This window comes from Brevibacterium sp. W7.2 (assembly GCF_018137945.1).
GTDB lineage: Bacteria > Actinomycetota > Actinomycetes > Actinomycetales > Brevibacteriaceae > Brevibacterium > Brevibacterium sanguinis.
In genome coordinates this window covers 2,353,238-2,407,304 of record NZ_CP073089.1, presented here as the reverse complement: position 1 = coordinate 2,407,304, position 54,067 = coordinate 2,353,238, and the positions used below count along the sequence as shown (strand labels likewise).

At 67.2% G+C, this 54,067-nt stretch carries 64 protein-coding genes and 1 riboswitch (1 of these 65 only partly in view); of the genes, 38 read left to right on the top strand and 26 right to left on the bottom strand.

All coding sequences use genetic code 11. The annotated features are described in order from the left end of the window. The first annotated feature begins 117 nt into the window (after positions 1 to 117). Both mca and J9315_RS10910 read left to right on the top strand, forming a co-directional pair. Positions 118 to 1,101 (top strand): mycothiol conjugate amidase Mca, encoded by a 984-nt coding sequence (gene mca, locus J9315_RS10915; RefSeq protein WP_198498421.1) that lies wholly within the window; start codon positions 118 to 120, stop codon positions 1,099 to 1,101. Next, positions 1,098 to 1,463, top strand: a complete 366-nt coding sequence (locus tag J9315_RS10910; RefSeq protein WP_232623553.1) for a hypothetical protein — start codon at positions 1,098 to 1,100, stop codon at positions 1,461 to 1,463. Before mca ends, J9315_RS10910 begins: the two co-directional genes overlap by 4 nt. A 150-nt stretch (positions 1,464 to 1,613) precedes the next feature. On the opposite strand, the gene J9315_RS10905 is transcribed toward J9315_RS10910, so the two are convergent. Next, positions 1,614 to 2,387 (bottom strand): hemolysin III family protein, encoded by a 774-nt coding sequence (locus J9315_RS10905; protein WP_198498422.1) that lies wholly within the window; start codon positions 2,385 to 2,387, stop codon positions 1,614 to 1,616. 176 nt (positions 2,388 to 2,563) lie between these two features. Here J9315_RS10905 and J9315_RS10900 point away from each other — a divergent pair, with 176 nt between their 5' ends. Beyond that, positions 2,564 to 3,325 (top strand): isoprenyl transferase, encoded by a 762-nt coding sequence (locus J9315_RS10900; RefSeq protein WP_249120888.1) that lies wholly within the window; start codon positions 2,564 to 2,566, stop codon positions 3,323 to 3,325. Positions 3,326 to 3,367: 42 nt separating this feature from the next. Here J9315_RS10900 and J9315_RS10895 read toward each other — a convergent pair whose 3' ends face one another. After that, entirely contained in the window at positions 3,368 to 4,096 is a 729-nt protein-coding gene (locus J9315_RS10895; protein WP_198498423.1) for a class I SAM-dependent methyltransferase, read from the bottom strand. A 175-nt stretch (positions 4,097 to 4,271) separates the two neighbouring features. Between J9315_RS10895 and J9315_RS10890 the strand changes: the two genes are divergently transcribed. Beyond that, the gene (locus tag J9315_RS10890; RefSeq protein WP_198498424.1) at positions 4,272 to 5,579 is read left to right on the top strand and encodes a PhoH family protein; all 1,308 of its coding nucleotides are present in this window, start codon (positions 4,272 to 4,274) and stop codon (positions 5,577 to 5,579) included. A 77-nt stretch (positions 5,580 to 5,656) separates the two neighbouring features. Here the strand turns inward: J9315_RS10890 and J9315_RS10885 are convergent, their stop codons facing one another. From J9315_RS10885 to glpX, 3 genes are all read right to left on the bottom strand, one after another. Next, positions 5,657 to 7,060, bottom strand: coding sequence for a class II fumarate hydratase (locus J9315_RS10885; RefSeq protein ID WP_137824715.1), 1,404 nt, complete (start codon positions 7,058 to 7,060; stop codon positions 5,657 to 5,659). Between the two features lie 80 nt (positions 7,061 to 7,140). After that, positions 7,141 to 7,767: a carbonic anhydrase gene (locus tag J9315_RS10880; protein WP_137824714.1), complete on the bottom strand. Its 627-nt coding sequence runs from the start codon at positions 7,765 to 7,767 to the stop codon at positions 7,141 to 7,143. A gap of 108 nt (positions 7,768 to 7,875) precedes the next feature. Beyond that, a complete protein-coding gene (glpX, locus tag J9315_RS10875) occupies positions 7,876 to 9,000 on the bottom strand; it encodes a class II fructose-bisphosphatase (protein ID WP_137824713.1) in 1,125 nt (374 codons plus the stop codon). 267 nt (positions 9,001 to 9,267) lie between these two features. On the opposite strand from glpX, the gene J9315_RS10870 reads away from it, so the two are divergent. Further along, positions 9,268 to 9,837, top strand: coding sequence for a DUF4245 family protein (locus J9315_RS10870; RefSeq protein ID WP_198498425.1), 570 nt, complete (start codon positions 9,268 to 9,270; stop codon positions 9,835 to 9,837). Between the two features lie 28 nt (positions 9,838 to 9,865). On the opposite strand, the gene J9315_RS10865 is transcribed toward J9315_RS10870, so the two are convergent. Beyond that, entirely contained in the window at positions 9,866 to 10,102 is a 237-nt protein-coding gene (locus tag J9315_RS10865; RefSeq protein WP_198498426.1) for an exodeoxyribonuclease VII small subunit, read from the bottom strand. 2 nt (positions 10,103 to 10,104) lie between these two features. Further along, positions 10,105 to 11,406, bottom strand: a complete 1,302-nt coding sequence (gene xseA, locus J9315_RS10860) for an exodeoxyribonuclease VII large subunit (protein ID WP_198498427.1) — start codon at positions 11,404 to 11,406, stop codon at positions 10,105 to 10,107. A gap of 176 nt (positions 11,407 to 11,582) precedes the next feature. Between xseA and J9315_RS10855 the strand changes: the two genes are divergently transcribed. Then, complete coding sequence (locus J9315_RS10855; RefSeq protein WP_198500938.1) at positions 11,583 to 12,641, top strand: 4-hydroxy-3-methylbut-2-enyl diphosphate reductase; 1,059 nt, start codon at positions 11,583 to 11,585, stop codon at positions 12,639 to 12,641. Between the two features lie 86 nt (positions 12,642 to 12,727). Here the strand turns inward: J9315_RS10855 and J9315_RS10850 are convergent, their stop codons facing one another. Continuing rightward, positions 12,728 to 13,894, bottom strand: coding sequence for a DNA recombination protein RmuC (locus J9315_RS10850; protein WP_211977872.1), 1,167 nt, complete (start codon positions 13,892 to 13,894; stop codon positions 12,728 to 12,730). Between the two features lie 73 nt (positions 13,895 to 13,967). Here J9315_RS10850 and ychF point away from each other — a divergent pair, with 73 nt between their 5' ends. From ychF to J9315_RS10830, 4 genes are all read left to right on the top strand, one after another. After that, positions 13,968 to 15,053: a redox-regulated ATPase YchF gene (ychF, locus tag J9315_RS10845; protein ID WP_137824708.1), complete on the top strand. Its 1,086-nt coding sequence runs from the start codon at positions 13,968 to 13,970 to the stop codon at positions 15,051 to 15,053. 319 nt (positions 15,054 to 15,372) lie between these two features. Beyond that, positions 15,373 to 16,617, top strand: a complete 1,245-nt coding sequence (locus J9315_RS10840) for an AAA family ATPase (protein WP_211977871.1) — start codon at positions 15,373 to 15,375, stop codon at positions 16,615 to 16,617. Continuing rightward, complete coding sequence (locus J9315_RS10835; protein WP_211977870.1) at positions 16,614 to 17,669, top strand: hypothetical protein; 1,056 nt, start codon at positions 16,614 to 16,616, stop codon at positions 17,667 to 17,669. Before J9315_RS10840 ends, J9315_RS10835 begins: the two co-directional genes overlap by 4 nt. Before the next feature lie 6 nt (positions 17,670 to 17,675). Beyond that, on the top strand, positions 17,676 to 18,038 hold the full coding sequence (locus J9315_RS10830; RefSeq protein ID WP_211977869.1) for a hypothetical protein: 363 nt from the start codon (positions 17,676 to 17,678) through the stop codon (positions 18,036 to 18,038). A 138-nt stretch (positions 18,039 to 18,176) separates the two neighbouring features. Here J9315_RS10830 and J9315_RS10825 read toward each other — a convergent pair whose 3' ends face one another. Further along, complete coding sequence (locus J9315_RS10825; protein ID WP_211977868.1) at positions 18,177 to 18,989, bottom strand: restriction endonuclease; 813 nt, start codon at positions 18,987 to 18,989, stop codon at positions 18,177 to 18,179. Positions 18,990 to 19,094: 105 nt separating this feature from the next. Next, positions 19,095 to 19,394, bottom strand: coding sequence for a hypothetical protein (locus J9315_RS10820; RefSeq protein WP_211977867.1), 300 nt, complete (start codon positions 19,392 to 19,394; stop codon positions 19,095 to 19,097). Between the two features lie 623 nt (positions 19,395 to 20,017). Here J9315_RS10820 and J9315_RS10815 point away from each other — a divergent pair. Continuing rightward, the gene (locus J9315_RS10815; RefSeq protein WP_211977866.1) at positions 20,018 to 20,422 is read left to right on the top strand and encodes a hypothetical protein; all 405 of its coding nucleotides are present in this window, start codon (positions 20,018 to 20,020) and stop codon (positions 20,420 to 20,422) included. Here J9315_RS10815 and J9315_RS10810 read toward each other — a convergent pair. Both J9315_RS10810 and J9315_RS10805 read right to left on the bottom strand, forming a co-directional pair. Beyond that, positions 20,409 to 21,452: a zinc-dependent alcohol dehydrogenase family protein gene (locus J9315_RS10810; RefSeq protein WP_211977865.1), complete on the bottom strand. Its 1,044-nt coding sequence runs from the start codon at positions 21,450 to 21,452 to the stop codon at positions 20,409 to 20,411. The two genes, J9315_RS10815 and J9315_RS10810, sit on opposite strands and share 14 nt — an antisense overlap. A 34-nt stretch (positions 21,453 to 21,486) precedes the next feature. Further along, positions 21,487 to 22,731, bottom strand: a complete 1,245-nt coding sequence (locus J9315_RS10805; protein ID WP_211977864.1) for an MFS transporter — start codon at positions 22,729 to 22,731, stop codon at positions 21,487 to 21,489. Positions 22,732 to 22,868: 137 nt separating this feature from the next. Here J9315_RS10805 and J9315_RS10800 point away from each other — a divergent pair, with 137 nt between their 5' ends. From J9315_RS10800 to J9315_RS10770, 7 genes are all read left to right on the top strand, one after another. Next, positions 22,869 to 23,750 (top strand): helix-turn-helix transcriptional regulator, encoded by an 882-nt coding sequence (locus tag J9315_RS10800; RefSeq protein ID WP_211977863.1) that lies wholly within the window; start codon positions 22,869 to 22,871, stop codon positions 23,748 to 23,750. 106 nt (positions 23,751 to 23,856) lie between these two features. Then, on the top strand, positions 23,857 to 24,138 hold the full coding sequence (locus tag J9315_RS10795) for a type II toxin-antitoxin system RelE/ParE family toxin (RefSeq protein ID WP_211977862.1): 282 nt from the start codon (positions 23,857 to 23,859) through the stop codon (positions 24,136 to 24,138). After that, positions 24,125 to 24,427: a HigA family addiction module antitoxin gene (locus tag J9315_RS10790; RefSeq protein ID WP_198498450.1), complete on the top strand. Its 303-nt coding sequence runs from the start codon at positions 24,125 to 24,127 to the stop codon at positions 24,425 to 24,427. Before J9315_RS10795 ends, J9315_RS10790 begins: the two co-directional genes overlap by 14 nt. After that, on the top strand, positions 24,424 to 24,984 hold the full coding sequence (locus tag J9315_RS10785) for a GNAT family N-acetyltransferase (RefSeq protein ID WP_211977861.1): 561 nt from the start codon (positions 24,424 to 24,426) through the stop codon (positions 24,982 to 24,984). Before J9315_RS10790 ends, J9315_RS10785 begins: the two co-directional genes overlap by 4 nt. A gap of 183 nt (positions 24,985 to 25,167) precedes the next feature. After that, complete coding sequence (locus tag J9315_RS10780; protein ID WP_249120887.1) at positions 25,168 to 25,569, top strand: GNAT family N-acetyltransferase; 402 nt, start codon at positions 25,168 to 25,170, stop codon at positions 25,567 to 25,569. A 245-nt stretch (positions 25,570 to 25,814) separates the two neighbouring features. Then, positions 25,815 to 26,168 carry a DUF1801 domain-containing protein gene (locus J9315_RS10775; protein ID WP_211977859.1) on the top strand — a complete coding sequence of 118 codons (354 nt, stop codon included), beginning with the start codon at positions 25,815 to 25,817 and terminating at the stop codon, positions 26,166 to 26,168. A 223-nt stretch (positions 26,169 to 26,391) separates the two neighbouring features. Then, the gene (locus J9315_RS10770) at positions 26,392 to 27,540 is read left to right on the top strand and encodes a heme-binding protein (RefSeq protein WP_211977858.1); all 1,149 of its coding nucleotides are present in this window, start codon (positions 26,392 to 26,394) and stop codon (positions 27,538 to 27,540) included. Between the two features lie 25 nt (positions 27,541 to 27,565). Here J9315_RS10770 and J9315_RS10765 read toward each other — a convergent pair whose 3' ends face one another. The 3 genes from J9315_RS10765 to J9315_RS10755 form a co-directional block, all read right to left on the bottom strand. Continuing rightward, positions 27,566 to 27,835, bottom strand: coding sequence for a DUF3263 domain-containing protein (locus tag J9315_RS10765; RefSeq protein ID WP_211977857.1), 270 nt, complete (start codon positions 27,833 to 27,835; stop codon positions 27,566 to 27,568). Positions 27,836 to 27,952: 117 nt separating this feature from the next. Continuing rightward, a complete protein-coding gene (locus J9315_RS10760) occupies positions 27,953 to 29,089 on the bottom strand; it encodes a glycerol dehydrogenase (protein WP_198498456.1) in 1,137 nt (378 codons plus the stop codon). A 161-nt stretch (positions 29,090 to 29,250) separates the two neighbouring features. After that, positions 29,251 to 30,195 carry a LysR family transcriptional regulator gene (locus J9315_RS10755; protein ID WP_211977856.1) on the bottom strand — a complete coding sequence of 315 codons (945 nt, stop codon included), beginning with the start codon at positions 30,193 to 30,195 and terminating at the stop codon, positions 29,251 to 29,253. Positions 30,196 to 30,324: 129 nt separating this feature from the next. Here J9315_RS10755 and J9315_RS10750 point away from each other — a divergent pair, with 129 nt between their 5' ends. Then, positions 30,325 to 31,563: an MFS transporter gene (locus J9315_RS10750; protein WP_211977855.1), complete on the top strand. Its 1,239-nt coding sequence runs from the start codon at positions 30,325 to 30,327 to the stop codon at positions 31,561 to 31,563. 28 nt (positions 31,564 to 31,591) lie between these two features. Further along, on the top strand, positions 31,592 to 32,059 hold the full coding sequence (locus J9315_RS10745) for an acetyltransferase (RefSeq protein ID WP_211977854.1): 468 nt from the start codon (positions 31,592 to 31,594) through the stop codon (positions 32,057 to 32,059). 94 nt (positions 32,060 to 32,153) lie between these two features. Here J9315_RS10745 and hchA read toward each other — a convergent pair whose 3' ends face one another. Continuing rightward, positions 32,154 to 33,014, bottom strand: a complete 861-nt coding sequence (gene hchA, locus J9315_RS10740) for a glyoxalase III HchA (protein WP_198498460.1) — start codon at positions 33,012 to 33,014, stop codon at positions 32,154 to 32,156. Positions 33,015 to 33,192: 178 nt separating this feature from the next. Between hchA and J9315_RS10735 the strand changes: the two genes are divergently transcribed. From J9315_RS10735 to J9315_RS10720, 4 genes are read left to right on the top strand one after another with little or no spacing between them, the layout of a single operon-like run. Beyond that, on the top strand, positions 33,193 to 33,765 hold the full coding sequence (locus J9315_RS10735) for a GNAT family N-acetyltransferase (protein ID WP_198498461.1): 573 nt from the start codon (positions 33,193 to 33,195) through the stop codon (positions 33,763 to 33,765). Next, positions 33,752 to 34,291 (top strand): GNAT family N-acetyltransferase, encoded by a 540-nt coding sequence (locus tag J9315_RS10730; RefSeq protein WP_198498462.1) that lies wholly within the window; start codon positions 33,752 to 33,754, stop codon positions 34,289 to 34,291. The genes J9315_RS10735 and J9315_RS10730 overlap by 14 nt, the downstream gene beginning before the upstream one ends. Beyond that, on the top strand, positions 34,281 to 35,006 hold the full coding sequence (locus J9315_RS10725) for a class I SAM-dependent methyltransferase (RefSeq protein WP_232623557.1): 726 nt from the start codon (positions 34,281 to 34,283) through the stop codon (positions 35,004 to 35,006). The genes J9315_RS10730 and J9315_RS10725 overlap by 11 nt, the downstream gene beginning before the upstream one ends. Positions 35,007 to 35,057: 51 nt before the next feature. Further along, positions 35,058 to 35,456, top strand: a complete 399-nt coding sequence (locus J9315_RS10720) for a DoxX family membrane protein (RefSeq protein ID WP_198498463.1) — start codon at positions 35,058 to 35,060, stop codon at positions 35,454 to 35,456. Between the two features lie 15 nt (positions 35,457 to 35,471). Here J9315_RS10720 and J9315_RS10715 read toward each other — a convergent pair whose 3' ends face one another. After that, a complete protein-coding gene (locus J9315_RS10715; protein ID WP_198498464.1) occupies positions 35,472 to 35,966 on the bottom strand; it encodes a DinB family protein in 495 nt (164 codons plus the stop codon). Positions 35,967 to 36,155: 189 nt separating this feature from the next. Between J9315_RS10715 and J9315_RS10710 the strand changes: the two genes are divergently transcribed. Then, positions 36,156 to 36,842 (top strand): SDR family oxidoreductase, encoded by a 687-nt coding sequence (locus J9315_RS10710; RefSeq protein WP_198498465.1) that lies wholly within the window; start codon positions 36,156 to 36,158, stop codon positions 36,840 to 36,842. Here the strand turns inward: J9315_RS10710 and J9315_RS10705 are convergent. Then, positions 36,835 to 37,473, bottom strand: a complete 639-nt coding sequence (locus J9315_RS10705; RefSeq protein WP_198498466.1) for a dihydrofolate reductase family protein — start codon at positions 37,471 to 37,473, stop codon at positions 36,835 to 36,837. The genes J9315_RS10710 and J9315_RS10705 overlap by 8 nt on opposite strands. Before the next feature lie 92 nt (positions 37,474 to 37,565). Here J9315_RS10705 and J9315_RS10700 point away from each other — a divergent pair, with 92 nt between their 5' ends. Both J9315_RS10700 and J9315_RS10695 read left to right on the top strand, forming a co-directional pair. Further along, positions 37,566 to 38,057: a helix-turn-helix domain-containing protein gene (locus J9315_RS10700; protein WP_198498467.1), complete on the top strand. Its 492-nt coding sequence runs from the start codon at positions 37,566 to 37,568 to the stop codon at positions 38,055 to 38,057. A 293-nt stretch (positions 38,058 to 38,350) separates the two neighbouring features. Further along, the gene (locus J9315_RS10695) at positions 38,351 to 38,821 is read left to right on the top strand and encodes an SRPBCC domain-containing protein (protein ID WP_211977853.1); all 471 of its coding nucleotides are present in this window, start codon (positions 38,351 to 38,353) and stop codon (positions 38,819 to 38,821) included. Here the strand turns inward: J9315_RS10695 and J9315_RS10690 are convergent. Then, on the bottom strand, positions 38,811 to 39,698 hold the full coding sequence (locus J9315_RS10690) for a carbohydrate kinase (RefSeq protein WP_198498469.1): 888 nt from the start codon (positions 39,696 to 39,698) through the stop codon (positions 38,811 to 38,813). The two genes, J9315_RS10695 and J9315_RS10690, sit on opposite strands and share 11 nt — an antisense overlap. Positions 39,699 to 39,900: 202 nt before the next feature. Between J9315_RS10690 and J9315_RS10685 the strand changes: the two genes are divergently transcribed. The 5 genes from J9315_RS10685 (at position 39,901) to J9315_RS10665 (ending at position 44,757) form a co-directional block, all read left to right on the top strand. Then, positions 39,901 to 40,383: a DUF2695 domain-containing protein gene (locus tag J9315_RS10685; RefSeq protein WP_211977852.1), complete on the top strand. Its 483-nt coding sequence runs from the start codon at positions 39,901 to 39,903 to the stop codon at positions 40,381 to 40,383. A gap of 135 nt (positions 40,384 to 40,518) precedes the next feature. After that, positions 40,519 to 41,601, top strand: a complete 1,083-nt coding sequence (locus tag J9315_RS10680) for a nucleoside hydrolase (protein ID WP_211977851.1) — start codon at positions 40,519 to 40,521, stop codon at positions 41,599 to 41,601. Beyond that, the gene (locus J9315_RS10675; RefSeq protein WP_198498472.1) at positions 41,594 to 42,436 is read left to right on the top strand and encodes a histidine kinase; all 843 of its coding nucleotides are present in this window, start codon (positions 41,594 to 41,596) and stop codon (positions 42,434 to 42,436) included. Before J9315_RS10680 ends, J9315_RS10675 begins: the two co-directional genes overlap by 8 nt. Further along, positions 42,437 to 43,243, top strand: a complete 807-nt coding sequence (locus J9315_RS10670; protein ID WP_198498473.1) for an energy-coupling factor transporter transmembrane component T — start codon at positions 42,437 to 42,439, stop codon at positions 43,241 to 43,243. Then, entirely contained in the window at positions 43,240 to 44,757 is a 1,518-nt protein-coding gene (locus J9315_RS10665; protein ID WP_198498474.1) for an ATP-binding cassette domain-containing protein, read from the top strand. Before J9315_RS10670 ends, J9315_RS10665 begins: the two co-directional genes overlap by 4 nt. 96 nt (positions 44,758 to 44,853) lie before the next feature. On the opposite strand, the gene J9315_RS10660 is transcribed toward J9315_RS10665, so the two are convergent. Then, the gene (locus J9315_RS10660) at positions 44,854 to 45,144 is read right to left on the bottom strand and encodes a YrhK family protein (protein WP_198498475.1); all 291 of its coding nucleotides are present in this window, start codon (positions 45,142 to 45,144) and stop codon (positions 44,854 to 44,856) included. 374 nt (positions 45,145 to 45,518) lie between these two features. Here J9315_RS10660 and J9315_RS10655 point away from each other — a divergent pair, with 374 nt between their 5' ends. The 3 genes from J9315_RS10655 to J9315_RS10645 all read left to right on the top strand — a co-directional run bounded on the left by J9315_RS10655 (position 45,519) and on the right by J9315_RS10645 (position 47,458). Further along, complete coding sequence (locus J9315_RS10655; protein ID WP_198498476.1) at positions 45,519 to 45,980, top strand: VOC family protein; 462 nt, start codon at positions 45,519 to 45,521, stop codon at positions 45,978 to 45,980. Between the two features lie 80 nt (positions 45,981 to 46,060). Further along, positions 46,061 to 46,738 (top strand): PepSY domain-containing protein, encoded by a 678-nt coding sequence (locus J9315_RS10650; protein ID WP_198498477.1) that lies wholly within the window; start codon positions 46,061 to 46,063, stop codon positions 46,736 to 46,738. Positions 46,739 to 46,843: 105 nt separating this feature from the next. Beyond that, on the top strand, positions 46,844 to 47,458 hold the full coding sequence (locus tag J9315_RS10645; RefSeq protein WP_198498478.1) for a thymidine kinase: 615 nt from the start codon (positions 46,844 to 46,846) through the stop codon (positions 47,456 to 47,458). A 56-nt stretch (positions 47,459 to 47,514) separates the two neighbouring features. Here J9315_RS10645 and J9315_RS10640 read toward each other — a convergent pair whose 3' ends face one another. Beyond that, complete coding sequence (locus J9315_RS10640) at positions 47,515 to 48,156, bottom strand: mismatch-specific DNA-glycosylase (RefSeq protein WP_198498479.1); 642 nt, start codon at positions 48,154 to 48,156, stop codon at positions 47,515 to 47,517. Positions 48,157 to 48,204: 48 nt separating this feature from the next. Here J9315_RS10640 and J9315_RS10635 point away from each other — a divergent pair, with 48 nt between their 5' ends. Further along, the gene (locus J9315_RS10635; RefSeq protein ID WP_198498480.1) at positions 48,205 to 48,684 is read left to right on the top strand and encodes an SRPBCC family protein; all 480 of its coding nucleotides are present in this window, start codon (positions 48,205 to 48,207) and stop codon (positions 48,682 to 48,684) included. Here the strand turns inward: J9315_RS10635 and moeB are convergent. The 4 genes from moeB to thiO all read right to left on the bottom strand — a co-directional run bounded on the left by moeB (position 48,668) and on the right by thiO (position 52,071). Continuing rightward, a complete protein-coding gene (moeB, locus tag J9315_RS10630; protein WP_198498481.1) occupies positions 48,668 to 49,822 on the bottom strand; it encodes a molybdopterin-synthase adenylyltransferase MoeB in 1,155 nt (384 codons plus the stop codon). The genes J9315_RS10635 and moeB overlap by 17 nt on opposite strands. Further along, the gene (locus J9315_RS10625) at positions 49,819 to 50,628 is read right to left on the bottom strand and encodes a thiazole synthase (protein ID WP_198498482.1); all 810 of its coding nucleotides are present in this window, start codon (positions 50,626 to 50,628) and stop codon (positions 49,819 to 49,821) included. Before J9315_RS10625 ends, moeB begins: the two co-directional genes overlap by 4 nt. Position 50,629: 1 nt before the next feature. Further along, positions 50,630 to 50,866, bottom strand: a complete 237-nt coding sequence (thiS, locus tag J9315_RS10620; protein WP_137824667.1) for a sulfur carrier protein ThiS — start codon at positions 50,864 to 50,866, stop codon at positions 50,630 to 50,632. Beyond that, positions 50,863 to 52,071, bottom strand: a complete 1,209-nt coding sequence (gene thiO / locus J9315_RS10615; protein WP_198498483.1) for a glycine oxidase ThiO — start codon at positions 52,069 to 52,071, stop codon at positions 50,863 to 50,865. The genes thiS and thiO overlap by 4 nt, the downstream gene beginning before the upstream one ends. After that, positions 52,062 to 52,164, bottom strand: a riboswitch (TPP riboswitch). (Overlaps the previous gene by 10 nt.) Before the next feature lie 53 nt (positions 52,165 to 52,217). Here thiO and thiE point away from each other — a divergent pair. Further along, positions 52,218 to 52,976 carry a thiamine phosphate synthase gene (gene thiE / locus J9315_RS10610; protein ID WP_249120886.1) on the top strand — a complete coding sequence of 253 codons (759 nt, stop codon included), beginning with the start codon at positions 52,218 to 52,220 and terminating at the stop codon, positions 52,974 to 52,976. Further along, positions 52,973 to 53,887 carry a 2-dehydropantoate 2-reductase gene (locus tag J9315_RS10605; protein ID WP_198498485.1) on the top strand — a complete coding sequence of 305 codons (915 nt, stop codon included), beginning with the start codon at positions 52,973 to 52,975 and terminating at the stop codon, positions 53,885 to 53,887. Before thiE ends, J9315_RS10605 begins: the two co-directional genes overlap by 4 nt. On the opposite strand, the gene J9315_RS10600 is transcribed toward J9315_RS10605, so the two are convergent. Then, a protein-coding gene (locus J9315_RS10600; RefSeq protein WP_232623559.1) for a DedA family protein crosses the window boundary here: on the bottom strand, positions 53,841 to 54,067 show its 3' end. The gene runs 505 nt beyond the window's last position; only the last 227 of its 732 coding nucleotides appear in the window; the start codon falls outside the window, past its right edge; its stop codon occupies positions 53,841 to 53,843. The two genes, J9315_RS10605 and J9315_RS10600, sit on opposite strands and share 47 nt — an antisense overlap.

Here is a 54,067-nt window from a genome sequence, read left to right as displayed (position 1 = left end):
CTCATCTGTCAGTCTCGCGCACTAACCTAGAGTAGTCGATCCGAGTTCTGCGATCATGTCCACGGGCACGCGGAGTGAGGAACGGCTCACGGCGAATCGAAAGGGATCTTCCGAGAAATGACTGCGCTTCCATATGAGGGTCTGCGTCTGCTGGCAGTTCACGCCCACCCCGACGACGAGTCGTCGAAGGGGGCCGCGACGAGCGCGAAGTACGCGGATCTCGGCGCGCGCGTCCTCATCGCCTCGATGACCGGGGGAGAGGCCGGCGACATCCTCAATCCGGCGCTCCTCCAATCGCCCAAGGCCACCCGCGACATCGCGGGACTGCGCCGTGAGGAGATGGCGGCCGCCGCTGCCGCGCTCGGCGCTGAGCACGTGTGGGTCGGCCACGTCGATTCGGGTCTGCCCGACGGCGACTTCGAGAACCAGACGCCGCCCGGCTGCTTCTACCGGGTGCCCGACGAGATCGCGATGCTGCCTCTCGTCCACATCATCCGGCAGTTCCGGCCCCAGGTGGTGACGACGTACGACGAGCTCGGCGGCTACCCGCACCCCGACCACATCAAGAACCACGCGGTGACGATGGCCGCCGTCGACGCCGCCGCAGATCCGCAGGCCTATCCCGAGCTCGGCGAGCCGTGGCAGGTGCAGAAGGTCTACTACAACCAGGACCTCTCGGCGAAGAAGTGGATCACGATCCACGAGAAGATGACCGAGGCCGGTCTCGAGTCGCCGTTCGCCGACCATATCGAGGACTTCAGGAAGCGCGATGCCGAACGCGTCAACTGGCTGTCGACGCGCATCGACTGCGTTGAGTACTTCGACGCCCGTGATCGCGCCCTGCTCTCCCACGCCACCCAGATCGATCCCGAAGGCGGGTTCTTCTCCGCCTCGCGGGTCGCGGCCCGGAAGTACTGGCCGACCGAGGAGTTCGAACTCGCCGTCGACCGCACCGACCGGCCGCCGCTGACTCCGGGCGTCGACTTCCAGGAGTCCGATCTCTTCGCCGGAGTCCGACGCGACGACGGCAGCACGGTCCCGGCCGAGGGCATGCTCCCGGCCTCACCCTCCGTCGACGAATACCAGGGAGAGAGCGCATGAGCGTCATGGCAACCGAGTCGAGCCTGTCAGCGGTCGCGGTGCTCGCGGCGACGGGGACGGCGACCCCGTCGGGTGGGCCCGATCCGGACCTCGTCACTCCGGGCACGATCGGCTTCCTCACGACGTTCGCGATCGTCGTCGTCGCGATCTTCCTCATCCGCGACGCCCTCAAGCGCGTGCGCCGGGTGCGGGCGCGGTCCCGGGCCAGCGACGCCTACCCGATCCCGCTGCGCAAGTACGCGGTGCCCAACCAGTCGAAGCTCTCCGGGGCCAACGCCCCCGAGGCCACCGGCGATTCTTCCGAATCCGACCAGGCCGATGCCGATGGTGGAACCGAGAAGACCCGGAAGCAGGACGGCTGAACCGCTGAGAGGCCCGGGGTGAGTGCCCATCCCGACCTCACCGGCAGTCCACAGCGCCGGATCCGATGATCGCCGAGGCGGTCGCCGGGTCCGGCGCTGTTGTGTGCGCTGTGTGCTCGGCCGGTGCGACGCCTGCGCGGCCGCCGGCGCTCAGTACGCCGCGACGGCCGCGACGAGGAGCGCGGCGAGGTGGCAGCCGTAGCCGGCGATCGTGAGGATGTGGAAGATCTCATGGAACCCGAGCCACCTCGGTGCCGGGTTGGGCCGTTTGATGCCGTAGATGACGGCACCGGCGATGTAGCAGACGCCGCCGACGACGATGAGGATGCCGACGGCCGGGATCGTCGTCCAGATCTGCGGGATGTAGCCGACCCCGGCGACGCCGAAGAAGACGTAGACGGGGACGAAGAGCCACCTCGGCGCGGTCGTGAAGATCGTCCGGAACGCCACCCCGAGGGCCGCCGCACCCCAGAGCACCGAGAGCAGGAGGATCGCCTGGTCCGGTCGGAGCATGAGGACAGCGAGCGGGGTGTAGGTCCCGGCGGTGATGAGGAAGATGTTCGCGTGGTCGAGGCGGCGGAGGATGAGGCGGGCGCGGGTCCGCCAGCGGCCGCGGTGATAGACCGCGGAGGTGCCGAAGAGGAGCATCCCGGTGACGGCGAAGACCGAGGCCGCCAGCCGCGATTCGATCGTCGGGGAGATGATGACGAGGGCGAACCCGCCGATCATCGCCAGGGGGAACGCTCCGGCATGGAACCAGCCGCGCAGCTTCGGCTTGACCTGTCCGGCGAGTTTGCCGAGCTCCGAGCGCAGCGCGGTGCGGCGCCGGGCGATCCGCACGGGATACGCGCCGCCGGAGCGGGGCTGGCGGTCCGGCGAATCGGGACGGTCGAGCGCAGGCGGGTCCGTGACGGGAGCGTTCATGGCTTCAATCTACTGGCTTCTCCTGGCAGGATCCCCAGCGGCCCATGTGCCGGTCGTGGCAGTTCAGCGCTGACCTCGGAGAGTCACCGGCTGAGACCGACCGCAGGTGAGGCGGTCGGAGGATAGTACTCTGGATGATGTTCGACCGACCGGGACCGCAGGAGAAAGAAGGCGACGTGGCACGACCGCTGAGCTTGCTCTACCGCCTCTACGAGCGGAGACTCCTGCGCGAGCTCGACACCTCGGTGCCCGTGCCCCGGCACGTCGGGGTCATCACCGACGGCAACCGCCGCTGGGCGAAGGAGTTCGGTGCGACGACCGCCGACGGCCATCGCGCCGGGGCCGACAAGATCGTCGAGTTCCTCGGCTGGTGCACGGAGGTCGACGTCGAGATCGTCACCCTCTACGTGCTCTCGAAGGAGAACCTCGCCCGCTCGGCCGACGAGGTGGCCGTGCTCATCGAGATCATCTCCGACATGGTCGAGCGGATCGCGAAGCTCGACGGGGTGTGGGTCCAGCTCGTCGGCGACCTCGACATCCTGCCGCCTGACCTGCGCGCCTGCCTCGAAGCCGCGGCCTCCTCGGACGGACGCGGGATGCGCGTCAACGTCGCCGTCGGCTACGGGGGGCGGCAGGAGATCGTCAACGCCGTGAAGTCCCTGCTGCGGACCCGGACCGACGACGGCGTCGACCTCGAGACGATCATCGCCGAACTCTCACCCGAGCAGATCGGGGCGCACCTCTACACGAAGGGTCAGCCCGATCCGGACCTCATCATCCGCTCCTCGGGCGAACAGCGGCTCTCCGGATTCCTCATGTGGCAGAGCGCGTACTCGGAGTTTTACTTCTGCGAAACCTATTGGCCCGACTTCCGGCGCACCGACTTCCTCCGCGCGGTCCGTGACTACGGGCTGCGCCAGCGCCGCTTCGGCCGGTAGACCCCGAGTCCCGGATCAACGCTTCGTCCGTGGTCGCCGGGCTCAGCGCTTCTGCGCGAGAAACACCCATTCGGCACCGGGGCGGTCCGGTGCGTCCCGGATGTCGCGGACGGCGAAGCCGGCGGCCTCGAGCGCCGAGGCGACCTCGCCCTGCTCATGGAAGCGCAGCCGGGAGCGCGAGCCGATGACATCGCCCGTGGCCGCGAAGCGGTAGAGGTGGGAGAAGGAGACGAACGGCAGGTCGACCTGACCCAGTGCCAGGGTCTCCGTGACCTCGCCGATGCCGTCGACGTCGAGGGTGCGCGGCTGGTGCCGTCCCCACGCCTCCCAGGCCCGGACGGCGGGGTCGCGGGTCTCGACGACGAGGTGACCACCGGAGCGCAGGCCGCGGGCGCAGTCGGCGAACACGGCGCGCAGGTCGTCGAGGCCGAGGAAGACCTGGGCGACGTTGCCGGTCATCGTCACGAGATCGGCGACAGCGGTGGGGATGTCCGCTGCGGTGCCGACGCGGTGATCGATGCTGAGCCCCTCCTCGGCGGCGTGCGCCTTCGCGAGATCGATCGACGCCCGGGCCGGATCGATGCCGAGGACGTGACGGCCGGCGCGGGCGAGCCTGCGGGCGAGCACACCGGTGCCGCACCCGAGGTCCATGACCGCCGATGCCGCGACCTCCTCGGCGAGTGAGGTGTAGAGGTCGAGATCGTCGCGGGGAGCGTCGAAGGCATCGTAGACGGCGACGAGCTGCGGGTTCTCGAAGATCGCATCGGCCATGGGCCGAAACTATCACCCATCCCATTCATGCGAAGTTCATGACGCGGATGCGCGTGCCGGTACCGGGACACGCCCGAGACCGGGGTTAGGTTGGCTGTAGTTGGTCGACACCAACCCGGGGTTCGGGGGATGTCAGGACTTGGACCTCGGCGCTACGCACGCAACAGGGGTCCTCATGGCCGAAAAGGTCCACACATACGTTCTCGACACCTCGGTGCTTCTCTCGGATCCGGGAGCACTGCTGAGATTCGCAGAGCATCACATCGTCATCCCTCTCGTCGTGGTCTCGGAGCTCGAGGCGAAACGGCACCATCCTGAACTCGGGTTCACCGCCCGCAAGGCCCTCCACATCCTCGACGACTTCCGCTCCGACTACGACCGTCTCGACGAGCCGATCCCCGTCGGCGATGCCGGGGGCACGGTGCGCGTCGAACTCAACCACATCGACGCCTCGACGATGCCCGTCGGCTTCGACCGGTCGGAGAACGACACGCGGATCCTCGCGGTCGCCCGCAACCTCGCCGCGGAGGGCCACGACGTCGTCGTCGTGACGAAGGATGTGCCGATGCGCGTCAAGGCCTCGGCGCTCGGCCTCCAGGCCGAGGAGTACCTGGCCGAACTCGCCACGGATTCGGGATTCACGGGGATGAGCGATCTCGCACTCGGCGATGAGGAGATGTCGGAGTTCTACGATTCGGGGTCGATCCAGACCGATGCGGTGGCCGACGAGGTCGTCAACACCGGCGTCGTCATCACCTCACCGCGGGGGTCGGCTCTCGGCCGGGTGCGGGCGAACAACACGGTCAGCCTCGTGCGCGGGGACCGGGACATCTTCGGCGTCCACGGGCGGTCGGCCGAGCAGCGGGTGGCCATCGACATGCTGCTCGATGACGAGTTGGGCATCGTGTCGCTGGGTGGGCGAGCCGGAACGGGGAAGTCCGCGCTCGCTCTCATGGCGGGGCTGCAGAAGGTGCTCGAGGAGAACAAGCACTCGAAGATCATGGTCTTCCGCCCGCTCTACGCCGTCGGCGGCCAGAACCTCGGCTACCTGCCCGGCAGCGAGGGGGAGAAGATGAACCCCTGGGCCGAGGCGGTCTTCGACACGCTCAGCGCGCTGGTGAGCAAGAACGTCATCGACGAGGTCGTCAACCGGGGGATCCTCGAGGTGCTGCCGCTCACGCACATCCGCGGCCGGTCGCTCCACGATGCTTTCGTCATCGTCGATGAGGCGCAGTCGCTCGAACGCAATGTGCTGCTCACTGTGCTCTCGCGCATCGGGATGAACTCGAAGGTCGTGCTCACCCACGACGTCGCGCAGCGGGACAATCTGCGGGTGGGGCGCCATGACGGGATCGCCGCGGTCATCGAGAAGCTCAAGGGCCACGACCTCTTCTCGCACGTCACGCTCACCCGTTCGGAGCGCTCGGACATCGCCGCCCTCGTCACCGACGTCCTCGAGGAGTTCGACCCGTTCCGGTCCTAGGGTGTGCTCAGACGCGACAGCGCCCGTCGGCGGTCGGTGGTGACCGGCGGCGGGCGCTGTGCGGTGAGCGGCTCAGCTCACTTGTAGGTGCCGATCATCGTCATGACGTCGAGCGCCTTGTCGAGGTCGGCCTCGGTGATCGAGCCGTTCTCGACGAAGCCGAGATCGATCGTCGCCTCCTTGACGGTCATCTTGTTCGCGACCGCGTGCTTGGCGATCTTCGCGGCGTTCTCGTAGCCGATGACCTTGTTGAGCGGGGTGACGATCGACGGGGACGCCTCGGCGAGGAAGCGCGCCCGCTCGACGTTCGCGGTCAGCCCGTCGATCATCTTCTCCGCCATCACCGTCGAGGCGTTGGCGAGCAGGCGGATCGACTCGAGGAGGTTCGAGGCCATGACGGGGATGCCGACGTTGAGCTCGAACGCGCCGTTCGTCGACGACAGGGCCACGGTCGTGTCGTTGCCGATGACCTGGGCTGCGACCTGGATCGTCGCCTCGCAGATGACCGGGTTGACCTTGCCGGGCATGATCGAGGAGCCGGGCTGGAGGTCGGGGATGGCGATCTCGCCGAGGCCGGTGTTCGGTCCCGAGCCCATCCACCGCAGGTCGTTGCAGATCTTCATGTAGCCGTAGGCGATCGTGCGCAGCTGACCCGAGGCCTCGATGAGGCCGTCGCGGTTGGCCTGGGCCTCGAAGTGGTTGCGGGCCTCGGTGATCGGCAGGCCGGTCTCCTCGGCGAGGATCTCGACGACGCGCGAGGAGAACCCGTCAGGGGTGTTGATGCCGGTGCCCACGGCGGTTCCGCCCTGCGGCACCTCGGCGACGCGGGGGAGAGCCGATTCGATGCGCTCGATGCCGTAGCGGACCTGCGCGGCGTAGCCGCCGAACTCCTGGCCGAGGGTGACCGGGGTGGCGTCCATGAGGTGGGTGCGCCCGGACTTGACGACCGAGGCGAACTCCTCGGCCTTCTTCTCCAGCGACGTCGCCAGCGTGTCCATGGCCGGGATGAGCGTTGTCACCAGGGCCTTCGTCACGGCGACGTGGACCGAGGTGGGGAAGACGTCGTTCGACGACTGCGAGGCGTTGACGTGGTCGTTGGGGTGGACGTCGATGCCCTTGTCGGCCAGGGCCTTCGTCGCCAGCGTCGCGAGCACCTCGTTGGTGTTCATGTTCGACGAGGTGCCGGATCCGGTCTGGAAGACGTCGATGGGGAACTGCGCATCGTGCTTGCCGGCGATGACCTCGTCGGCGGCGTTCTCGATCGCCTCGGCGCGGTCGGCGTCGAGGACGCCGAGCTCCCGGTTGGCCTTGGCCGCTGCCTTCTTCACCTGCGCGAGGGCGGCGATGTGCGCGGATTCGAGCGTCTTGCCGGAGATCGGGAAGTTCTCGACGGCGCGCTGGGTCTGCGCGCTGTAGAGGGCGTCCTTGGGAACCTTCACTTCACCCATGGTGTCGTGTTCGATGCGGAACTCTTCGCTCATGCTTGGGCACTGTCCTTTCGTGATGGTGTGTGCGGCCGCGACGTGCTGACGCCGCGGCGCCCTCACGTTCCGGCCGCGGGTCAGGAAGCGTAGGTCGAGACCGCGGCCTCGTCGCCTCCGTACTGGGCGACGACGGTCGTGTGACCGTCGTGGAGCTGGTAGGTCATGCCGACGATGATGAGTCGGCCCTCCTCGACGGCGCGGGAGATCAGCGTGGAGAGCTGCATGATCTTCTCGACGGTGTCGATGGTGTTCTGCACGACAGTCTCATTGACGGTGGTGCGGTGGTTCTTCCGCGCCCGGGCCACGGTCGGGAGGATGCGGGCGACGACGTCGGAGATGAACCCGGGCGGGGTCTCCCCGGTGTCGTAGGCGTTGTAGGCCGCCGTCACCGCCCCGCAGCTGTCGTGGCCGAGGACGACGAGCAGGGGAGTGCCGAGCATTTCGACCCCGTACTCGAGCGAACCGAGGGTGACGGGGTCGATGACCTGTCCGGCATTGCGCACGACGAACATGTCACCGATCCCGACGTCGAAGATCATCTCCGCGGCCACCCGGGAGTCGGCGCAGCCGAAGAGGGTGACGAACGGCTTCTGGTCCGCCGTCACCGCCTCGCGGCGGGCCGTGTCCTGGTTGGGATGTTCGGGCTCGTCGTTGACGAACCGGCGGTTGCCTTCCTGCAAGCGCTTCCAAGCCTGATTGGGCATTGCGTCCTGACCTGCTTCCCTGGGCCGGTGATGGTGGAGCGAGCGGCATCGCACCCGCTGTGTCTGGGACCGGCGCCGGGGCGACCGGCACCGGTGATGGAGTTCGGGTCAGACGAGTCCGCGGCGGGCGGCCTCTTCGGCGGCCTCGACGTAGGAGTGGGTCTTCGCCGACTGGTGCTCGGCGAAGACCGAGCGCACGGTGCCGGACTTCGACCGCATGACGAGCGAGTGCGTCGAGACGTGGCTGCCGTGGAACTTCACGCCGTCGAGCAGGTCGCCCTGGGTGATGCCGGTGGCGACGAAGTAGCAGTTGTCCCCGGTCACGAGGTCATCGGTGCCGAGCACCTGGTCGATGTCGAGGCCGGCCTTCGCCGCGGCTTCGCGCTCGCTGTCGTCCTGCGGCCACAGGCGGCCCTGGATGACTCCGCCGAGGGCCTTGATCGCACACGCGGTGATGATGCCCTCGGGGGTGCCGCCGATGCCCATGAGCATGTCGACGCCCGTGTCGGGTCGGCAGGCGGCGATGGCGCCGGCGACGTCGCCGTCGGTGATGAGACGGATGCGGGCGCCGGCGGCGCGGATCTCCGCGATCGTCTTCTCGTGGCGGGGGCGGTCGAGGATCATCACCGTCACCGAGGCGGGATCCTTCGTTCCCTTCGCCTTGGCGACGCGGCGGATGTTCTCCGCGATCGGCAGGCGAAGGTCGACGGCGTCGGCGGCGGCAGGGCCGGTGACGAGCTTCTCCATGTAGAACACGGCCGACGGGTCGTACATCGCGCCGTCTTCGGTCACGGCCATGACGGAGATCGCGTTGGGCATGCCGAGCGCGGTCAGGCGGGTGCCGTCGATCGGGTCGACGGCGACATCGCAGCGGGCTCCGCCGCCATCGCCGACCTGCTCGCCGTTGAAGAGCATCGGCGCTTCGTCCTTCTCGCCTTCGCCGATGACGACGGTTCCGGCCATGCGGACGCTGGAGATGACATTGCGCATCGCGGCCACGGCGGCGCCGTCGGCGGCGTTCTTGTCCCCGCGGCCCACCCAGGGGGCGGCGGCGATGGCGGCGGCTTCGGTGACGCGCACGAGTTCGAGGGCGAGGTTGCGGTCGGGAGCATCGGCTCCGACCTGGGCCTGCTGGGACCATGCGTCGGTGACTGCGACGGGTGGCGCTTCCGCGTCCACTCGGCCCCGATCATGATGCGATTTCACGTCAACTGAATCCTGTGGGTCACTCATGCCTCCAATTGTGCCACCCTCCTCAGGTGGTCTCCGACACCTCCTCGGTGAGTGCTGACACCTCTTCGGATGCGGAGCGACAGCCGACCACGTCGAGCGGCTGAGTGTCGGTTGCCCAACGGTGCACCCGTGCGCCGGCGGGGTCAGGGGCACCGCCGATTGGCCCCTGGTGGGCCGCACGGGGACAATGGAGGGGTGAATGTCCGTTCCACCACCGACGAAACGGGTTCCCGGCAGCAGCAGGGGACCGGCCGCGAAGGAGTTTCCATGTCCGACCAGTCCGGAGTCGTCCTTCCCGGGTCGCGGGAAGAGATGCGTCTGCTGCGGAAGAACTCGAACTGGGTGAACATGACCGTGGCGATCATGGCCTGCCTGGCTCTCGTCGGCGGTGTTCTCCTCCTCGCCCCGCAGCCGGAGGTCAACTCCGAACGGGTCGTCGACTACCGCGCGATCGCCGAGGCGTCCCAGGCCAACACGGACTATCCACTCGTCGTTCCCGACGTGCCCTCGGGGTGGACGTCGAATGAAGCGAACCTCGACCGCATCGGCGACACCGGCGTCACCTCGTGGTACGTGTCGTTCCTCGGGCCCGACGATCAGTGGGTGAGCATCGAGCAGGCGCAGGCGTCGCAGGCCTGGGCCGACGGTAGGGTCCAGGATGCGACCGCCGCCGAGACCGTCGATGTCAGCGGCTACACCTACCAGGTGTACCGGACCGATGATGCGAAGGTGCAGTGGGTGACGTCGAAGGGCGACGTCTTCGTCGTCATCACGGCGATCGCCACTCCGGACACGGTCAACTACTTCGCCGATCAGGTGTCAGCCGACCTCGCCTGAGCCGTGACTGCAGCTGAGGCGGGCACCGTCATTCGTCGTCGGTGCTGTCCTCGCGGGCCTTGTCGAGGCGTTCGCGCGCACCGTCGAGCCACGCCTGGCACCGATCGGCCAGGGCCTCTCCGCTTTCCCAGAGGCGCAGCGACTCCTCGAGGGGCAGGTTGCCGGCCTCGAGGCGCTTGACCGTGGTGACGAGCTCCTCACGTGCCTGTTCGTAGCTCAGCGTGCTGATGTCGGGTTCGCTCTGCTGGGTTGCGGGTTCGGTCATGGTCAGCTCCTTGTCTCTTCTGTGGCATCGTCGATGGTCGTCACCTCGGCGTCGAAGCGTCCGCGGGCGACTCTGATGTGGACGGTCGATCCAGTGTGGACTTCGTCGGCATCGCGCACGGCCTGACCGCTGTCCGTCTGCACGACCGCGTAGCCGCGTTCGAGGGTGCGCAGCGGCGAGAGCGACCGGGCCTGCGACCGCAGATGGTTGATCTCGTTCTGTCCCTGGTTGAGCTGACCGAACATCGCCTGCAGGCTGCGGCGCCGGAGCATGAGGAGTTCGTCCTCCCGGGCATCGACCATCGTCTGGGGTTCGGCGAGGACAGGTCGCGAGCGCACGGCGGTGAGCATCTCCTGCTCGCGGTCGATGATGCGATTGACTGCGGCATCGAGCATGGCCCGGGCATTGAGGATGCCCATGGCCTCCTCGGCGACGTCGGGGACGATGCGCTTGGCGGCATCGGTCGGTGTCGACGCGCGGAGATCGGCGACCTCGTCGAGGATGGGGCGGTCTGCTTCGTGGCCGATCGCCGAGACGACCGGTGTCTGAGCATTGGACACGGCGCGCACCAGCGCTTCGTTGGAGAACGGGAGGAGGTCCTCCATGCTGCCGCCGCCGCGGGCGATGACGATGACGTCGATCGTCGGATCCGCGTCGAGCTCGGCGAGGTTCTTCATCACTCCGGGCACGGCGTCGGGCCCCTGAACTGCGGTATTGCGGATCTCGAAGTCGGCGGCGGGCCAGCGGAGGTGGACGTTGCGCACGACGTCCTTCTGGGCATCGGAATCGCGTCCGGTGATGAGCCCGATGCGATTCGGGAGGAACGGCAGGCGCTTCTTGCGGTTGGGGTCGAACAGGCCTTCGGCGGCGAGCTGCTTCTTCAGCCGTTCGAGACGGGCGAGGAGCTCGCCGAGCCCGACGGCGCGGATGTCGTTGGCGCGCATCGTCAGGCGGCCGGTCTTCGTCCAGAAGTCGGCCTTGAGGTTCGCGACGACATGGCTGCCTTCGGACAGCTGCGCTCCCGTGCGGTCGAGGACGTTCTTCCAGATCTGGACGGGCAGGGACATCTCGACGTCGGTGTCACGCAGCGTGAGGTAACTGGCCTTGCCGCGATGGTTGAGTTCGACGACTTGGCCTTCGATCCACACGCTCGACATGCGGTCGATGTAGGACTTCATCTTGTTCGACAGCACACTGAGCGGCCACGGGTTCTCCGCGGTGGTCTCCGCCGCCGTCGCCGGCAGCTCCTGCGGGTCGACGGACTCGCCGAGCGTCCCGGGGGTGCCGGATATTCGTTGCGCCATGTCATCTCCTTGTCCCGACCCAGCCTAACGAACGCCTCGGACATGGAGGGTCAGCGCCGCCAGGCGGGTCACGGGCAGCAGTCGGGCAAGGTGACTGCCTGTGGAATGGTTCACCTTTGTGGCTGATGCTCAGCCGCGACACTTAGACTGTTCCTGTGACTGCCGTTTCTGTTCCCATGCCCACGATCCCGCGCAAGCGCATCGCCCCGGACGATATTCGGACCCCGGCCGGCAGCGACCAGAAGGTGCTGCTCGCCGCTCCGCGCGGCTACTGCGCCGGAGTCGATCGCGCCGTGATCGCGGTCGAGCGCGCGCTCGAGCACTACGGGGCCCCCATCTATGTGCGCAAGGAGATCGTCCACAACCGGCACGTCGTCGAAACATTGTCGGAGCGCGGCGCGATCTTCGTCAATGAGACCGATGAGGTTCCCGAGGGCGCGCGAGTCGTGTTCTCCGCTCACGGTGTCTCCCCGGCCGTGCACGCCGAGGCGGCCGCCCGCGATCTGGCGACGATCGACGCGACGTGCCCGCTGGTGACGAAGGTCCACCGGGAGGCCGTCCGGTTCGCTCGCGACGGCTACCGCATCCTCCTCGTCGGCCATGCCGGTCACGAAGAGGTCGAGGGCACGATGGGCGAGGCCCCGGACCACATCACGCTCATCCAGAACCCGGAGGAAGCGAAGACCGTCGAGGTCGAGGACACAGAGAACCTCGTGTGGATCTCGCAGACGACGCTGAGCGTCGACGAGACCATGGCGACCGTCGACATCCTCCGTCAGCGCTTCCCGCAGCTGCAGGATCCGCCGAGCGATGACATCTGCTACGCCACACAGAACCGTCAGGTCGCGGTGAAGAAGATCGCCCCGCAGGCCGATCTCGTGCTCGTCGTCGGGTCCGCGAACTCATCGAACTCAGTGCGCCTCGTCGAAGTCGCTCTTGAGCACGGGGCGAAAGCGGCCCACCGCATCGACTTCGCCCGCGAGGTCGACGAGACCTGGTTCCACGACGTCGCCACCGTCGGCGTCACCTCGGGAGCGAGCGTCCCCGACGGCCTCGTGCAGGAGCTGCTCGGACTTCTCGCCGACTACGGCTTCGCGTCGGTCGAGGAAGTCGTTACCGCCGAAGAGGATCTCATGTTCTCGCTGCCGCGGGAACTGCGCAAGGATCTCAAGGCGGCAGGCAAGAAGACGTCGAACAAGCGCGACGGCGCTGACCGTCAGCACGACATCATCTGAGCTGTTCGCCCCTTAGCCGGACGCGTGAGCTGTTCGACCCTCACCGGACGCGCTGATCGGCCGGATGGCGTCACTGTGTGCTCGTCTCAGTCTGTGCCGGTGTGCCTCCTCCTCAGCTGTGGCGGATCGTCTGTGGCGAAGCTCGGGCGTGAGAGTTCGGCTGCACTGACGCCACGCGCTCGGGAGTCGAGTTCGGCGACCGCGTCGAGTTCCTCGCTGACGATGCCCGTCGACGGGAACTTCCGGGCCGTGACGAGGAAGCGCGATTCGAACGAGGAGACGAACCGGTTGTAGTCCTCGACGGAGCGGTCGAGGCTCGAACCCATCTTCGACACATGCGAGACGAGTGTGCCGACGCGTTCGTAGAGTTCCGTGCCGAGACGCAGGACCTCAGCCGCCGACGTGCTCATCTCCGCCTGCCGCCAGTTGAGCGCGACGGTCTTGAGCAGGACGAGGAGCGTGGCAGGGGAGGTGAGGACGACGTTCTTGCCCAGGGCATGATCGATCATCTTCGGATAGGTCGCGGCCGCGGCCGAGAGCAGACCGTCGGTGGGGACGAAGCACACGACGAAGTCCGGTGCGGTCTCGAACGCCTTCCAGTACTCCTTCGACGCGAGCGCATCGACATGGCGCAGGAGCGCGCGGGCATGACTGCCGTCGGCCTCCTCTCCCTCGCCGATCCGCGCCGACAGCGGGGTCTTCGCATCGATGACGATGGTGCCCCCGCCGGGCAGATGCACGATCATGTCGGGACGGTGGCGCTGTCCATCGCGTTCGACGCTGACCTGCGCATCGAAGTCGACGTGGGGGAGGAGTCCCGCGTATTCGACGATGCGCCGCAGCTGCACCTCGCCCCAATCGCCGCGCTGCGTCGTGGAGTTCAGAGCATTCGCGAGCGACCCGGTCGATTCCTGCAGCCGCAGATTCTGCTGGCTCAAATGCGAGATCTGGGCGTTGAGCCGCGTGATCTGCTCGACCTGAGCCCTGTCCTGAGTGCGGACGCTCTCGTGCAGCTGCCGGACACTGGCGGCGAGGGGGCCGATGGCCGCAGTGATCTCGCCGGCCATCTGGGCGTCGGCTTCGAGGTCCTCGGTCCGGGTGGAGAGGATCTGGGAGGCCGTCTCCGCGCGGGTCAGGCGCTCGACGTAGCGGGAGCGGGTGAGGGCGCGGCCGAGGAGGAACCCGAGGGCAGCGCTGAGGAGGATCGCCAGGAAGAAGGCGGCAATGACGCCGGCGGCGGGAAATGCATTCATGACTTCAGGGTGACAGACGGCACGGACACGAGGATTCGGGGACCGCCTCGGCGCCGGGATAGACTTGACTACCGTGGCACTGACAATCGGAATCGTGGGACTGCCCAATGTCGGCAAGTCGACCATGTTTAATGCACTGACCAAGAACCAGGTTCTCGCGGCGAACTATCCGTTCGCGACGATCGAGCCGAATGTGGGCGTTGTGCCCCTGCCGGATGCGCGGCTGACGCGCCTGGCCGAGATCTTCGGGTCGGAGCGGATCCTCAACGCGACCGTCGACTTCGTCGACATCGCCGGAATCGTGCGCGGTGCCTCCGAGGGTGAGGGGCTGGGCAACCAGTTCCTTGCGAACATCCGCGAAGCCGACGCGATCTGCCAGGTCATCCGCGGTTTCGTCGATGACGATGTCGTCCACGTCGACGGCAAGATCAGCCCGGCCGATGACATCGACACGATCAACACCGAGCTCATCCTCGCCGACCTCCAGACGCTGGAGAAGGCGCGCCCGCGGATCGAGAAGGACGTCAAGGGCAAGCGGGCGCCGGCCGAGCTGCTCACGGCGATGGATGCCGCCACGGAGATCCTCGAGAGCGGGCGGACGCTCTACCAGGCGATGCACACGGACAAGTTCGACGTCTCGCCGCTGCGGGAGCTTCAGCTGATGACGACGAAGCCGTTCCTCTACGTCTTCAATGTCGATGACGAGGTGCTCGGCGATGAGGCGAAGAAGGACGAGATGCGGGCGCTGGTGGCCCCGGTCGAGGCGATCTTCCTCGATGCGAAGTTCGAGTCCGAGCTCGCAGAGCTCGACGAGGACGAGGCGCGGGAGATGCTCGAGTCGACCGGTCAGGAGGAGAGCGGACTCGATCAACTCGCCCGCGTCGGGTTCGACACGCTCGGTCTCCAGACCTATCTGACCGCAGGGCCGAAGGAATCGCGCGCGTGGACGATCCCGAAGGGTGCGACTGCCCCCGAGGCGGCCGGAGTCATCCACACCGACTTCCAGAAGGGCTTCATCAAGGCCGAGGTCGTCTCCTTCGACGATCTCGACGCCACCGGCTCGATGGCGGCCGCCAAGTCCGCCGGCAAGGTGCGGATGGAAGGCAAGGACTACGTCATGGTCGATGGGGACGTGGTGGAGTTCCGCTTCAACGTGTGAACTTGGCGCTACTGAGTTCGTGTCGGGCTAGCGGTCTGCTTCGCGATCCCGTCCACACCACATCGGTTTGCCCCTTCGCGGGACTATGGCTCTGCCCGTCTGGTCTCTGGGGGCGCGTGAGACCCGCGAGGCGATTGGCAACCGCGCCTCTTCGTTGATCCCGGTGGCTAGGGCCGGTTCGGCGGCTCGGTGCGCCGCGAGTCGCCCACAGCTGCCAGCGATCGACGCAACGACGGATAGGTGAGACACGTCCCCGGGATGCGTCGCGGGGGCGTGTTGCCACGCGGAGTTGCCGGAACTCGCAGATATACTGCCGGGCGTGAGCAACACGAGCGACGAGGTAGACCTTAGCTACGGCTCGATTTTGCGAGTGAGGAGAGTTGACGAGGAAGCCGGCCTGGTCTGGTTCGACCGTCGCGATGGCGCCTCGGGCTGGTTTCGCCAGTCGCTGATGGACAATGTTGAGGCTGGCCAGATCCTCTACGTTCCCGACGAGGTCGACGATGACGACCCGGTCAGGTTGCTCACCGAAGAAGACTGGCTGATTCGCGGGGGAGACGTTGCAACCGTGAGTTTGATCAGCGAGGATGGATCGACCGCCGTGCTTGAAATCAACGGCAGGCTCCAGACATTCGCTCAGCGCGAGACGACCCCTTTCGTCAAAGGGCAGACACTTGCCGTCGATGTGGACGGTCGACCAGGGCCAGTTTTGAGTAGCAAGCCCATCGACCGTTTCGGCCGCGCCGAGGACGAGCTCGATCCCACGAGCTTCGTTAAAGACCCGGGTGAGGTCTCTTTGGCCGACTTTGGGGGTTCGAGCGCGTTGGTCGAGCGAGCGCTTGAACTGGCGCGCGTCGCTCTTGATCCTGTGCAGCGTCTTCAACGAATCGGCGTTAACCCTGTGAAGGGCATCCTCTTTAGCGGTCCGTCTGGCACCGGCAAGACGCACCTTGCTCGTGTTTTGAGCAAAGAGATCGGCACTCGCTTCTACTTGGTCGACGGGCCGGAAATTATCAACAAGTGGGTGGGCGAGAGCGAGCAACGGCTGCGGTCGTTGTTCCGGCACGCCGAGGAACACGCCCCTGCCATCATTTTCTTTGACGAGCTCGACAGTATTGTAGCCAGTCGAGGAGATGACGCCCCGGAGTATGCGAGCCGCTTCGTCTGGCAGTTCCTAACGGCCCTTGACGGGTTCGACGCCAGAAAGGGCGTGCTAGTGATTGCCTCCACCAACCTCCCCGGCGCGCTCGATACCGCACTTCTTCGACCCGGGCGACTTACATACAAACTCGAGTTTGAGGGTAACCCCAGCCCCGAAGATCGACTGAAGATCCTTCAGGCATCTGCCCGCGGGGTACATGGTGCCGACTGTGCCGACTGGCAACTCTTGGTCGAAACTACCGACCGTTGGAGCGCAGCAGAACTGGCAATGATCTGGACCGAGGCCGGTGTGTTGGCGGTGCTTGACGAGCGAGATGAACTCTGTGCTGAAGACGTCACTGCCGGGCTAGCGCGGGCCGCTCGCAACCGCGAAATCTCCCGACGCCAGGAGGGGCGTGAATGAGCATTCTCACCATCGTTAAAGCTCCCTTCATCGCAGTTGGACGTGCTTGGCGGCGGCGACGGCAGTCCCAGGAGTGGAAGCACAAGCGCCGTGAGTTCGTGTACCTCGACGAGACCAGTGTCACCAGCTTGGTGGCCGCTCGGCACGGCTCGGTGCCCGAGTCGTTCAAAGACACTCTCAGTGCCACCACCTCCTCCGACGCGGGTACCTCGCTCGCGCTTCCGTCAACGCCCGCGGGTCCCGGGTTAGGCATGTCAACGCGATCGGCATCCTCTCGAACCACATCGCAAGAGGTGGTGCGCCGTGCGGTCGCCCAGGGCACCTTCCGCACACTACGGATCGGCGACGCAGACCTGAGAGTCTCAGTCGAAGACCAGCCAGATCGTCCGAAGCCGGCAGCAGTTGCCACCGTAAAGTCCTTGGCACATCACCTCCCTAAGCTCGAGAAACAACGCCGTGCAGTGCGCGCCCAAGACCTCCTCCGTGGGGACGTCGTCGAGGTCCAAGTCGAACTCAGCCCCGAGTGGAGCTACCAGTTCACGGCAGCCGTGTCATCGATGATCGACCTTGTCGAAGGGCGCGCCGAGATGTTTGGCATTGAGGAGAGCGCCGTGGGAGAGGTTCAGCGGGTACTCGAATTGCTATCTCGTCTTCTCGTTGACTTGGTGCCCCTCCAAGCCCGTGTGACCAGCCACCGCGTGGTCGTGGTCGAGGACGCTTCATGGCTCGTCGACGCGTCAATGATCGCTAACGGTAGCGTGCTCGACCACGATGCGAGCGAAGTACACCTCGTGGGAGTGACGGAGCTGCCGCTCTATTGGAAGGACGTTCGCCGCGTACTCTTCGGCGACTCGGCCTACTCGGTCTACGCTCGGCTATCCAGACCTGGGATCCAGACATCCTGGTCACCGGTCAAGCTCGCTGATGTCTTCGACCGCTTCCTCCCCGAGGTCGGGGACCAAATTCGCGATCTCTCGTACCTGTTCGAGAAGGCTCGAAGTGTTACTCAGCAGGCTGACGCCCCAGCGGTTTCCGAGGTACTCCGCGACTAAGCGCTTGTGCCGTTCGGACGCGACCTCGCCCAGCTGACAACCCGGGATACCTCAGCGGAAATGCTTTCGGAGGTCTCCACAGACGCTGCAAAATCCGTAGGCACGTTAGAGGAACTGCGGGACATCGGGATCGTGCGAAGAGGGTTCGAAAAGGTAGTCGCGGCGGTCGAGGCTTCTCCTTCACTCGCCGAGTCAACCGAGCCGGCTCCGATCGACCGGCAACTGGTGCGGACGCTTCGACAGGCGTACCAGGCCGTCGCGCGACTCGCATTGCTCAACGAGTCGGCTGTCACCGACGGGCCAGAAGGTAACGTAGAGAACGCGCCAGTGAACTTCCTTGAGGCCGAAGTGGTAGCGATTTACTGGTGATTTTGTAATGGTCGTCGTGGGTCATGACGTTGTGGTTACCGCATCGGGGATGGCGGACCGGGCGCACGACTGCACGATGAAGCATCTAAGTAGCCATCTCGCAATAGGAAGTCCCCCGTGTGGTTCGATCATTATTCGTCAGCTGTCGAGGTTGTGCCAGTCGTCCCCCAGCACCCAGCGCACAGCGGAGATCCGTCCCGAGAGGTAGCCCCACGCCCAGTCTGACTCCACATCCTTCGCTAGCTCTTCCTTGCCGTACTGCTCCTCGACTTGGCGCTTTGCTGCGAGCATTCCGGCTTTGATGTTATCGGGCCAATCGTAGTGGTCCACGTTCTCGTCCGCCGGTTTGCGCCCGTACCAGAGCCGATCCATGAGCATTGACTCGGCCTCCAGAATCTCTGACACCCGTCGCAGCGTGCTCGTCCCAACATCGTGCTTGAAAGCTAGATCTAGGTTCTGCTCAACGAGTCGAAGGAGCTGCGGCTTCTCCCATATGCGGATCCGGAAGGGCGGATTGTTTGAGCGCTGGTAGTCCGCGATCCAATCCTTAGCCCCGTTGGTGAGATAGCCGGATGCAATGAAGAGGAGCACTGACGGGCGCTCAGCACTGGCCCAGGCGATGGCCCCCTGGAGCACGTCGGGAGGAACGCCGCGCTTGTAGTGCTTGCAGTCGACGAACCAGCGCTCCTCGTACTCGTGCCCGTCAATGTCCTTCATGGACCGGCGCGCGACGATATCTCGGCCACGATCGGACGGCGATGCGGCGAGCGGAGTCCCCTTTCTCCAGTCCACATTGGAGAAGCCACTCTCGGCCATGAGATCGAAGCAGAACTCTTCGAAATCGGTGGGCGATAGCCCTTCGAAGTCAAGGGAGCCGAGGGCGAAGTCGCGCTCAGGCCCGGCGACGTCCATCGCCTCATCGTCGAGTGGTTGTTCGGGCACCTTCTCCATGTAGTCAGTATATGAAGCGCCACACTGAGGAAGCCCGGCCTACGCTTGGCCTGCCCGCCTGGTACTAGGACTCGTCTGTGATTACCCGGGGGACATGATGTTGGACTAGTTCTTCACGATTGGCGGCCCGGAGCGCCCTGGCTCCCAGATCTCCCAGCCGATCTTCTCGCCAAGGTCGCCGAAGCAGCCCTGGACGCCGAGGCGGTGGACGCAGGACCACCAGGCCTCCAGCTCGTCGGCGATTCGGCCCCGCAGTCGGGCCTCGTACTCGTTCAGCGCCTGATTGTCTCCATAAGGGACTTCGGCGATCTCTCGATTTGTGGTCCTCACGTGGAACTCGACTCGCTCCCAGTACTCGGACGGTGGATCGTCCGAGCCGGGCTCGTTGGTGGCGAGGACGTCCAAGTGGTGGAAGCGCCCCGACTTCCCGTACCGAGCGAACGTCGCGAAGAGAAGCGGGAGCGTGGTGCTTCCGCTGATCCGATCAAAGAGACTCTCCGCGTACCCGGTGTGGGTGGACCGCGTCAGGCCGCGTTCGATCGCCGTGTCGAGCAGCTGACTTAACCTCTGGATGTCGTGGCCCCGGTCCGTCTTTGAGGGTCTTCTTGGAGGGCCATGAGCCCGCGGCCTCGACCTCGGTGCAGCCGAGCATGACCTTCATGGCCTTCTCCACGCCGATGCTACCCAGAGTGAATACGCCATCACCGTGCAGGGAGACGAAGCGAAGGCTTCGGATCGCCTCCACGGAGTCGCGCAGGAGGTTGCGCACTGACCCGGCCTCCCCAAGGAGCGCGAACCCCTGACGCGTCGACAACGCCGGGTGCAGTCCCGGTCGGCGCCCCTGCGACGGACTCAATGCCATTCCCTCGGTCCTCCTCGCGCGCCTGTGGTCACCCTCTTGCCCAGGATAGGCGTGCGATGGCGCATCACGAGCGACGTACGCTCGCCAAAGCGCGAGTCGCTGTCGCCAAAGGTGATTCGGCTACGGAACGTGGTGGAGTTCCGCTTCAACATCTAGTTCGCTGTTTTTGATTCCGACGGACGAGCTATTCGCTGCGGCGCCTGAGTTCGAAGATGCCCAGTTCCTGGTTGTGGAGCTGCGTCGGCGCGGTGACTCGAAGTGTGTCAACAGCACGATCGCGATGTCATGGCACTTGATCACCTCGAGCACCGGCATCACCTCGCCGAAGTCGACTTTCTCCAACTCCTCGTGGGGAGCTGTGGGCGGCGTGGGCGAGCACGACAAGGTCGATGCGCTGGGCCGCTGCTTCGATGAAAGTCGGGTCGGTGGCGTCAGCAGCGAACAGCGCGACGCGGGAGGACAGGAACTCCCGGTCCCCGTCGCGGGCGAGTGCATGGATGGCGAGGCCGTTTGTCGTCGCAACGGCGGGCAGTGCAACTCCGCCGCCGCTCACAGGGTTACGGACGGATAAGGACCTTCAGACTCCGTCGCTCGTCCATGTCGCGGTATCCGTCCGGGACACCGTCGAGATCCGTCTCGACATCGAAGACCTCGCCGGGGTTGATGGTGCCATCGAGGATGTCAGGCATGAGGTCCTCGATGTAAGCGCGGACCGGAGCGGGTCCGCCGGCGAGGCGGATGTTGTGCCGGAACAAGCTGCCGAATCCGATCGGGGCGTCTTCGTACTGCGGGACACCGACTCGGCTGATCACACCGCCTGGGCGGACGACGCCGAGCGCCTGCTCGTAAGCCGGCAAATGGCCGACGGCCTCGAGCACGGCGTGGGCGCCGTGGCCGGCGGTGAGGTCTCGGACCTTCGCGATGCCCTCCTCGCCGCGCTCGGCGACGATGTCGGTGGCCCCGAACTCGCGTCCGAGGCTGGTGCGGCCAGTGTGACGACCCATCAGGATGATCTGTTCTGCGCCGAGTCGCTTGGCGGACAGGACTGCCATGAGGCCGACCGCGCCGTCGCCGATCACCGTCACGCGCTGACCGGGCGTGACTCCGGCCATCTTCGCGGCGTGGTGACCGGTGCCGAGCACGTCGGCCAGGGTCAGCAGCGAGGGGACGAGCGCTGAGTCTTCGGCGACGGGCAGCTTCACCAGGGTGCCGTCCGCGAGCGGAATGCGGATGGCTTCGGCCTGGCCGCCCTCGTCGGCGATGCCGTCGAGGAAAGTCGCCTCGTGGTGGATGCAGGAGGTCTGGAGACTCTCACGGCAGAACTCGCACACGTTGTCCGAGATAGCGAACGGGGAGACGACCAAATCGCCCTTCTTCAGAGTGGTGACCTCGCTGCCGAGATCTTCGATTACGCCGATGAGCTCGTGGCCCATGCGGGCAGGGCCATTCTCATGGGTCATCTGGTGGTAGGGGTGCAGGTCTGAGCCACAGATGCAGGACGCGGTGACACGCACCAGAGCGTCTGTCGGATGCTTGATGATCGAGTCGGGGACATCCTCGATCCGGACGTCGCCTGCTTTGTACATGAGCGTTGCGCGCATGGTGTGTTCTCCTTCGTGGGGTGATGTTGAGTGGTCAGACGGACCGGGTTGGCTCGGCGATGCTTCTGCGTGTCATGACCGCGAGGACGAATGCCGGAATCAGGGACAGCGCGACGATCACCGTGCCCGCGACCGGGGGACCGGACAGGCCCAGCGAAGTGGTCAGGGTGGCTCCGGCGATGGTGGTGCCGATGGCGGTACCGGCGTTGAATGCTGCGACAGCGAGTCCTGAGCCGAGAGTGGCCGCGCGGCCGGCGTAGCCGACGGCGAGGTGGATGAGCACACTGTTGGCGCTGAGTCCGAATGCCCCCAGCAGCACGACGAGCACGACGGTGGTCCAGGTCGACCCAGGCAGCAGGGACATCGCCAGCAGCACGAGCGTCGTCAGCGCGGGGGCCGCGATCGTCACGGCGTGGGCATGCTTGTCGCCCAGTCGTCCGCCGAGTAGGGTGCCGAGGAAGGAGCAGATGCCGAAACCTGCCAGCACCAGCGGCACGAGACCAGCAGAAACTCCGGCCTGGATGGTGAGAATCGGTGCGATGAACGAGTACGCGGCGAGCACGCCGCCCGTGGTGGTCAGGCAGGCGGCCAACACGAGCCAGAGGCGCGGTGTTCGCAGATCCGCGAGCCCGGACAGCACGGAAGACTCCTCGGGCTGTGCCTCGTCCGCCGGGACCAGTCGGGCGACGAATACCACGGCGACCGCCGCGGCGATCCCGAGCGCCCAGAAGGTGCCCCGCCAGCCTACATGTTGGGCGAGGTACGCTCCGATCGTAACTCCAATCACTGTGGCCAGCGAACCTCCGGCGGCGACCACTCCCACCGCGGAGGACTTCAACGACGAGCCGACGACGTTCGAGGCCACGACTGCGGAGACGGCCCAGAAGGCGCCGGTGGCGAGTGCGGTGACGAAGCGCGCGCCGGTGAGGACTGTGAGGTCCTCGGCGAGCGCGACGACCAGATGCCCGGCGACGAACACGATCAGTGCGATGAGGAGCGTGAGCTTCTTCGACAGCCGCAATGTCACCATAGTCAGCAGCGGTGCGCCGATGACCATGCCGGTTGCGAACACTGTGATCAATGACCCGGCTTGGCCGAGCGAGATGTCCAGGTCGCCGGCGATCTCGGGCAGGATGCCCGCGATCACGAACTCGGTCGTGAGCATCAGGAACGTGCCCAGCGCCAGGACGTAGACGACGAGCGGAAGGCGGAGTTTGGGCGTGTCGTCACTGGGTGCGGTTTGCGTCGGGATGAAAGCCGTGGCGGCTTCGTTGTGCATGGATACCTCATTGACGGTTGGACGATGTTTGCTCGATATCCATTTGGCATCCGTTCGCGCAGGCAGGGAAGGTCGAGTTCATAGGGGGTAGAAGATCGACCCCCCTTCGCGCATGGGAACCCTTCTACTCTTGAACCATGGACAATCGCGACGACATCAAAGGCTTCCTTTCCAGCCGCCGCGCGAAGCTGACGCCCGATATGGTCGGGCTTCCTACCAGCACTCGCCGGCGTGTGCCGGGACTGCGCCGCGAAGAGGTCGCTGTTCTCGCCGGGGTGAGCACCGAGTGGTACACCCGCCTGGAGAAGGGCCACATCGGCGAAGTGTCTGCCGAGGTCCTCGACGCGGTCGCCGAAGCGCTGCGACTCGATGACGACGAACGCACCTACCTGAACGACCTCGCCCGCGCCGCCAAGCCCACCCACCGGAGGTCTGTCCGTCGCCGCGAGGTCCCGATCGCGCCACAGGTGCAGTGGATGCTCGACTCGATCATCGGCTCCGCCGCTTTCGTGCGCAATGGGCGCCTCGACGTCATCGGCTCCAATGCCCTCGGTCGCGCTCTGCACTCACCGATGTTCGCCAGCCCTACCTCTGTGGATGGGACAGCGAACTTCGCCCGCTACCACTTCCTCGACGAAGGATCCAAGGACTTCTTCATCGACTGGGAGTCAGGAGCCGCCGTAACTGTGGCGCTCCTGCGGGCCGAGGCCGGACGCGATCCTTACGATAAGATCCTGCGCGAACTCATCGGCGAGCTGTCCACGGCAAGTGAGGCGTTCTCCGCATACTGGGCCTCCCATGACATCCGCATCCGACACGAAGGCACTAAGCGCCTGCAGCACCCCGAGGTTGGCGAGATCGAATTGACATACCAGTCAGTCGGTCTCCCCACGGGCAAGCGCGCCAGGCATGACCTGTCGATCTACACGGCTGAACCCGGCTCGCCGCACGAGGAAAGCTTGAAGCTGCTGTCGAGCTTGGCGGCTCCAAGCCAGGGAGCGCACCCGACGACGCGCTGACGGCTGACGCGCGTCAGCCAAACTGCAGAGGTTGGAATGTGCCGGAACTCGGTGGATCCGGTTTGACGTCTAGCGTTATTGACGGAACCCGTCATACACTGGAGTCGTGATCAGATCGTTCGGCGACAAGGAGACCGAGCGGCTGTGGCACCGTGAACGCGTGCGCTCGATCGATCCGAGGATTCTCCGAGTCGCGTTGCGCAAGCTGCGTCAGGTGGGGTCCGCAGAGTACCTTGTGGACCTCCGTGTCCCGCCCGGCAATCGGCTCGAGGCACTCAAGGGTGATCGGGCCGGTCAGCACAGCATCAGGATCAACGACCGGTGGCGGATCTGCTTCGCGTGGACCGACGCCGGACCAGAGGAGGTGGAGATCGTTGACTACCACTGACAAGATCGAGCCGATCCACCCAGGGGAGGTCCTCATGGAGGACTTCATCGAGGGATTCGGTATCACCCAGAACAAACTCGCCGTGTCGATCGGCGTCCCTCCCAGGCGGATCAATGAGATCGTGCACGGCAAGCGCGGGATCACCGCAGACACCGCACTGCGTCTCGCGCGGTACTTCGGCACATCTGCGGAATTCTGGATCAACCTGCAGAGTCACTACGAGCTCGACCGTGCGGAAGAACTCGCGGGGGAGCAGATCGCTTCGATCACCCCGCTGAGCGTCGCGTGAGTGGCATTGGTTGGGTCGCTGAGCTCGACCAGCAAGTGCCCGATGATCTGGCTCGTTTGCTTGCTGCAGTTCCCGAAAGGTTCGGGCAGTCTGAGTCCAACGCCGAGTACATCGAGGCCGCACGTTCGAAAGAGACTTGGACGGTCCGGGACGACCGAGACCGTGTCGTTGGCGTCACGCTGGTCGAACGTCACTTCGCTCACGTTGCCGAGGTGCATCTAATCGTCGTCGATCGGGCAGTTCATGGGGCGGGTGTCGGCACCGCGATGCTGCGGGCTATTGAGGACGACGCGGTTCGCCGCCGCGTGGCCTTGTTGCAGGTGAAGACTCTGGGGGCCTCGCATTCGGACCCGCATTACGCCCGCACGCGGCAGTTCTACGAGAAGTGGGGTTTTCTCCCGCTGGAGGAGACCGATCTCTGGGGTGAAGCCACGCCATGCCTGATCATGGTCAAGCCACTCTCTGTAGGCGCGCGAGGTTGGTTTGGCACCAAAACTCGGTGGAGCTCCTGGCCTTTGACGGATCTCGTTCCTTCGCTATTGAACGCGATACGCTGATCGACACCAGAGTAGGAAATCGCTGATGAAGTCAGGGATTCGCTGATCATTGCGATGGAGCTGAAGCTCTGCCGACCTCGGAGAAGGATGATGACACTTGAGCCAGGGACGACGAATGACGATCCGTGACCGACACACCGTCGCTGACGTCGTCTGTCGCGATTCATGCCGGGCAGAGTTCCGATGACTGCTGAGTTTCAGATTTCGCCCGGACTCGACGATCGGACGCTCTCGGACCTGCATCATCAGGCATTCGGATCAGAGTCGACAGCAGTCGTCCCATGGTCGGCTCGTCTCGAACGGCACAGCATCTTCTGGGTGACGGCAGAGGTCGAGTCGGGTCTCGTCGGTTTCGTCAATGTCGTTGGGGACGGGGGCGCCCACGCTTTCATACTCGATGCCGCAGTCCTCCCGGCGTACCAAGGTCAAGGAATTGGCTCCAAGCTCATCGACATTGCCGTTGCCGAAGCCCGTGACCGAGGCTGTGAGTGGATGCACGTCGATTTCGAACCCGGCCTTGCAGACTTCTACCTCAAAGCGAACGGGTTCCAACCGACGCAGGCGGGGCTGCTTCGGTTGAGGTGAGGGTCATCCGCGCAGCTTGGCTGGCATACTGCGGACTGCGGACGTGCCGTGGCACCAGATGACGAGTGTCATCTAAACTGAACTCGGTGGCGCTCAGTGTCACCGACTGCACTTCCACGTGAGGATCACGTGAATCATCGCGGAGAGACTTGAGTTCCTCAGGACAAGTCCGGATGGGGTGCGGCGCTCCAATGCGCCGACTTCTGCCCGCCGATGTTCGACATCGGCCGATGAAAGGACACGACATGTCATCGAAGGATGAGAAGAACCTCAGCCAGGTCCTCGACAAGATCGCAGCCATGGACGAGCCGAGGCGCTCGATCATGCGACAGGTGCACGACCTCATCGTGGCGACTGCACCGGAGCTCAAACCCCGGATCTGGTACGGGATGCCTGCCTACGCGGCCTCCGCGAGCACTCCGGCACTCATCACCCTGCGCAACGACGAACGGCTGAACCTCGCACTCACCGAGAAGGCTCCGTTCCACTCAGCCGGTGGTGACGACGGGTCGCTGATGCCCGCGGCCTGGTACTTCGAGACCGTCGATGCCGCCACGGAGAAGCGGATCGCGGAGATCGTTCGCTCGGTGTCCGGCTGACCGCATCGCACGGCGCTCTTCCCGGCGATGGACCCGCGCCGGGAAGAACGCTGTTCGGTGCCCGAGCTCTCCCGAGCAGACCTGTTCAGCCGATGCAGACATGTGGCAAGATGGCTTTCCTCGGAAGCAGCACCGGGGCCGAAGAGTGCGGTGACCCGGACGGCGGCTGACCGCCGTGCCCGCTCGATCCGAGAATTCCGGTTTCCTCGAAGGAGAGTGCGCGATGTCGGAGTCAACGGTTCGCTTCAGCCCGGACAACAGCAATGTGCTCTCGTGTCTGGGTGGTCTGCAGGAACTCGCGGGCTCCTGGCGCGGACACGGATTCAACCTGATCTCCCGACCTGACTACTCCGGGCACGCGAATCTCTATCTCCAGCTCAACCAGACCGAGGAAACCTACGACGTCACGCCGATCGGTTCACCGGTGCCCAACCGTGCCTGCGGCGGAGACGGTGTCGATCTCCACGGCCTCACGTACCTGCACAAGGTCAGCGACAAGGACACCCACAGCGCGCTGCACATCGAACCCGGCATGTGGATGATCCAACCGCCGGCCGAGTATCCGCCTCTGCGCAATCCCTCGAACGGGCAGATCGTCTACCGCATGTCGTCGATCCCGCACGGCAACACCCTCATCGCCCAGGGAACGGTCGTGCCGTTCTCCGGTGCGCCACCGGTGCTTCCCATCGGCGACCAGCCGTACGGATACTCGGACTTCCTCTCCTTCAACAGCACCCCGATCACCGGGGTGACACCGCCTGAGGAAGCGATCATGAACGCGGCCGGCAGCTCGGAGGCCGGGACCTCACGCACCGATCACCTCAAACCGTTCCAGCAGTTCGACCTCAGCATCGCCGAAGGCCCGGAGAACCCCCGCACTCCCTACAACACGCACCCGCCGGAGCCACCGCTTCCCGACCAGATCCTCGGCGTGCCGATGCAGGATGTCGTCAACGATCCCATTCGCCTTCTCCAGGCCGATATCCATGACAAAGTCGAGGCCGGTTACTCGATCGATGGGGTCGCGATCAACGTGATGACGCAGGCCAAGGTCGGCTTCCGCAGACACCGGAACGATCCGTACGGCCCGCACGTCACCGTCGAACCGCAACTCGCCGACGGAGGCCTGACGAACTCGCCCTTTCTGCTCGGGGGAGTACCGACGGGAGACAAAGGGCCGAATGCGCAGACCACGCTCGTCTACGCGACCATGTGGGTCGAGCGGCTCACCCATCCGGATCAGCCGACGATCATGCAGATCCAATACGCGCAGATGTGCGTCCTCAACTTCCGCATCCTGCTCATGCCGGACCAGGGGATCGTCGGCTGGCCGCACATCTCGGTGGCCACGCTTCGCAAGACCTTCGGCTGAGCGCGGTACCGGATGAACGAGCGTCTTACGGCATGAACGAGCGCCAGCGGCCCTTCCGTCGTTCGAAGGCGAAGCGTTCCGACCGCAGTCGGCGGATGCGAGTGACGACATCCGGGGCGTAGCCGAATGCCGCGTCGGTGTCAGCGAGTCCTTCGAGCACCGCGGAATACCTCTCGACGGCCAGTTCGATGCGTCGGCACAGAACCATGCGGGTGGCCGCCGATGACGGTGATCGCTCGAAGTCGAGGATCATCCGATCATGGGCGGAGAGTTCGTTGACGGTGCCTGGAATCACGACGCACAGTCTCGCACGAACTCATCGACGCACACGAACCCCGACATCACAACGCCGGGGTTCGCATCACGTCGACCTATCGAGGAGTCCGCTCAGTGCGGGCAGGGCACAAGAGGCTCAGTGCCCCTTCGCTTCGTACTTCTTCGGCTCGGGGAGCCCGCGCTCGGCCCGCACCCGGCGGGAGACGGATTCGACCGCGCGCAGGGCGTCGACGACCATCTCCGGGGTCACCGGGAACGGCATATTGTGGATCGTCTCCTCGGGCACGGTCGCCGCCTTCGCCACCGCCTCAAGCTCCTTCGCGTCATCAGGACTCAGCCCCACCTCGGTGAGCGTGTTGGGCAGACCGACACGGGTCGTGAACTCGATGAAGTCCTCGATCTCCTCGGCATCGGCGCCTTCCATGATCAGCTGGGCGAGAGTGCCGACGTTGACCTTCTGCCCGTGGGCGAGACCGTGGGTCTGCGGAGCCGCCGTCAGCCCGTCGTGGATCGCATGGGCAGCCGCCAGGCCGCCGGCCTCGAAGCCGAGACCGGAGAGCAGGGTGTTCGCCTCGACGACGGCCTCGAGGGCCGGGGTGACAGTCTTCGCGTTGACCGCGTCGATCGCTGCGAGGGCGTTCTCGTGGAGGATCTCCCAGCTCAGATGCGCCAGCGCGGTGCCCGCCTGGGTCGGGCGCCCACCGGACATCGTCTCACCGGTGCCGCGTGCGGTGGCCCGCGCTTCGATCCAGGTCGCGAGCGCATCGCCGATGCCGGCGATGAGGAAGTTCACCGGTGCGTTGGCCACGAGCTGGGTGTCGATGAGGACGAGGTCGGGGTTTTTGTGGAAGAAGCGGTACTCGAGGAACTCGCCGTCAGCGGTGTAGACGACCGACAGCCCCGAGGTGGGAGCATCCGAGGACGCCGCGGTGGGAATCGATGCCCACTTGATGCCGGCTTTGTGCCCGGCGGCCTTGGCCGAATCGATCGCCGAACCTCCGCCGAGGCCGACGATGACATCATGACCGCCCGACCGGATGCGCTCGACCAGTCCGTCGATCGTCTCGGGGGTGGCGAAGCCGCTGAATGACTCGCGGACGACGTCGACGCCCGCGTCGGTGAAGCTCTTCTCGATCGGTGCTTCGACGAGACCCCAGACGGTGTCGTCGGCGATGAGCAGCGGAGTGGTGCCGAGGGGTGCGAGATGGTCGGCGAGGTCGGCGATGACGTTCTTCCCTTGGACGTAGTGCGAGGGGCTGGAGAATGCGTACATGGGGTCTGTCCTTCCTGCGAGTGGCTTCCCGAGCCGACGCAGCGAGCCGTGGATGAGACCCGTCGGTCAGCCGATGGGGATCGCTCCTGTGCCGGAGCGCGCGGCCAGTCTATGCCCGTCGCCGAGGCGTGTCCACCCGACAAGGTGACTGTTCGATCACGTCAGCGATGTTCGGCTCTGCTTGGACTCCCATGGCCGGCGGCTTTGCCGCTGCTGCCGCCGTCCTCCGCCTCGGCGTCATCGAGAAGTCCGATGAGAGCGCCGAGGGCGGGAGGCTGCCACCGGCGCGCATGGCAGATGAGTGAGACGGTCCACGTCAGGTCGGCGTCGCTGAGGGAGAGGGTGACGATTCCGGGCTGCTCGCCGTCAGCGGATTCGGGGAGCAGAGCGATGCCGAGGCCGTTGCGGACGAACGCGAGGATCATCGCCGCCGTCGATGATTCGACCATGACCGAGCGGCGCAGTCCCGACCTGCGGAAGGCCTCGTCGGCGATCGCGCGGAGCCCGAATCCCGGTGGGAAGTCGATGAACGGTTCGGCCGCGATGTCGGCCAGCGTCGCGGAGCGCCTGGACGCCAGCTCATGGTCGCCTGCGACGACGAGGACGACCGGAGTGCGCGCGATCTCGCGCACCGACAGCGCCGGATGGGGCGCGGCATCCGAGGAGAACGCCGCATCGAGCTGGTTGTCGACGACGTCCTGGCGCATCCCCACCGACCCAGTCGGGGAGGAGATCAGCTGCAGCTCGACCGCCGGGTAGCGCTGCCGGAAGCGGGCGAGGAGTTCGGGGAGATCGAACGGGGGCTCGAACGTCGGCGCACCGAGGCGGAGCCGACCGCTGACGACCCCGTCGACCTGCCGGACGGCCGCGAGCGCGGCCTGCTCGTCGGCGAGAAGCCCTTGTCCGCGGACGAGGAGTTCCTCTCCTGCGGGGGAGAGATGGAACTGCCGCGTCGTCCTGATGATGAGCGGCACGCCCACCTCCCGCTCGAGGGCCTGGATCCCCGCTGAGACGGTCGACTGCGAGACGTGGAGGGACTCGGCGGCACGGGTGAAGCTCTGCGCATTCGCCACAGCGACGAAGTACTCGAGCTGGCGAAGATCCATCCGCCAATTATCGCACGAGGCGATTTCTCATATCCGAATTATTCGTTGGACACGATGACTGTTCGGGTGGACAGTGGAAGAAGCGCCCCTCCAATGGGCGCCCCTGACGATCGAGAGGCACGACCCCGCATGACGACGACACTGCACAGCACGCCCACGACAACGAGCACCCGACATGGCCTCGGCTTCTGGCTCGTCGCCGCCGCCTTCCTCATCGGCATGGCCTACTCGACGCTGCCGACCCCGCTCTACCCGCTCTACGCCGAGCGCGACGGCTTCTCGACGTTCGTCGTCACCATCGTCTTCTCCGTCTATGCCGTCGGCGTCGTCATCAGCCTCATCCTCGTCGGCCACATCTCCGACTGGGTGGGCCGCAAGCGCATCATCATCCCCGCGCTCGCCCTCGAGGCCGCCTCGGCGGTCATCTTCCTCCTCTGGCCGGATCTGCCCGGGCTCATCGCCGCCCGGTTCATCTCGGGACTGGGCATCGGCATGCTCACCGCCACGGCGACGGCGCACCTCCACGAACTCCACAGCCGCCACCGCCCGCATGCGACCGACTCCGCCCGCTCCGAGGTCGTCTCGATCGCTGCGAACATCGGCGGGCTCGGACTCGGCCCGCTGATCGCCGGCTTCCTCGCCCAATACGTCACCGGCCCCCTCGTCGTGCCCTACCTCGTGTTCCTCGTCCTCCTCATCGCGTCGATCGTCGCCGTCGCCCTTGCCCCCGAGACCGTCGACGTGCAGCCGTCGCGTCCGAGCTACCGGCCCCAGCTGCCCGGCGGGGCCAGGGCCGGGGGCGGCTTCTGGCAGGCCGCCGTTGCGGCACTGGCGGCCTTCTCCGTCTTCGGTGTCTTCACCTCGGTGACCCCGGAGTTCCTCGCCGAGGCGCTCCACGAACCCAGCAGACTCATCGCCGGTGCGGTGACGTTCGTCGTCTTCGCCGCCGCCGCGCTCGCCCAGACCGCGACCCAGCGGATGGCACCCCCGGTGCGGCTGAGGGTCGGAGTGCTTGCCGAGATCCTCGGCTTCGGCTTCCTCGTCGCCGGCACGGTCTCGGCCAGCCTCGTGCTCTTCCTCGTCGGAGGAGCGGTCGCCGGCGCCGGCGCCGGCTTCCTCTTCAAGGGCGCGGTCGGCACGATCCTCGCGACCACCTCGGCGGACCGTCGCGGAGCGGCCCTGGCCGGTCTCTTCCTCGTCGCCTACCTCGGTCTCATCGTCCCCGTCGTCGGCCTGGGCCTGGCGGTCACCGTCCTGCCGTCGACGACGGCGATGATCGGATTGAGCGCCATCCTCGTCATCGTGCTCGCCGGGCTCGGTCTCAGCACCGTCCTCGGCGCGGGACGGTCGGGGACTGTGCGCGGATGAGCGCCCGTGGTCGACTAAGGTGGTCGCCATGGCCGACTCCCTGCTCATCCGCCCGGCACGAGGCGCCGAGGACTACCCGCGGCTCGTCGACATCTGGCGTTCGTCGGTGCTCGCGACGCACGATTTCCTCGCCGACGACCACCGCGACGCCATCGAGGAGCGGCTGGCCTCGGACTACTTCCCGCATGTCCGTCTCACCGTCGCCGAGCGCGGCGGAGTCGCCGTCGGCTTCGCCGGCACCGCCGATGGAAGCCTCGAGATGCTCTTCATCGACGCCGACCACCGAGGCGAGGGAGTCGGGACGAGGCTTCTCGACCATGTCGTCTCCGCCGACGATGTGACGGCCGTCGACGTCAACGAGCAGAATGAGCAGGCCTACGGGTTCTATCTGAGTCGCGGCTTCACCGTCACCGGACGCAGCCCCGTCGACGCCGCCGGACTGCCGTATCCGCTGCTTCACATGACATTGGCCCGGGACGGAGTGACGCGGGACTAAGTGCCCCGGGACAGCGTGCCCCGCAACTGAGCGCCCCGCGCCAACGCGCCCCGCGGCTGAGCGCCCCGGCACTGGCGACGGCGCCCGACCGGGGTCAGTTCCCGAACTGCTCGAGCAGCGCCTGCGCGGAGTCCTTTCCGAGCTGGTTCGCCGCGAGGGGGCTGTCGCCGGTGAGGAGGTTGCGGTCGCGCGTCGTCGCTCCGGTCATGTCCTTGTTCGCGATCTCGATGCCCGCCTTCGTCAGCGCCTTCCCCAGCGCCCACGGCATCTTGCCCGGCAGGTAGCCGATCTCGATGTTCGCGCCCTCGTCGAGGGTGTCCGGGAAGGCGACGATCCGGTATCCGGCGAAGGGGTTCTCATCGCGGCCGACACCGGAGGCCAGCAGTGCGGCCGGGCCATGGCAGAGGGTGATGATGAGCCGGTCGTTGTCGAGGAAGTAGTCGAGGGTCTCGCCGAGGACGGCGCTGAAGGGGATGCCGTTCATCGCACCATGACCGCCGGGGATGAAGATCGCCGCATAGTCGTCGAGACCCTGTTCGAGCACCTCGGTGAGCTTCTTCGGCGCCTTGAACGCCTCCTTCGTCGCCTCCCACTCCGCGGTGACGGCCTCGTCGTCCTTCGGGTAGGCCCACCATTCGAACTTGCCCGGTTCGCCGTCGAGGGTCGCGATGTCGATCGCGTAGCCGGCCTGGGCGATGTGGTACATCGGCAGGAGCGTTTCGACGGGGTGGTTGCCGGTGGAGAAGAACGTCTCGTTCTGCATGAGCATGTAGCGCTCGTCGGTGGCGATGACGAGCACCTTCCACTTGCCGCCCGTGTACGTCTCGTCGGTGCCGAGGCCGTCGAAATCGGTCGTCGGCGCCGTGTACTGCGACAGCGAGTACGGCGACGGGAAGTAGGCGTTGTTCTCCGCCGGGTCCGGGGTGGGCTGGCGGTCCTGTGCTGAGTTGGCCATGGGATTCCTTCCGCAGAGTGTCGCCGAGGTTGTCCCCGGCTGGCAGCAGATGTGCAAGGCATCTTGCTGCTCGGTACGGCTTCAACCTAGTTGACCGTGAGTGCGTACACAAGGGACCGGCGGCGCCCCGGGGGCCGGGAATCGGCTGTGAGCCCAGCGGATGTGACACGATGAGCCCATGTCACCGGCGACAACGATGCTCCCGACCCCGACGCTCACCACGGACCGTCTTCGCCTGCGGCCGTTTGCAGATGCCGACGCCGAGGCGCTCTATGAGTTGCAGTCGAATGCGCGGGTGCTCGAGTACTGGGATTCACCGCCGTGGACCGACCGGACGATGATCGCGCGCTTCATGGCCGGCTGCCGGAGCATGGCGGAGAACGGGACCGGTGCACGGGTGGCCGTCGAGCGGAACGAAGACGCCGCGTTCATCGGCTGGGTCACGTTCAACAGCTGGAACCCCGATTTCCGGAGCGGATCCCTGGGATTCTGCTTCGCCGAGGAGGTCTGGGGACGCGGTTACGCGACCGAGGCGGCCCGGGCTCTGCTGGCATGGGCGTTCGACGCCCTCGACCTCAATCGCGTGCAGGCCGAAGCCGACACGCGCAACATCGGTTCGGCCCGCGTGCTCGAGAAGCTCGGCTTTCGCCGGGAGGGGACCCTGCGCGAGGACTGCATCGTAGCTGGTGTGGTCTCCGATTCCTGGGTCTACGGTCTGCTGCGGAGGGAGTGGGAGCATGACCCGGATTGAGCTGCGTCCGCTGCGCGTCGAGGACGCCGAGGTGATGGCCGCAGTCCTCGCCGATCCCGCGCTCTACGAGTTCACCGGCGGCCGCCCGCCGACCCGCGAGGCCCTGGTGAAGCAGTACGCCGCCCAAGTGCGCGGACGCTCATCGGATGGCAGCGAAGAGTGGATCAACCTCATCATCGAATGGGGTGTGCAGCGTCAGCCCGTCGGCTATGTTCAGGCGACCGTGACCGAGGCCGGCGGCACAGCGGAGATCGCCTGGGTGGTCGGAACCCCGTGGCAGCGGCAGGGCATCGCCACGCAGGCGGCGACGAGGCTGATGACCGACCTCGTCGATGACGGAGTCGGTGAGATCATCGCCCACATCCACCCCGCCCACACGGCCTCGCAGCGGATCGCGGAGAGCCTCGGCATGAACGCCACCGACACCGTCGTCGACGGGGAGGTGCGATGGATGCGGACGGCCGAGCCGCCGCTCCGTCCTGGCCGTGGACGACGTTCAATTTCGCTGGCGAGTGATGATGGTTGACTACCATCCGTGGATCGTCGAGCTCTATGACAGCGACAATCCCGGCGGCGCCGACCACGAGCACTTCCGTGCGCTCGCTCACCGAATGGGTGCCCGACGGATCCTCGACCTCGGCTGCGGGACGGGATTGCTCACGCGCTCACTCGCCGTGGACGGACGCCGAGTCGTCGGAATCGATCCGTCGGCCGCGATGATCGACTTCGCGGCGAGTCGAGATGAAGGACAGCGCGTCGAATGGATCAACGGCGATTCGACTGCGGTCCCGGCCGAGCGCTTCGACCTCGTCATCATGTCGGGAAACGTCGCCCAGCACATCAGCGACCCCGACTGGCAGGGCACTCTCCTCGACGTCCGCGCTGCACTGCGCACAAATGGAGTCCTGGCCTTCGAGAGCCGCAATCCGAGTGCCCGCGCGTGGGAGACGTGGTCGCAGCCCGAGGCGACGACGCGGATGACCGGACACGGGCCGCTGGAGGAATGGGCCGATGTCGACGACCTCGGCGAAGGTCGCATCCACGTCCGGTTCTCGAATCGTTTCGCCGACACCGATGAGGTCCTCGTCGAGGACGAGACCTTCGTCTTCCGCAGCAGGGAAACGCTGGAAGCACAGCTGACCGTAGCCGGGTTCACCGTCACCGAGGTGTGGGGTTCTTGGTCACGCCGACCATTCGTCGGAACCGAACCGCTCATCATCATCGAGGCGCAAGCAGTGTGATCGGCGCGTAGACTGCGTCGGGTCAGCCGTCCGCGCAGAAGGGGGTCTGCCGTGTTCACCGCGCCGCCGCTCGTCATCGCCGTCGTCCTGCTCCTGGTGCGCGGTCTGCTCGCCTTCACGTTCTTCCACGAATCACTGCTCAAGCTCAAGGACGTGCGCCGCTTCGCGAAGAACGACGGCCTGCCCCTGCCGCTGGCCTGGTTCGTGCCGATCGCGGAGTTCGCCGCCGCCCTGTCCTTCGCCACCGGTGTGCTCGCCCAATTCGCCGGCATCGGCGTCGTCGTGCTCATGCTCATCACGATCTCGATGCAGAACTTCCGGTGGCACAGCAAGTACTGGGCCGCCGACAACGGGTGGGAGTACGACCTCTTCCTCCTCACGCTCGCCGCGGTGATCGCGGTCTTCGGTGCCGGTCCGATCGCGATCCCGACGCTCGTCGGATTGGCGTAGAGGGATCAGCAGAGGTCAGCGCGGCATCCCGGCGGCATAGGCCGCCTGCCCGGCGTGCTGGGCGGCATCGTCGACGATCGAGACGAGACGGACGCCGCGGGTCACCGGGGGAGTCCAGTGCTCGTCGATGACGGCGTCGAAGTCCTCCGCGCTCAGCCGGTTCGCGTAGTCGATGAGGGCGCTCAGCGCAGCAGTGGCGTAGTCGACGAGGAGTCCCTGGTCGTTGACGACGATCTCCGAGGCCTGCTCGGGTGTGTGCCCGTAGCCGATGGTGTCGCCGATCGGACCGAGGTCGAAGCGGTCGCGGAACCGCTCCCACACCTGATCCTCCCCGGTGAGGCCGGCGAGCTGGACATCGACCTCGCGCCCGATGTGCCACAGCAGCCACGCGACCGAATTGGGATGGGACCCGGGGTGAGCGTTGAGCTCCTCGGGAGTGAGAGTCGGCAGGTTCTCGATCGTCTCGAGGGGACGCTTGGCGACATCGGCAAAGAGCTCAGTGATCGTCATGCCTCCCATTGTGCTCCGGCAGGGCCGGTTCGAGAGGCGCCGCGCACAGAATTCTTCAGACCGTCCCTTCCCCGGGATGACAGCGATCGCACGCGATCGGCACCAAACGCCGGGCCGCCTCGGCGGAATAAATCATCGCCGGTCGCGGCTGTTGTGGGCACCACCCATCGTCAACGAAGGAGCAAGCACATGTCTGACTCAGGTCGCGTCGTCATCCTCGGCGGACACGGGAAGGTCGCCCTGCTGGCGGCCCCGAAGCTCACGGCCGCCGGCTTCACCGTCGACTCGGTCATCCGCAACCCCGACCAGGCCGGTGACGTCGAAGCCGCCGGGGCGAATCCGGTCGTCCTCGACATCGAAACCGCGGACACCGATGCCCTCGCCGAGGTGTTCGCCGGTGCCGCGGCGATCGTCTTCTCCGCAGGGGCCGGCGGTGGCAGCCCCGAGCGGACCAAGGCCGTCGACCTCGAGGCCGCCAAACGCGCGATCGACGCCGCCGAACAGGCCGGAGTCAAGCGCTTCGTCATGGTCTCCTTTGCCAGTGCGAGCGTCGACCGCGACCGCGTCGATCCGTCGAACGCGTTCTACCCGTACGTCGAGGCCAAGCACGGCGCGGACGCCTACCTGCGTGAGAGCCCGCTCGACTACACGATCCTCGGGCCGGGTCATCTCACCCTCGATCCGTCGCCGGGCGCCGTCGTCATCGCCGATGAACGCGGTGACATCGACGGCCGCACCCCCGGTGAGGGGCAGGCGGAGACGTCGCGTGAGCTCGTCGCCGATGTCATCACCTACGTCATCGCCAATGACGCCGACGTGCGGGAGACCGTGAACTTCTACGACGGTGCGACCCCGCTCGCCGAGGCGCTCAGCTGAGCCGATTCCACAGCCGGTGAGTCAGCCCGCTCGGCGTGCTCACCGACTCGAGTGCGAAGCGCTCGTCGAGCACGCCGGGATCGTCCCACAGGTGCACCCTGGTGCCGAGGACGACCGGCACCGTGATCGTGTGCATGAAGTCGACGAGGTCGGCGTCGAGGAACTGCCTGATCGTCGACGGGCCGCCGCCGAGCCGGACATCGCGTCCGCCCGCGGCGGCCCTCGCCGTCTCCAGGGCCGTGGCGGGGTAGGCGTCGATGAAGTGGAAGACGGTGCCGTTGGCGAATTCGATGGGCGGCCGGGGATGGTGGGTGAGGATGAAGCACGGAGTCGCGAACGGCGGCGCATCATCCCACCACCCCTGCCAGCCGTCGTCGGGCCACGGCCCGGTCTGGGGGCCGAACTTCTTGCGGCCCATGATCTCGGCGCCGATGCCCTGCCCCCACATGCTGAAGAGCGCACGGTCGACGGTGATCGGAGCATCAGCGCGATCGATGCCCATGATGACGCGACCGTCGAAGCGGGAGAAGAGCGCCGCCGCGTCGCCGATGGGCTCATCGAAGGTGACGTGATCGCCCGCGGCGAAGCCGTCGAGGGAGACGAAGAGATTGTGAATGCGCGTGCGGAACATCGTTGGCCTCCGGAGCAGGTCGATTGTCGGTGACAATGGAACCCAGCGTAGGATGATGCACTTGCAGAACACAATCACTTGAAGGAGGATGCGTGGCTGGGCAACCGAGGTCGGGCTGTGCGATCAATGCCGCCGTCGAGGTGCTCGGCGATTCGTGGAGCCTCATCATCCTCCGCGACATCGTCTTCGGCGGTCGCCGCCACTTCCGGGAGCTGCTCACGCAGAACAACGAGGGCATCGCCTCGAACATGCTCGCCAGCCGACTGAGGAAACTGGTGGACGAAGGGCTCCTGACCAAGGCGGAGGCGGTCCGCGGTCAGAAGGCGAAATACTCGCTCACCGAGGCGGGGATCCAGACCCTGCCGGTCATGGTTGCACTCGGAACCTGGGGGATGACCCACCGCGAGACCTCACCGGAGCTGACGATCCGATCCAGACTCATGACCGACGACCCCCAGCTCGTCTCCGGCCTCATGGAGGAGCTGAGGGAGACTCACCTCGGCGTTCCGCGTCCCGATCCGGCTTCACCGCGCGCTTCAGAACGGCTGCAGGCTGCTGTCAAAGCGGAGATCGCCGGAAGCTGAGTCGGTCGTCGAACCTGGTTGCGGCCGGCACCGGTGATCGGGGATTGCCGTGCTGAGGTCGCTGGGACGATTCTGTTGTCCGATCCTTCAAGGTGTGGTTCCATGGAATAAGCAGTTGCATAATGCAATCGCTTTGATCCCGATACTGATCCCGAAGGAGCGATCATGGTGAGCGGACTCATGGCCGACATCAGAGTCGGCAGCGAGGAGCAAGCGACCGAATGGCATTCCCGGCTCTTCGTGCCGCATTCTCCCGAGCGCCGGTCCGGACGGAAACCAGGTGGTGGTCTTCGGTGAGTGAGCTCGCAGACGCTCAGGGAGCACCTGTGGCCGCGACGATCAGCCTCGGTGCTGATATCGAACACCCGGTCTCGACAGTGTGGGCCGCCTTCGCCGATACAGATCAGCGTGTGCAGTGGGGAGTCCCCGAAGGGGAGGAGATGGTCTGCGACATCGACGAATTCCGCCCCGGTGGATCGATCAGCGCCCGTTGCGGGGCGCCTGGAGCACTGGAGTTCGCATCGACTGGGCAGTACTGCGCTGTCTTGCCGCAGCGTTACATCGTGACCACCGAGACTCTCACCAAAGACGATGAGATCCTCTCGACCGCCATCATCACCTGGACCCTGACAGCCACCTCAGCGGGCACCAGAGTCGAGCTCGTCGACCAGGTCGTCTCCTTCGTCGGTCAGGGAATGATCGACGGCCACCGGAACGGCCACGACATCTGCCTGCGACAGCTCGCCGAATTCCTCAGTTCGTGAGATCCGCAGCCCACGGAAGATCGGCGCCGGTACGGCCGACGGTGATCCCGGCCAACGCCGACGCCCTGTCGCCCAATGACGTCAGCTCCGCAGTGCCGAGGTCGGACACCGCTGACGTCGCGGCATGCAGATCGTGGATGAGGGAGACCATGAACGTGTCCCCTGCGCCGATCGTATCCGCGACGTCGACCGGAGCCGAAGCCACCGTCACCCGCGCCGAGGCGGTCGCCAGGACTGCGCCCTCACCTCCGCGCGTCATCGCCACCAGGTCCGGACCAAGGCCGAGCAGACGATCGACCTGCGCTTCTTCAGCGAGGTCGGGATAGAGCCACTCGGCATCGACATCGCTGAGCTTGAGGACGTCGACGCGTGCGGCGAGCTCCTCGAATCGGGCCAGTGCCGCCGTCCGCTCGCCGATGATCGTCGGGCGGATGTTCGGGTCGAACGTCACCAGTCGAGTGGATGGGTGACGGTTGTCGAGCAGGGCGTCGATCGTCTCCGCGCCGGGTGGGAGGAATGCCGCGATCGAGCCGATGTGGATGGCCTCCCACGGCTCCTCTGCGACCGGTGTCGGATCGGGATTCCAGCGCAGGTGGAAGTCGTATTCGGCCGACCCGTCGGCGGAGAGGGTCGCGCGCGCCGTCGAGGTCGCACCCTGAGGGGTCGCATGGACGGTGACGTTCGAGGCCCGCAGGTGGGAGAGGACGAATCCGCCGTGGAAGTCATCTCCGAGGTCCGTGAGCAGGGCGACCTCGTCACCGAGGCGACCGAGGCCGAGCGCGACATTGGCCGGCGCGCCTCCAGGGGCGTACCTGTCGGGTGCGTCGGGAGTCGAGACGATGTCGATGAGGGCCTCACCGATGACGAGAGTGGTCATCACCCCAGTCTATGGAGCGGCGGTGGTCGTCGACGCCGGTTCCTCCGATCGCGCGGGGACCGCGCCCGATGCGCTGTCCGGGGCAGCGGCCGGTGCGGGCGTCTCGAGCAATCGCACATCGGGGAAGGAGAATCGCACGCGACTCGAAACTCTCTGTGGCCTGAATCTCTCTCATGTCAGTGCCGGATGGCACCGTGAGGTCATGGACAACATCACGGAGAACCCAGAGATCAGGCAGGTCATCGACACGGCGTCGGCTCGCATCCTCAATCCCCGACCAGGCGAATGTCTCGTGTGCTACGTCTTCCGACAGCTCGGGGAGTTCGGCTGCAACGGCACGCACCGCTTCGCCGAGAGCTTCCGCGACAGCACGGCACCACGGGCGACGGCTCTCCTCGCACGTCTGGGCAGCATGGGCGCATGCTGCTGTGACTGCGAGATGTTCCTCAATGCGTATGCGTTCGCACAGCGACCGCTGCTCATGCGCGGGCCTCTGGCCGAGGCCATCGGCACGCGCATGAGCGTTGAGGAGCTCGAGGCCGCAGGTGCGCTGCCGATGGATCCGGCTCGTGCTGACACCACGGGCGGGCAGAATGCACCCTCCGACATCTACCTCTGCTGTCAGTTCGTGCGGCGCGGATCCACGCAGCCGTGCGGAAACTGGAGGAGACAACGCCGATGGTGAGGCGAACCCCCGGGGGACCGCGCAGGCAATGCGGCACCGGGGTGTGCAGAGAGGCTGCGCGGACAGGCTGCGCGGAGTCCCTCAGCAGCCGGTCCGAAAGAATGCTCACTTCTGCCGATCCGGCAGAATGAACGTATGACTCTGCCGCTCTTCCTCGACTGCGACCCGGGCATCGACGACGCGCTCGCGCTCGCCTACCTCCTGTGCCAGGACGACGTCGATGTCGTCGGCATCGCCGCCTCGGGCGGGAACGTTCCCACCGCGCAGGTCGTCGAGAACACGCGGAGATGGCTCACGCTCGCCGGAGCCGACGACATCCCCGTCCACGCGGGCCATGCCCTGCCGCTGGCTCGCCAGAGATCAACGGCCGCACAGATGCCATCCGGATCGGCGGTGGGGGAGCCCGACACCGTCGACATCGAGTACGCCGATCTCACCCACGGCCAGACCGGTGCCGGCTACGCCACCCTGCCGGAACCGACGGTGCCGCTCAGCCCCACCTCGGCGGCACAGGCGTGGGTCGACGCCGCCCGCGCGCACCCCGGCGAGCTCATCGGCATCGTCATCGGGCCGTCGACGAACCTCGCGCTCGCCCTGGAGATCGAACCCCGGCTGCCCCACCTGCTCCGCCGCCTCTTCATCATGGGCGGGGCCTTCAACTACCGCGGCAACACGCACCCGACGACGGAATGGAACGTCACCTTCGACCCCGAATCGACCGCCGCCGTCCTCGCGGCCTTCGACCGGGCCCGTCACGAGCACCCCGACATCGCTCTGCCCGTCATCGCCCCGATCGAAGCCACCGAAGCCGTGGCAATGACCCCCGAACGCTGGGCGGCCATCCTCTCAGGCGATGCGGACGACCGGTGGCACACAGTGCTCCGTGAACTCGGCGCGGCCCTGCGCTTCTACTTCGAGTTCCACGAATGGGACGGACTCGGCTACCTCGCCCACATCCACGACCCCTTCGTCGTTGCCTGCGCCCTCGCATGGGCCCGCGATCCTGACCGGTCGGAGAGCACCCTGCCCTGGTCGCAGACTGCCACAGCACCGGTCGACGTCGAACTCACCGGTACACTCACACGAGGCGAAACCGTCGCCGACTGGCTGGGGCGGTGGGGGAGAGAACCCAACGCAGAGATCATCCGCTCGATCGATGCCGAACTCTTCCTCGACCACCTCGGCGCCACACTGAAGAAGGGACCACACCATGGTTAGAGACACGACCACCCGCACTCTGTCTGGGCAGGGGCCAGCCGCACCGACTGGTCCCGGACAAACCCCCATCACTCTCACCCTCACCGTCCTCGGCACCGCCGTCATCCTCGCGACCTACCTCGTCGTCCTCCTCACCCAGCCCGCCAACCTCGGCACCGACCTCGGCCACACCACCCTGTGGGTCATGGTCGGGTACCTCGCCGGCGGCATCCTCCTGGCGGCCGGCACCCTGCCGCTCATTCCGCGCAGCATCATCGCGCTCATCCCCGTGGCCATCGCCCTCAACATCGTCATCGGCCAGGTCGTCGGCACGCTCACCCCGATCCCGCTCTACCTCGACTCCATCGGCACCGTGATGATCGGCGTTCTCGCCGGACCGGCAGCCGGAGCGTTCACCGGCATCATCTCGAACCTCATCTGGGGAGTGACCCTCAACCCCAGCGTCATCGCCTTCACCACCGGCGCTGCCTTCATCGGCGCCGCCGCCGGATGGGCCGCCCGCCTCGGCGCCTTCCGCACCCCCTGGTTCGCGGTGCTCGCCGGTGCGCTCGCGGGAATCCCCGCCGCGGCTCTCGGCGCCCCGGTGGCCGCCTACGTCTTCGGCGGCGGACTCGGGGCCGGCACCGGCGGCATCGTCGCGATCCTCCAAGCGGCCGGACAGGAGATGCTCGCCGCGACTCTCGCCCAGAGCATCGTCTCCGACATCATCGACAAGGCGCTGATCTTCGGCCTCGCCTATCTCGTGCTCCGCACCCTGCCCCGCCGGATCCTCGGCAGGTACCCGTTCACCGAACACAGCCGTCCCCCGCAGGCGCGCGCCCAGCGTCTGAGCTGAATGACGACAGCGATCCCGGAATCCCGAACTCGCTGGCACCCGGCCACCGACCTCATCGTCATGGCCTGCGCCCTCTTCCTCGTGTTCGGGATTCCGTCACCTGTCGTCCCCGCCGCCGTCATCCTCGGCTCGCTCATCGCAGCCGTGGCGACGAGGAGGGTCTCTCTGACCCGATGGGCGCTGACGGTGGCGGGCCTGAGCCTGCCGCTGCTCATCGTCGTCGGCCTCGTGCAGGGCCTCTTCTACCCCGGGACGGCGGTGACCGTGCTCTGGCAGTCCGGGGCCGTTCGCGTCACCGTCGAAGGCCTCGCGATCGCGGCCCAGATCTGGCTGCGGGTCACCGCGCTCATCGCCCTCGGTGCGCTGTTCGGGCTCGGCAACGACTCCGCGCGGCTCTTCGACGGCCTCATCGCCCTCCGCCTGCCCGCGACGGTGGCCTACATCTGCGCCTCCGCGCTCAGCCTCATCCCGTTGGTGCGCCGACGCACCACCGACGTCCTCGATGCTCTCGCCGCCCGCGGATGGCCGACGCACCGGTGGGGAACGCGCATCCGGCTCCTCCCGCGCATCGTCGCAGGCCTCTTCACCTCCCTGCTCGTCGGCGTCGACCAACGCCACGAGGTCCTCGACCAGCGCGGCTTCGCCCGCTCCGACCACGCCGTTGACCTGCAGGATCACCGCGACGACCGGGTCCAGTCCTTCATCCGCCGAGGCGGTCCCCTCCTCACCGTCGCCCTCATCGTCGCCTCGGTGGCCGGCTTCCTGCCCCTGCCGAGCGCCGACACGCTGCTCGGAGGTCGGGGATGAACCCTTCTGCGACAGTGCTCGACCTCGCCGGGGTCGACGTCACGTACCGGGCTGCGCAGGCGCCGGCGCTCACCGACATCAGCCTGCGGCTGGATCCCGGACGCATGCACGCGGTGCTCGGTCCGCAGCGCTCGGGGATCTCGACACTGGCCCGGCTCACCGTCGGACTCCTCGCCGAGCAGGCGACCGTGACCGGCCACGCGGTCGTCACCGACAGCGCGGTCATGCTCGGAGACGATCCCGAGGCGCAGCTGTCGGGAATGACGAGCATCGTCGGCGACGAGGTGCAGCTGCCGAGCCGACTCCACGGCGTGACCGCCGACCGCGCGCGGGTGGCGGCCGCCGCCGCGCTCAGCGCATTCGGTCTCGGCGAATTGTGGGACCGACGCCTCGACACGCTCTCCGGTGGACAGCGGCAGCTCGTCGCGCTCGCCGGTCTCCTCGCCCTCGACCCCGTGCTCCTCGTCCTCGACGAGCCCGCGCTCTCGCTCGACCCGCGGATGCGCCGGAGTCTCATCGCCGGGCTGCGCGCCCACACGGACTCCGGGGGAGCGGTCCTCCTCACCGGCCACCAGTTCGACGACGTCGCCGAGGCCTGCGACGCCGTCAGCTTCCTCTCCTCGGGCACGCTGGGCGCCGCGGCGGAACCGGCCTCGCTCGGGGACGCCGCGATTGCCGGGCACGGCGTGTGGATGTCGGTGCCGGCGCGTGCGTCTGCCCGGTCCCCAGGTGCAGCGGCCCTCGCCTCCGAATCCGATGAGCCGAAGCCTGCTCTTCCCGACGACGGACAGCAGACCCCGCGGCCGGCGCCCGTGCTCACGATCGAGAGCCTGCGGGTGGAACGGGGTGGGGCTGTGATCCTCGACGGCGTCGATCTCCGGCTGCATCCGGGTGAACTCCTCGCGCTCACCGGTGCGAACGGTGCCGGGAAGTCGACGCTGCTGCGCGCTCTCGCCGGCCTCCTCGGCCGCGGCGCCACGGTGACGGGTGCGATGACGGTGCACCGCCTCGGCGAGGACATCGTGCTGCCGGGCATGCCCGCCGGCCGGCGAGCCGCGCACCTCGGATGGGTCGGTCAGGATCCTGGCACCCAGCTCTCGGCCTCGACGGTCGCCAGCGAGCTGGGGCGAGCCGCACCCCTGCCCCGACATCGGAGGCGTGAGCGTGAGGCCGTCGTCGCGGAGCGGGCAGCGGCGGTCGCCTCGGCGATGGCGACGCTGGGCCTCACCGAGGCGGCCGAAGCCCATCCCTTCGACCTCGGGACTGCGCGGCGGAAGGACGTCGTCATCGCCTCGGCGCTCATCACGGAACCGGCGGTCCTTCTGCTCGACGAACCGACACAGGGCAGGGACGCGGCGGCGATGGCGAGGCTCAACGATGTCGTCGCGGACTTCTGCGGGCGAGGCGGCGCCGTCATCGCGGTCACCCACGACCGGCGGTGGGCGGGATCGGCCGCCGATCGGATCGTCACTCTCGACAGGAGTCGCCTCGGCGCGACGGGCGCCGACGTCTGAGCGCGGCTGGCGCCGACGCCTGAGCGTGGGCGGTGTCGCGAGACCAGTGGTGGGTGGTCGGTGTCGAGTGGTCGGTGGTGCGCGGCCGGCGGTGGCTCAGTAGTCGTAGGACGATTCGGTCGTCAGCGTGCCCGGGGTGCGGAATTTCTGCAGGTGGATGTGGCGGGCGAAGCGGATGACCGGGCGGATGAGCATCTCGATGCTGCCGAGGACGAAGAGGCACGTGCCGGCGAACATGAGCGAGTCGGAGAAGAACATGAAGCTGCCGATGAGGAACCACAGGCCGATGAGGACATCGTTGGCGATGCTGATCATCTGGTAGCGCTGGCGGATGACGATCTCGTCGTGTCCGATGTGCATGATGAGGTCGTGTTCCTGCGTGGTCAAGCAGTCCTCCAGAGGGTTGGTGGGAAAAGGGCCGTTGCGATTTTATGCGGGGCTGCGGTGCGCGCGCCATCTGAGACAGAGCTCGGCGGTGGACTCGCAGGAAGACTCAGCTCGCGCGGAGACTCGATGGTTGTCGGTGGTTTGCCGGTCGTCGGCGCAGACGCCGGACATGCGGCTCTTCCGACCGGGCTGTTCGGCAGCGACAGCGGGAGAGCGGTGCGACGCTTCGGGACCGTGGGCGTCGGATTCTGCGGCACATGACCGTCACGCATGCGTCACCCGTGGGACGCGTCGACGCTGCCGTGTCAGTGGCGTCGGCTACAGTCAGCACCACCGACACTCACCACGCGCCAGACTCTCGATGAGGAGACATCATGAGCCGTTCCGTGCAGATCACCGTCGACTGTCATGACCCGATCCTCGTCGCGAGGTTCTGGGCGGAGGTCCTCGGCTACGTCATCCCCGGGCCGCCCGGTGCCTCGCTCGCCGACGGGCAGGATCCGTTCGACGCGTGGAGGGAGTTCCTCGAGGGACTCGGCGTCAAGATGAGACCGGAGGACATGCGCGCCGCGATCGAAGACCCGTCCGGGCGCGGCCCGCGGGTGTTCTTCCAGACGGTCCCCGAGGAGAAGACGGTGAAGAACCGCATCCACCTCGACGTCCGTGCCGCACCCGGTCTGCAGGGTGCCGATCGGATGGACGCCCTCGAAGCCGAATGCAATCGGCTCGTCGCCCTCGGGGCCGAACGTCTGCAGCGGTTCGAACCGAAACCGCCGATGGAGACCGGTTTCATCGTCATGGCCGATCCCGAGGGCAACGAGTTCTGCCTCGACTGATCCTGCCGACTCGGGTCGATCCGATGATAGTTCTCTTATTTTCCTGACGGGCTCCCGGCCGCGTTGCTACCGTGACTGGTATGAAGACTGCGAAGCCGACCTACCTCGCCGCTGTCGTCACGCTCGCCTTCAGCCTCGCCCTGACCGGGTGCGCCGGCGGGAATACCGAATCCCAGACCGCAGACGCCGCGTCGAGCCAGCCGACGCAGGCCGGATCGGTGAGCTCCGAATCGGCTGAGGAGAGCGCCCCCGCCGGCCCGTCCGCGCAAGCAGACCAGTCCGAGCAAGACGGCCAGTCCGGCCAGTCGCCGCTGTCGGCCGACGCCGACCTGAGCCGGGTCCAGCCGCAGGTGACCCCCGAGGACGCGATCACCGCAGCGCAGGCCGACGTCGGCGACGGCACCGTCCACGCCATCGAACTCGACCACGATCGCCGTGACGACGCGTGGCAGTACGAGGTGAAGATCCTCTCCGGCACGACGGACTACGACGTCACGGTCGATGCGGACTCCGGCGACGTCGTCGGCCGCGACGAGGACACCACCGAGGACTCCGAGCAGGCCATCGATCTCAGCTCGCCGATGACGTTCGACGAGGCGCTCGGCCTCGCCGCCGGGCAGGGCACAGGGCGCCTGACGAGCTGGAAGCTCGAATCCGACGACGATCGCATCGAGTACCAGTTCGACTACGAGGACGGCAGTGCCGACACCGAGGTCACCGTGGACGTGGACTCGAAGACGGTCACCGTCGACAACTGAGGTCAGGGCAACCAAGGTCAGGGCAACTGAGGCCGCGTCCCGGTCCGACGCCCGTGTTTCCCGGTCCGACCACTGTGTGTCACCGCCTCGGGCTAGGCTGATCCCATGCACGCCAGCGCTGCGCCCCCGGTCGGCCGCCTCGAAGTCATCACCGGTCCGATGTTCTCCGGCAAGTCCGAAGAGCTCATGCGCCGTGTCCGGCGTGCTCGCATCGCCGGCGTCAATGCGCTCGTCATCAGCCATTCCCTCGACACCCGCGCCGAACTCTCGGCCGTCACCTCGCACATCGGGGTCAACATTCCCGCGATCCCCGTCGGCAATGTCTCCGATCTCGCCGCGGCGGCCGCAGCGGAGGACTTCGACCTCATCGCCATCGACGAAGCGCAGTTCTTCGGTCCCGACCTCGTCCCGGTCGTCGACGACCTCCTGGCCACGGGTGCCACGGTCATCGTCGAAGGCCTCTGCGTGACCTTCGACGGTGCACCGTTCGAACCGCTGCCGACCTTCATGGCACTCGCCGAGGACGTCACGAAGCTCACCGCAGTCTGCACGATCTGCGGTCGCGACGCCGTGTTCCATGAGCGCATCGCCGCGCAGCCGACCGGCGCCGCCACCGACATCGACGCCAGCCACGTCGGCGGCCTCGACACCTACGTCGCCCGCTGCCGGGAGCATTTCGGTCAGCCAGCGGCGACGAGCCCCGGGGCGGACGGGTCATGACCCCGGCAGCGGCCTCACCCTGATCCGGCGGAGGCCCCGTCGTCAGCCCGGCGAGGTCACGACTCGATGGCAGCCCACGTCTCCCGCCAGATGTCGGCGAGGGCCGCGATGTTGTAATGCGCGTTCAAGCCGCTCGGCTGCGGCACGACGCGCAGAGCGACGTCCTCCGGCCACCCGGGAATGAGCGAAGTGTCCTGAACGCCGAGCGTCGCTTTCGGCTGGGAGAACGCGATCCGGAACGAGGTGATCCCGGCGATCGCCACGGCTGCCGGCCGAAGATCGGCCAAGCGCGCGACGAGGCGGGCACCGCCGGCGCGCAGCTCCTCGTTCGTCAGCTCATCTGCCCGGGCAGTGGCCCGCCCGACGAGGTTGGTGATCCCGATGCCCCGGGAGAGCAGATGCTCCTCATCCTCGGCGGAGAGACCGAGAGAGGCATCGACGAGGTGATCGGTCAGCCCGCCCCGATGGAGCGAGGGCCAGAAGCGATTGCCCGGACGGGCGAAGGGCGCATTGACCGCCGCCGTCCACAGTCCCGGATTGATGCCGACGATGAGCAGGGAGAGTCCTCCCGGTCCGGCCGGGAGAACATCGTCGATGGCGTCGGGATCGTCGGTGGCGAACTGCGCGAGGTCGTCCTTCGTCGGCTTCCGCCCGCCGAGCGGCGACGGTCTGCGGGGTCGGCGATTTTCGGCTGGCACGCCACCCAGACTACCGTCGAAGGACGACGCATCGAACGGAGGCCCGCCATGAGCCACGAGCACACCCGCCCCCGCCCCGGTGAGTCCGCGCCCTTCCACTTCGAGTCGGTGTGGCGGGTGGCCGATCCCCTTCCTGCGGTGTGGTCGGTCCTCACAGAAGTCGAGGCCTGGCCGCAGTGGTGGCCGGGCATCGCCGCGGCCACCACGGACGACTCCGGTGTCCACCCCGGCAGCCGCGCGGAGATCACCGTGCGCAGCCCCCTCGGCGTCGCGTTCGACATCACGCTGTCCATCGAGGGTCTCAGTCCACCGCGGCAGGTGCGCCTCCTCGCCGACGGCGACCTGCGCGGCGTCGGCGTCTGGACTCTGGCGCGCACCGGGCCGCTCACCGCGATCTCCGCGACCTGGTGCGTGACGACCAGACGGCGATCCGTCCGGGTCCTCAGGCCGATCTCCGCCGGCATGCACGGCATCGTCATGCGAGCAGGCGAGAACGGACTGCGTCGCCGCCTCAGCGAACTGGCGTAGTCTCCGTCGCCGCCCACGCCTCGATGCCTCCGGCCAATGACCGGATGCGAACGTTCGGTGGCACCTCGCTGCTCACTGCCGAGACGGCGCGAGCCGACCGCACCCCCGACCTGCAATGGACGACGATGTCGGTGGCCGGGCCGACCGCCTCGGCGAGCGACGGCCAACCGCGGTCGACGACGTCGTCGAGGGGGACGTGCACGCTGCCGGGAATCGCCTCGAGCTCCCGCTCCCACGCCTCCCGGACATCGACGATCACCGGCGCCGAGGTGAGCGCGCGGACCTCGTCGGCCGTGACCTCCGCCACCCCGGCGGGAGCCGGAGCCCCCACTGCCGGTGTCGCACACGCGAGGGCCACCTCGGCGAGATCGGTGACGGCGGGGCGGTCCGGGTCGGGCGAGAAGCGCAGCGTCGTGAAGCTCGTGTTCAGCGCATCGACCCGCAGCAGGCGGCCGAGCAGGGGATCGCCGATGCCGCAGATGAGCTTGATCGCCTCGGCGGCCATGAGCGACCCGGCGAGCCCGCAGAGCACCCCGAGCACTCCGCCCTCGGCACAGTTCGGCACGGAATCGGCGTCGGGGATGTCGGGGAAGAGGTCACGCAGCATCGGACCGTGACCGGGGGCGAACGTGCTCACCTGCCCCTCGAAGCGGAAGATCGTTCCCCACACCAGGGGTGTGCCGGTGAGTTCGGCGGCGTCATTGGACAGGTAGCGGGTCGCGAAGTTGTCCGCCCCGTCGATGACGAGGTCGTGGGCGGCGAAGAGCTCGAGAGCGTTGTCGGGGCTCAGGCGCTCGGCAACCGTCTCGACGGTGAGGCCGGGATCGAGCCGGCGCAGGGCATCGCGTGCGGATTCGACCTTGGGACGGCCGACATCGGCATCCCGGTGGAGGATCTGGCGCTGCAGGTTCGAGACGTCGACGACATCGTCGTCGATGACGGTCAGCTGCCCGATCCCGGCCGCCCCGAGGTATTGGAGGACCGGGGCGCCGAGACCGCCGGCGCCGATGACGAGGACCTTCGCCGCGCGCAAACGCCGCTGACCGGTCACCCCGACATCGGGCAGGCTGAGATGCCGGGAGTAGCGTGCGATCTCCGCGGGAGTGAGTTCGGGTCCGGGTTCGACGAGCGGTCTCACGGCCCCATCACCAGGTTCTCGACCGAGGTCGTGCGGGCGGTCTCCGCGGTGACCCGCCCGTCCTCGGGCGACGATGCCAGCGCGAGCGGGCGTTTGGGGATCCGTCCCGCCCCGGCCGCCAGGCGACCGGCGTCGACGGCGAGCCGCATCGCCTGCGCCATCGCCGGGGCGTCGTGAGCGCGGGTGACGGCGGAGGCAAGCAGCACCGCGGTGCACCCGAGCTCCATGGCCAGGACGGCGTCCGAGGCGGTGCCGATGCCCGCATCGAGGATGACGGGCACCTGGGCGCGGGAGACGATCGTCTCGATGTTGTGCGGGTTGAGGATGCCCAGGCCCGAACCGATCGGGGCGCCGGCGGGCATGACCGCGGCGACCCCGGCGTCCTCGAGCCGCTTCGCCAGCGCGGGATCGTCGTTCGTGTAGGCGAAGACCGTGAAGCCGTCGAGGACGAGCTCCTCGGTGGCGCGGAAGAGTTCGACGGGGTCGGGCAGCAGGGTGTCCTCGTCGGCGATGACCTCGAGTTTGACCCAGTTCGTCTCGAGCGCCTCCCGGGCCAGCTGAGCGGTGAGCACGGCATCGCGAGCCGTGTAGCAGCCGGCCGTGTTCGGCAGCGAGCGGATGCCCAGCCGTTCGAGGAGCGCGAACACCGAATCCCTCGCCGCGGCGTCGAAGCGGCGGATCGCGACCGTCGTCAGCTCTGTCGCCGAGGCGGTCAGGGCGTCCTCGAGGATGCGCAGAGTGCTCGCCCCACCGGTGCCCATGACGAGGTGGGAGTCGAAGGTGACGGTGTCGATGGTCCAGCTCATGTCAGCCTCCCTGGACTGCGGTGACGATGTCGACGGTGTGGCCGTCGGTGATGGTGAAGCCGGCCCACAGACCGCGTCGCACGACTTCGCCGTCGACGGCGAGGGCCACCCCGAGGCGGCCGCCGTCGACCGGGGTGCCGTCTTCGCTCAGCTGCCGTCCGGTGATGTCCTCGACGAGGGTGCGGGCGGTCGTGCCCGCGGTGATGTCCCGGCGGTCGCCGTTGAGAGTGATGGTCATGATCCCTTCCTTGCTGTCAGCGCTGTCAGCAGTGGTGCAGCCGGTGACTGCGGTGATGATGGCGAGTGGTCGGACTCGAACCGTGCCGGTGCCACAGCCTCGCGCGCACCGACGGGCAGCCACGCGGAGTCCGCGCCGACGACGAGATCCGCGCCGAGGCGGGCCCCGAACGGTGCGAGGAGCACCCCGTGGCGGAAGTACCCGGTGGAGACGACGAGACCGGGGTCGGTGCGACCGAGGAGGGGGAGATCGTCGGGCGAGCCGGGCCGGGCCCGTGCCGTGATCTCGGTGATCTCACATCCGAGGAGCCCGGGCACGAGGCGTTCGGCGTCGTGGAGGAGACGGTGGACGCCCTCGGCGAGGATGCCCGCCTGGCCGTCCTCCCGGGACGTCGCCCCGAGGACGAGCTCCCCATCGGGCCGCGGCACGACGTAGACGGGCCGACCGGCGACGAGTCCCCGGATCGTCCGGGTGAGCAGCGGGGGCGCGCCGGGATCCGATCGGAGCCGGATGACGTCGCCGTGGACGGCCCGCAGCGGCAGCTCGGGAGCGCCGGCGATCGCATTGTGGGCCATGCCTGCGGCGAGCACGACCTGATCGGCGTGCAGCCGACACCCCGAGGCGAGCTCGACTCCGGTCGTCCGGGCCGAGGCAGCACCGGTCGGCGATCCCTCATCGCCGACCAGTCCCGTCACCCGGTCCTCGATGACGCGGTCGCCGAGGACGGTGAGCAGCGCGCGCGTCACCCTCCGGGGATCGATCGCATGATCGCCGGGAATGAGGACGGCCCCGCACACACCGGGGGCCAGGGCTGGTTCGAGGTCGCGGGCGCGGGATCCGGTGAGCAGTTCGAGGTCGGAACCGGCCGCGGACTGGAGAGTGCTGAGTTCGCGCAGGGCCGTGAGATCCGCGCGGTCACCGGCGCAGACGAGTGTGGCGGTCGCCGTCTCCCCGAGGTCGGCCCCCGATTCCCGGGTCAGTGCCGCAGTGAAGTCGGGGTAGAGGTCGGCGGAGGCGCGCATGAGCGGAAACAGCGGAGTCTGGCCCCACGCGATCTCGGCGGCAGGGGCGATCATCCCGGCCGCGGCCGCGGTGGCACCCGAGCCCGGGTGCGGATCGATGACGGTGACGGCCGCCCCGCGCCGGTGCAGCTCCCACGCCGTGGCCAGGCCGATGATCCCGGCGCCGACGACGATGACGTCCATGCGATTCTCCCTCCGGCGGCATGACCCGCATCAGGTGAGGCGGTCGGCACGAAGCCCTCTCAGCCTCCCAGCGAGGCTCCCGCGAACTCCTCTACTCTAGGAGCATGGTTCCCACGATGCCAACGTCTCCCGCAGTGCAAGACCCCGTGACCGCCCCTGCTGAGCACGCAGGGCACCCGGTCGACCGCGACTCCACCGGCCGGGACGCCGCGCGGACCCGTGCGCTCGCCTCCGCCCGGCTCTACCTCTGCACCGACGCCCGCACGCAGCAGGGCGACCTCGGTGAGTTCCTCGACGCCGCATACGCCGGGGGCGTCGACATCATCCAGCTCCGCGACAAGGGCCTGGAGGCCAGGGAGGAGATCGCCGCCCTCGAGATCCTCCGCGAGGCCGCCCACCGGCACGGGAAGCTCTTCTCCGTCAACGACCGCGCCGATGTCGCCCTCCTCGTCGGCGCGGACGTCTTCCATGTCGGACAGGGCGACCTGACGAGCGCGCAGGCCCGCACGGTGCTCGGCGACGACGTCATCCTCGGCCGGTCGACGCATTCGGTCGAGCAGGCGCTCGCCGCCGCCGCCGACCCGGAGATCGACTACTTCTGCCTCGGCCCCGTGTGGGAGACCCCGACGAAGCCCGGACGCCCCGCCGCCGGACTCGAACCGCTGGCGACGGTGAGCGGGACGACCGAAAAGCCGTGGTTCGCGATCGGCGGGATCTCCGCCGGTGACCGTCTCACATCCGTGCAGGAGACCGGAGCGACGCGCATCGTCGTCGTCCGCGCGATCACCGAGGCGCCTGACCCCGCCGAGGCGGCCGCTCGGCTGCGCGCGCAGCTGACTTCCGCTGACCCCGATACGACCACTGCCACGACCCCTGGCACGACCCCGAAGGACGGCACCCTGTGACAATCCTCATCGCCGGAGCCGGCGCGACCGGCGGCGCCTTCGGCACCCGTCTCGTCGAAGCCGGCCGCGACGTCACCTTCCTCGTCAGGCCCGCCCGCGCCGAGGCTCTGAGAGAGAACGGCCTGCGATTCATCGCCCCCGACGAGGACCGGACGAACCCGGTGGCCGTGACGACGGCGGAGGAGCTCGCGGCCGAACCGACCCCGGTCGATCTCATCCTCGTCGCCGTCAAGGCCGGTGCCCTCGAATCGATCATCGCCGACCTCCGACCGGCCGTCGGACCCCGGACCCTCATCATCCCGTTCCTCAACGGGATGGCGCAGATCGGTCGCCTCGAGGCGGAGTTCCCCGGGCAGGTGCTCGGCGGGCTCGTCAAGATCGTCGGCACGATGCGCGGGGCCGACATCGTCCAGATGACGGATCTCGCGACGATGACGATCGGCCGCCTCGGCGGGGGAGAGGTCCCACCCGCGGTCGTCGACGCGCTCGACGTCCCCGGCTTCCGGCTGCAGGTCATCGACGGCATCGACGACGCCCTGTGGGAGAAATGGGTGTTCATCGCCGCGGCCGGTGTCGTCACGTGCCTCTTCCGGGCACCGGTCGGCGCGATCATGGCCGCCGGCGGCGAACCCCACGTCGTGGGGATCATCGACGAACTCGAAGCCGTCGCCATGGCGGCCGGCCACCCGGTCTCCGCGCGGGCCCGGGCGGCCACCCTCTCGATGCTCACCGCCGAGGGCTCCGCCTTCACCTCCTCGCTCTACCGAGACGTCACGGCTGGACTGCCGAACGAGACCGAGCACATCCTCGGCCACCTCCAGACGACGGCGCGCGACCTCGGGGTGCCGACCCCGCTGCTCGATCTCACTCTCGTGCAGCTGCGAGCAGGCGAGTTCGACCGGAGCGCATGAGGAGGGCGCGCTCTGCGGTCGGGTCACATTCCCGCGGCACGACCGGGGCCGCCGCGGGCACGGGCACCTCGGGCCCGGCAACAGCGGCCCTCCGCTTCGCCCGGAGACGGCGGGCCACCTCGGCGAGACCGGTGAGGGTGAGCGCGATGCCGACGCCGAGGACGACACCCCACAGCGGCT

Coding starts and splice junctions, on each gene's coding strand:
- mca (WP_198498421.1), top strand. CDS start 118: ATGACTGCGCTTCCATATGAGGGTCTGCGTCTGCTGGCAGTTCACGCC.
- J9315_RS10910 (WP_232623553.1), top strand. CDS start 1,098: ATGAGCGTCATGGCAACCGAGTCGAGCCTGTCAGCGGTCGCGGTGCTC.
- J9315_RS10905 (WP_198498422.1), bottom strand. CDS start 2,387: ATGAACGCTCCCGTCACGGACCCGCCTGCGCTCGACCGTCCCGATTCG.
- J9315_RS10895 (WP_198498423.1), bottom strand. CDS start 4,096: ATGGCCGATGCGATCTTCGAGAACCCGCAGCTCGTCGCCGTCTACGAT.
- J9315_RS10890 (WP_198498424.1), top strand. CDS start 4,272: ATGGCCGAAAAGGTCCACACATACGTTCTCGACACCTCGGTGCTTCTC.
- J9315_RS10885 (WP_137824715.1), bottom strand. CDS start 7,060: ATGAGCGAAGAGTTCCGCATCGAACACGACACCATGGGTGAAGTGAAG.
- J9315_RS10880 (WP_137824714.1), bottom strand. CDS start 7,767: ATGCCCAATCAGGCTTGGAAGCGCTTGCAGGAAGGCAACCGCCGGTTC.
- glpX (WP_137824713.1), bottom strand. CDS start 9,000: ATGAGTGACCCACAGGATTCAGTTGACGTGAAATCGCATCATGATCGG.
- J9315_RS10870 (WP_198498425.1), top strand. CDS start 9,268: ATGTCCGACCAGTCCGGAGTCGTCCTTCCCGGGTCGCGGGAAGAGATG.
- J9315_RS10865 (WP_198498426.1), bottom strand. CDS start 10,102: ATGACCGAACCCGCAACCCAGCAGAGCGAACCCGACATCAGCACGCTG.
- xseA (WP_198498427.1), bottom strand. CDS start 11,406: ATGGCGCAACGAATATCCGGCACCCCCGGGACGCTCGGCGAGTCCGTC.
- J9315_RS10855 (WP_198500938.1), top strand. CDS start 11,583: ATGCCCACGATCCCGCGCAAGCGCATCGCCCCGGACGATATTCGGACC.
- J9315_RS10850 (WP_211977872.1), bottom strand. CDS start 13,894: ATGAATGCATTTCCCGCCGCCGGCGTCATTGCCGCCTTCTTCCTGGCG.
- J9315_RS10835 (WP_211977870.1), top strand. CDS start 16,614: ATGAGCATTCTCACCATCGTTAAAGCTCCCTTCATCGCAGTTGGACGT.
- J9315_RS10825 (WP_211977868.1), bottom strand. CDS start 18,989: ATGGAGAAGGTGCCCGAACAACCACTCGACGATGAGGCGATGGACGTC.
- J9315_RS10810 (WP_211977865.1), bottom strand. CDS start 21,452: ATGCGCGCAACGCTCATGTACAAAGCAGGCGACGTCCGGATCGAGGAT.
- J9315_RS10805 (WP_211977864.1), bottom strand. CDS start 22,731: ATGCACAACGAAGCCGCCACGGCTTTCATCCCGACGCAAACCGCACCC.
- J9315_RS10800 (WP_211977863.1), top strand. CDS start 22,869: ATGGACAATCGCGACGACATCAAAGGCTTCCTTTCCAGCCGCCGCGCG.
- J9315_RS10780 (WP_249120887.1), top strand. CDS start 25,168: ATGACTGCTGAGTTTCAGATTTCGCCCGGACTCGACGATCGGACGCTC.
- J9315_RS10775 (WP_211977859.1), top strand. CDS start 25,815: ATGTCATCGAAGGATGAGAAGAACCTCAGCCAGGTCCTCGACAAGATC.
- J9315_RS10770 (WP_211977858.1), top strand. CDS start 26,392: ATGTCGGAGTCAACGGTTCGCTTCAGCCCGGACAACAGCAATGTGCTC.
- J9315_RS10760 (WP_198498456.1), bottom strand. CDS start 29,089: ATGTACGCATTCTCCAGCCCCTCGCACTACGTCCAAGGGAAGAACGTC.
- J9315_RS10755 (WP_211977856.1), bottom strand. CDS start 30,195: ATGGATCTTCGCCAGCTCGAGTACTTCGTCGCTGTGGCGAATGCGCAG.
- J9315_RS10750 (WP_211977855.1), top strand. CDS start 30,325: ATGACGACGACACTGCACAGCACGCCCACGACAACGAGCACCCGACAT.
- J9315_RS10745 (WP_211977854.1), top strand. CDS start 31,592: ATGGCCGACTCCCTGCTCATCCGCCCGGCACGAGGCGCCGAGGACTAC.
- hchA (WP_198498460.1), bottom strand. CDS start 33,014: ATGGCCAACTCAGCACAGGACCGCCAGCCCACCCCGGACCCGGCGGAG.
- J9315_RS10735 (WP_198498461.1), top strand. CDS start 33,193: ATGTCACCGGCGACAACGATGCTCCCGACCCCGACGCTCACCACGGAC.
- J9315_RS10730 (WP_198498462.1), top strand. CDS start 33,752: ATGACCCGGATTGAGCTGCGTCCGCTGCGCGTCGAGGACGCCGAGGTG.
- J9315_RS10725 (WP_232623557.1), top strand. CDS start 34,281: ATGATGGTTGACTACCATCCGTGGATCGTCGAGCTCTATGACAGCGAC.
- J9315_RS10715 (WP_198498464.1), bottom strand. CDS start 35,966: ATGACGATCACTGAGCTCTTTGCCGATGTCGCCAAGCGTCCCCTCGAG.
- J9315_RS10710 (WP_198498465.1), top strand. CDS start 36,156: ATGTCTGACTCAGGTCGCGTCGTCATCCTCGGCGGACACGGGAAGGTC.
- J9315_RS10705 (WP_198498466.1), bottom strand. CDS start 37,473: ATGTTCCGCACGCGCATTCACAATCTCTTCGTCTCCCTCGACGGCTTC.
- J9315_RS10690 (WP_198498469.1), bottom strand. CDS start 39,698: ATGACCACTCTCGTCATCGGTGAGGCCCTCATCGACATCGTCTCGACT.
- J9315_RS10685 (WP_211977852.1), top strand. CDS start 39,901: ATGGACAACATCACGGAGAACCCAGAGATCAGGCAGGTCATCGACACG.
- J9315_RS10680 (WP_211977851.1), top strand. CDS start 40,519: ATGACTCTGCCGCTCTTCCTCGACTGCGACCCGGGCATCGACGACGCG.
- J9315_RS10675 (WP_198498472.1), top strand. CDS start 41,594: ATGGTTAGAGACACGACCACCCGCACTCTGTCTGGGCAGGGGCCAGCC.
- J9315_RS10670 (WP_198498473.1), top strand. CDS start 42,437: ATGACGACAGCGATCCCGGAATCCCGAACTCGCTGGCACCCGGCCACC.
- J9315_RS10665 (WP_198498474.1), top strand. CDS start 43,240: ATGAACCCTTCTGCGACAGTGCTCGACCTCGCCGGGGTCGACGTCACG.
- J9315_RS10655 (WP_198498476.1), top strand. CDS start 45,519: ATGAGCCGTTCCGTGCAGATCACCGTCGACTGTCATGACCCGATCCTC.
- J9315_RS10650 (WP_198498477.1), top strand. CDS start 46,061: ATGAAGACTGCGAAGCCGACCTACCTCGCCGCTGTCGTCACGCTCGCC.
- J9315_RS10645 (WP_198498478.1), top strand. CDS start 46,844: ATGCACGCCAGCGCTGCGCCCCCGGTCGGCCGCCTCGAAGTCATCACC.
- J9315_RS10635 (WP_198498480.1), top strand. CDS start 48,205: ATGAGCCACGAGCACACCCGCCCCCGCCCCGGTGAGTCCGCGCCCTTC.
- J9315_RS10625 (WP_198498482.1), bottom strand. CDS start 50,628: ATGAGCTGGACCATCGACACCGTCACCTTCGACTCCCACCTCGTCATG.
- thiS (WP_137824667.1), bottom strand. CDS start 50,866: ATGACCATCACTCTCAACGGCGACCGCCGGGACATCACCGCGGGCACG.
- thiO (WP_198498483.1), bottom strand. CDS start 52,071: ATGGACGTCATCGTCGTCGGCGCCGGGATCATCGGCCTGGCCACGGCG.